This window comes from Clostridium sp. 7_2_43FAA (assembly GCF_000158375.2).
Classification (GTDB): Bacteria; Bacillota; Clostridia; order Clostridiales; family Clostridiaceae; genus Clostridium; species Clostridium tertium.
The window spans coordinates 1,715,734-1,763,886 of the sequence record NZ_JH815222.1 but is presented as its reverse complement, the minus strand read 5'-3'; the positions used below and the strand labels follow the sequence as shown (position 1 = coordinate 1,763,886).

The following is a 48,153-nucleotide window of genomic DNA, read 5'->3' as shown; positions in this document are numbered from 1 at the left end:
TGTTCTTTTTTATTATTTTATTATTTTATTGTTTTCAATTTTTAAATTATTATATAACGATGGCTCTGTATATAAAGTGTGATTAGTATGATATATAACCATACCTGGCTTTGAACCATTAGGCTTCTTTAAGTTTTTTACTGTAGTATAATCAACAGGAACTTTTGTAGAATTCTTAGCTTTGCTATAATAAGCAGCAAGTATGCCAGCTTCTTCTAAAGCTACATCGGATGGATTGTCACTACAAAGTATAACATGTGATCCAGGAATATTTTTTGTATGAAGCCACATATGATTTTTATTAGCAAACTTTAAAGTTAAATAATCATTTTGAATATTATTTTTACCAATATAAATATCTATTCCATCAGAAGAAAGCAAATGTATAGGTTTAGACGATTTATCTTTTTTATTATTTTTATTAGTATTTTTGAATTTTAAGTATCCAGTTTCAATTAATTCTTTTTTTATATCGTCTATTTCAATATAGCTTTCACAGTTTAGGATATTCGTCATAACTGAGTTTAGGTATTGAAGCTCTTCTTCATTTTTTTTCAATTGTTTTAATGCAGATTCTTCAGATTTTTTTAGTTTATTATATTTTTTATAAAAATATTGTATATTTTCAGATGGTGTTTTATTTTCATCTAGCGTTATAGTTATATATTCTTCTTCATCAGTATAAAAGTTTAATAAGGATATTTCTTTTAATCCTTTTTTCAACATATAAATATATGAAGTTAATAAATCACCGTTAATCTTATACGTTTCTTTTTCTTCACATTCTTTAAGAATATTTTTTAATTTTTTAGTTTTATTATTACACCTATCTATGTTAGTTGAAATTAATCTTTGTAAATCTGTAGATCTACTTAATAGTCTATCTTGTTTATCTTTTACTGTGAAAAATTCATCAAGTAATTCACTTGGATTTTTAAAAGATATTGAAGAATAAATACTTTCTAAATTACTTAATTTAATACAGTGAAAATCCTTGAAAACTTCATTATTTCTATAAATTTTAAAATTAAAACTGCTTTCTAAATTTTTTATAAAATTTTTAAAGAAATTAAAAATATTTTCTCGATTTATGGTATTATTATCTTGTAGGAGATTTTCATATATACTTATTGATAGAGATTTACTTATGCCAGTAAATATCCTTGAAAATATTCCTTCATCAATACTTATATCATTATTATTTAAATATGAATTAAAATCGTTAATTGAGAAGTTAAAAGGATTTAATTTGTTAGAGTTTGGAGGATATACATAATTTACACCAGGATATAAAACTCTGAAAGTATTTATATCAGCAGAAATATGCTTAATACATTCCATGACTTTATTGTCTCTTTCTCTAACAAGAGTTATATTACTGTGTCTTCCCATAATTTCAACTATTAATATATATTTACTATCGAATCCTAATTCATCAGTAGACTCAATATGTAATTGAAGAATTCTATCACCATTTAATTGAGTTATATCTGTTATTCGACCACCAATTAGATATTTCCTCATAACCATTGTAAACATTGGTGCTTGCAAGGGGTTTGGTTTAGTTATATTAGTTAAATGAATTCTAGGAAACTTAGAAGAAGCTGAAATTAATAATTTTATATTTTTTCTATCTTTTCTTAGAGTTAAAATTACTTCATCTTTTTCTGGTTGATTAATTTTATCTATTTTACAGTTCAATATTGATTTTTTTAAATCATATACTAAACTATATAAGTAGATACCATCCAAAGCCATAAGTATCATCCTTTCTTTGGTAATAAGATAAAGATAGTATAACACTTAATTAGTAAACTTATCAATGGGGCATATAAAGTTAAGAGGGGGAGCTTTTATGAATTTTATAAAAATGCAAGGATTAGGAAATGATTTTATTATTATTATAGATAATGAAAATGTATTAATTAAAACTGAAACTGAAATTGCTAAAAAGATTTGTAATAGAAGATTTGGAATAGGAGCAGATGGATTAGTTATAATAAGAAAATCTAATATTGCAGATGCTAAAATGGTAATAATAAATAGTGATGGATCTCGTGCTAACATGTGTGGTAATGCTATTAGGTGCTTTGCTAAATATTTATACGAGTATGGCTTAGTAGAAAAAAATATAATTAGCATAGAAACTGGAGATGGAATAAAGTGCGTAGAACTTTATATTAATGATAAAAATAAGGTTGAATCAGTAAAAGTTAATATGGGAAAGGGAAGTTTTGATGGAAAAGATATTCCTTTAAATAATAAAAATTCATTAATAAATGAAGTGATTAAAATTAAAGAAAAGGAATATAAATTAACAGCCTTATTAATGGGAGTACCTCATACTATCTTAATTAATAATAATGATGAATATGATGTCATTGAAGGAAAAGATATAGAAAAAAACAATTTATTTATTGAAGGAACAAATGTTAACTTTGTTAAGGTTATTGATATTAACAATATAGAGGTAAAAACTTGGGAAAGAGGTGCAGGAGCTACTTTAGCTTGTGGAACAGGATGTTGTGCTTCAGTTGTAGCTTTAAAAAAATTAGGATTATGCTCAAATAAGGTTAATGTAGAAACTTTAGGAGGAAGTTTAGCAGTAGAGATTATAAATAATGATGTATATATGATAGGATCAGCAGAGTTTATTTGTAAAGGGAACTATATTAATTAGAAGAGGTAAAAGATGAATAAAAAAAGGATAAGGAATATTTTCCTTGTTAATTTTATTTTGTTAATAAGTATATTTCTTTATGGATGTAAAAATAAAGTAGAAGAAAAAAATAAAGTAGATATACTAAATGGGGCAGTTGCCATAGAAAATTCAGGAGAATACAAAATTTATAATTTAACAAATGATAAATATGAAAAAGTAGATACTGAATATATAATTACAGCTTATGATTTAGAAAGTGGTAATTTTATATATAATGAAAATGGTGAATATAAAATAAATTATCTAGGAAAAGAAGAAAATATAGAAGAAGAAAAAATAGTTATTTCACCTAAACTAGCTAAAAATGGTGAATATTTAGCGTATTTTTTAAAGGATGAGTACTTAGATTTAAAAATAAAGGATTTATCTAAAAATAAGAATATATCAATTGATACCAAGGTTGCAATTTCAGGAGAGTTAATTGATTGGCTAAATGGAAATACCTTGGTTTATTATGGAATAAGAGAAGATAAAACTAATGGTATATTTACTTATAACATTGATAGCAATGAAGAAAAACTTTTATACAAATTAGATTTAGGATATGTTGAATTTTTAAAAGTTTTAGATAATGGAATAGTTTTTGTGCAAGAAAAAGAAGGAAAACAAAAGATATTAAAAGTAATAGATGAAGATGGAGAAGTTAATGAAGTAATAGAAGATGTATTGGATGTTAGTGATGTTGAGTCTACTCAAGAGGGAATATTTATATTAGGTAAATTGGAAAATAACAACTATTCATTATATAAATATCATGATAAGAAAGCTAAAAGATTAGTGTATGATTTTCCTAAATTAATAAACTTAGAAAAAGGTCTTTCTAAAGATAAGGATGGTAATATAATCTTTGTTGGTGGTGAAGATGTTAAAGTAGAAAGAATATATAGATGTACTGATGATGCTATAAGTATAATTGATGGTGCTTCAGGAACATACAATTTTATAGAGTGCAGATAAAGATATTTATAATTTATTTTATAAATATCTTTTTTATTTAAGAATGTATGTATAAATTTACCATTGTTGGACATTAATTTAAATGGTGATATTATATGAGTATTTTTGAATTTGATTTAGAGAAAGTTAACTTAGAAATAGCTAGAAAATTAAAGAAATTAAAAGCTATAGAAAACAAATGTTTACCTATTATGATAAAAGAAGATGAAGTAATTGTAGTAACATCTAATGAGACATTAGATAATAAAGAAGAAGTAGAGTTTTTATTTAATAAAAGAACAAAAATAATAAAATTAAGTGAAGACTTTGTTAATGAACTAATTAAGAATATCTTTTTAGGAGAATTAGAGGAGCTATTTGATATATTATTGCTTAAAGCAATAGAATTAAATGCATCGGATATTCATTTTGAACCTAGAAAAGAAGACATTTTCATAAGGTTTAGAGTTGATGGTGTATTAATAGGATTTACGAAGATAAAAAATGAAGAATATCAAAAATTATTATCTAAAATAAAAGTATGTGGGAATATGGATATCACGGAGAAAAGAAGACCTCAAGATGGTAAAAGTTTAATAAAAGTGAATGGAAAAAATTATGATTTAAGATTATCTACTATTCCGATAATTTATGGAGAAAAACTAGTAATTAGAATCCTATATGGAGAAATATTTAATTATAATATTAGCAGTTTAAATTTAAATGTAAACCAAAGGAAGAAATTAAAAAAGATAATTGCATTAAAAAATGGATTAGTAATTATAAATGGTCCTACAGGAAGTGGAAAATCAAGTTCATTATATTGTATCTTAAAAGAAATTAACAAAAAAGATATCAATATTACAACTTTAGAAGATCCAGTAGAAGTAATAATTAAAGGGGTAAATCAAGTGAGTTTGAATAGGAAAGCAAATATTACATTTGCAACTGGACTCAGAAGTATATTAAGGCAAGATCCTGATGTTCTTATGATAGGAGAAATTAGAGATGAAGAAACTGCTAATATGGCAGTTACTGCATCGTTAACAGGGCATAAAGTATATTCGACAATTCATACAAAAACTCCACAAGAAGTATATTTTAGACTTGAAGATATGGGTGTAAAACAATATCTAATTAAAGATTCTCTAATCGGAATAATATCTCAAAGACTAATAAGAGTATTCTGTGATAATTGTAAAAAAGAAGATATAAAGTTTATATTTAAAGGGAATGAAATGATAAATTACAAAGGGGTAGGATGTAGTAATTGTAACTATACAGGTTATAAAGGAAGAAAAGTAGTAAGTTCAGTTGTATTTATTGATAAAGAAATTAAAAAACAAATTTCAAATATTTTCCAGGAAATAGGAGAGTTAAATAATGAAGAAATGATAGATAGCTTAAATGATTTATTAACTAATGGACAAATATCAATTATGGATTACAATAATTTTTTAATAGAAGAAGGTCTTAATTATGAAGAAAATAAAATTAATATTTAATAAATCAGATTTTAATAGCTTAAGCTTATTATCAGGAAACATGGCAATGCTTCATAAAGAAGGAATTTCACTTTTAATTATGATGGATTTACTTACGGAATTACCATTAAGAAAAACTTATAAAGAAAGTATAAGAAATATAAAAAACTTTATTGCTGAAGGTAAATCGTTAAATGATAGCTTTAATGAATTCAATGATTTATATCCAGAGTTTTTTGTTGGAATGGTCTCGATGGGAGAAAAAAGTGGTAACTTATCAGAAGTGTTAAAAGGTTTAGAAGAGTACTATGATAAAATTAGCTTTTTCAAATCTACAATTAAAAATGTTTTAGCATACCCAATTTTACTGTTCATATCTATTATTACAGTTTTTATATTTATTGCTTTTGTAACTATACCAAGTTTATATGAGTTTTATATTAATTTAAATATTGAGATACCTAGTGTATGTAAGTTTCTATATGATCTTGTAAATTATATAAAAACTAATCCTATATATTCTTTTATATATTTTCTTTCTTGGGGAATTTTACTGCCATATATAATATATAAGTTTTATCTTAAAAATTATATTAAAGCTTTACTTAATAAAATAGCAATAATTAGAGAATTTAATGAATTTATTTTTATTTCACTTCTATCTATAATAATTAGAAGTGGTGTAAATTTATCAAATGGATTAGTATACTCTGCAACTAGCTTTAAAAATTCAGCTTTAAAAGAACGATTTTTGCTCTTAAACTCAAGTATATTGAGAGGTGAAACAATATCTGAAAGCTTAAAGAAACATGGTTACTATTGTAATTATACAACATCTATTATAAAGCTAGGAGAAGAGGGTGGATCTATGGATGAAAGAATGAAAACGCTTTCTGATCATTTAGAAAAGAAGTTATTATCAGATATAAATAGGTATATGGCAATTTTACAACCAGCATCAATTTTGATTATGGGGGCTTGTGTAATAGCGTTTTTAATGATATTTATTGTCCCTTTATTTAGTTCATTATTAGATGGTGGGTTATGATGAGAAAGAAAGGTTATACACTTATAGAGTTAATAGTTGTATTGTCAATAATTACACTACTTTCAACAGTTGGATTTAGTGGAGTTAAATATTTTAAGGATAAAATTGAAAATTTAAAGCTTCAAAATAATGTATATGAAGTTAGAGGATTGCTAAGTTTTGCAAAGAGCTATTGTAGGAAAAATGAAGTTATAGGAAATATTGCTATAAGTAAGAATAAAAAGGAAGTTGTATTTGAAGTGGTTGAAAGAAATCATAAATTAACAAAAATATTAAATTTGGATGATGATATTAAAGTAACATCAAATTTTCAGAATGGGATTAATAATATTAATAAGGAAGGCTTTATAAAGACAGCTGGAACTATAAGCTTATCATATAAGGATAAACTTATAGAAATAAAGGTATCTGTTGGAAATGATATTATAAGGTTAAATGATACAGATGAAAATGAAGGAGATATAATAGATTGAAAAAAGGAAGCACTTTGGTTGAAAGTATAGTAGCTCTTGCAATTTTATTAATTGCAGCAACGATAGCGGTAGAAATTGGAATAGCTGCAGCTAGATCTAGAAAAATTAGAAATATAGAAAATCAAGCAGATAGAGTAGCTTATTCAATAGAAAGTGAAATAAAATATAATGTTACATTGGATGAACTAAATAGAGCTTTTAATGAAAATAAAATATCATATAAATACTCAAAAGATATTTTAAATAAACTTACTAATACACCTATATTAAATATGGAGAGAGGTAATGGCGTTATAATAGAGAAGTTAAGTAATTCTATTTTCACTGGGGAAAAATCTTCAAAAGCAATTTCGTTAAAAATAAGAATTAATGATGAAGAAGGAGGTACTTTATGTGAAAGAGAGTTTATTAAATCTTATTGGATGGAAAAGAAATAAATTTGTTAAAGATAATAAAAGAAAGAGAGGCTTTACTTTAATAGAACTTATATTAGTTATGTTTATTCAATTAATTTTACTTGGATTATCTTTTAAAATTGCATTAACTGCTAATAAAAATTATACAAATTTAATAAAAAATTCAGTATCACAAGATTCTTTTGATGATGCATTATTAAATATTGATAGGTTATTAAAGACGCAAATGGTTAAATCAATAGAGATCCAGGAAAATGATTTAAATAATAATGCTATGATAAAAATTATATACAAAATTGATCATAATAAAAATGAAGTTAAGGAGAAAAGAATTTTCTTAGATAATATAAATAAAAAAATAGTTTTAGAAACATATATAGATAATAAAAGAAAAGGGATTAATATAATAATGAGAAGAGTTTCTGATTTTACAATAATAAAAAAAGATAAAATATATTATTTAAAGATAAATAGTCTTGATGACGAGGAAAGAATAATATGCATATAAAAAGCATTTCTAAAAAGAGGGGATATGTCTTTATTGAAAGTTTAATAGTATTCTTATTTGTTCTTGCTATAGTAAATCTTTCTATAAAAATAATATACAATAACTATATAAAATCTCAAAATTTTAAAACATATAGAGACTTATATACTCTGGAAGTTGAAGAAGAAAGAGTTTTAGAAGTTATAAATACTTTGGCTGAAGATAATAAATTAGATCAGAAAGAACTTTTACAAAAAGTAAGTAAGAAAAAATCTGAAGATTACCCAGAATTAAAAAGCTTAAAGTTTGAATATAAAGATGGAAGTTATTATTTAACAAGACAGAAGGAAAATTCAGTTATGTATATTGAGCTAAAGAAAAATGAAATTGGAAATAAAGCTTACTTTACCCCAACTACTTATAAAACAAAATATATTTATATTAAGGAGTAAAAATGGTTAATTCTATAGGTATATTTAATAATAAATATTATTATAAGGGACAGGAATATGACAACTATAATATAAATTTACTATTAGAAAAACTAGGGAACAAAAGAAGATTATTAATTTTATCTCAATCAATATTTATTAAAAAATATGAAATACTTAATAAGAGAATAAGTGTTGATAAGTTTGTTGAAAAAAAGATTTCAGAGGACTTTTCAGATAAGAAGAATTTGTTGTTTCATTATGAGTTTTTAAAAAACTCTAAAATTATCTATATTTATTCTATAAGATATAATAGCTTTATTAAATCTTGTACAAATATTACTCATATTCAAGTAGAGCCAATACAGTTCTTAATAAGAAAATATGTAATAAAGAAAGTAAGAGGAGGTAAGTATTCGATAATAATATATAGAATAAAAGACTTATTTCACTTGATAAATATAGAAAATGGAGTCATTGAAAATTCTTATATAACTAATGATGCTACAGATATAAATAAATTTATCATAGAATATAAAAATCAAAATAAAAAGTTAATTATAGATAAAGGTATCGAAGATATAACTATTAATAATTATGACTATATTATAAATATAGGAGAAAAAGTTTATGAAGAAATATTTAAGAAATAAGAATTTTATACCAAATGAGTTTATAGAGAGATTAGATTTAAATGAAAATAAGAAGAATAATCAATTAATATCAATACTAATACTGTTAAATATTATAATCATTCCTACATCAGTAAATAAAATTTTACAAAATAAAGAATATAAAGAAGTATATAATAATAACAATAATAATTTAGAAAGTAACTTAAATATAGAAGAAAGGATTAAAAAAGAAAATATAGAGGAATGGATAAATAATATCACTCCTAATATTCTATACATGAATATACAAAATAATAATGGATCTATTAAGGTGAAAAATAAAGAAGAAGTTTTTAAAATAGAGGAAAATGATAAAATAAAGATAAATTCTATTATTAAAAATGAAGAAAATTATTTCACATTAGAGGTTAGGTTATGAAAAAAATTAAAATATTACATTTAATAGTTATATTTATAACAATTCTCCAAATTTGCATAATGATTTTTAATAAAAAAGATTCCTCTAAAGATGTTGTACCATGTATAACAGAAGTGAAAAATGTTAAATATATAAAAGACATAGAGAAGGATTTTAATAATATAAATAATTCAACAATATTAAGTTATAATAAGATAGATGAAAGTAGTTGGATAATAAAATGCACATTAAATGGTAATAAAATTCAGGTGTTGGATGCATTGAATAAAATAGATAATTACTATATAAATAATTATAATTTGAATTATGATAAAGAAAATATCTTGTTAGAGCTAGAATTAAAAAGTAAATAATGACAATATTTTTTAGAAGTTATTATAAGTAATTGCATTTATTTGTGAATTTTGATAAAATATTTTTGTTATGTCATAAACATTGTTGAAGTTATGACTATTTAGGTAACAACGAGTTATACTAAATATATGGAATAAAGTTTTTGGAGGGATATTTAATGATATCAGCAGGAGATTTAAGAAAAGGTACTACTTTCGAGCATGAAGGACAAGTTTATACAGTAATAGACTTCTTACATGTTAAACCAGGTAAAGGTGCAGCATTTGTAAGAACAAAATTAAGAAATGTTATTTCTGGTGGTGTTACTGATACAACTTTTAACCCAACAGCTAAATTACAAGAAGCAGTAATTGAAAGAAAAGAAATGCAATACCTTTATTCAGATGGAGAACTATACTACTTCATGGATCAAGAAACTTTTGAACAAATTCCATTAAACTACGAAAAAGTAGAAGATGCTATAAAGTTCATAAAAGAAAATATGTTTGCTGTAATAAAGTTCTACAAAGGAGAGGCTTTCTCAGTAGAGGCTCCAAACTTTGTTGAATTACTAATAACTCAAGCAGACCCAGGAATAAAAGGAAACACTGCTACAAATGCAATGAAACCTGCTACATTAGAAACAGGTGCAGTTGTAAATGTTCCTATGTTTGTTAATGAAGGAGACGTAATCAGAGTAGACACTAGAACTGGTGAATACATGGAAAGAGTATAATAACAAAAGCTAAGTTTTTACTTAGCTTTTTTATTCTATAAGGATTACAATAAAAGTTAAATAAACAAAAATTTATATATAAAATATCCAATATTAGGGTATAATTTGAATAGACAATATTTCTATTTAAAGGAAGTGAAGATGTGAAAAATATAAAAGAAAAAATAGAAAATATTAAAACTAATGTTGCTAATATAAATGATGATGAATATAATAATATTTTTAGTAGCATTTTATCGGTTTTAGATGATATGTCAAATGTAATTGAAGATATGAACAATAGACAAGATTATTTAGAAGAAAATGTTCAGTACATAGATGAAGATCTTACAGGATTGCAAGATGAATTATTTGAAGAAGTTTCAATAGAAGATCTTATAGAAATGGAAGATGAGTATATCGAAGTAAATTGCAAGAGTTGTAATAAGCCTCTTTTTGTTGAAAAAGAATCTATAGATAACAATAAATCAATACCATGTCCATTTTGTCATGAAGAAGCAATTTAATTAAATTAATAATAAAAAATTATAAAATAAAAAACTATTAGTTGTTAAACTGATAGTCATATATAGACTTTGTCCACACTAAAAAACCACCAGTTAAGCTGGTGGTTTTTTATCGTATTAAGAGTATTATATTTAAAATAAAATATTAAAAAACACTTTATTAATTAATAACTAAATAGCAATTACTATAAATTACAATAAAGGCTTAATATTTTAATAAAGCTCAAGGTGGCTTATATAATATAAATAAAGTTAGAATTTCAGTAATTGAATAAAACTTAAATAATAGATACTTTCAAATCTAATATATTTACTAAATTAATATTAAAGAATAAAAAAATAAAAACAATGAATATAAGAGTCAATTTTAAAATATTAATTTAACTAAGAGATATTTATAGAAAAACTTATATAAATAATTAACTTTATTTTTTTATAGTTAATTAAAAATATTTTACATATTTAATTATAAGTATGAATATTATTTGATAGAGAGAAATAAGTTTAAATATAACGTTAGAAAAGGAAGTGATGAATTGAGGAATGAGGAGGAGATTTTGAAAGTATTGCCTTTAAAAATCAGTAATGAACTAAGAGAAATACTTTTAAAAGAACCTGTCCAAGAAATAAGGATAAAAGTTCATAAGCCAATAATAGTTAATCTAGCATATAAGGAAATAATATTAAAATATGTAACTACAGTTGAGGATATAAAGCAAATTTTGGTTAAGATATCAAATTACTCATTATATGCTTATGAAGAAGAAATAAAGCAAGGATATATTACAATTAGGGGTGGACATAGAATAGGAATAGCAGGGGAATGTGTCTTAGTAAATGGAGAAGTAAGAACTATAAGAAATATATCTTCTTTAAATATAAGAATATGTAAAGAAGTGATAGGATGCTCAAATGAAATTATGAAGTACATAACTAAGGAAGATAGAGTATTTAATACTTTAATAGTATCTCCACCTAAATGTGGTAAAACTACTATTTTAAGGGATATAGCTAAAAATATTTCAACTGGGATGCCTATTGTAAATTTGAAAGGAAAAAAAGTATCTATTATAGATGAGAGAAGCGAGATAGCTGCTTGCTTTAATGGAGTTCCACAGTTGGATGTTGGTATTAGAAGTGATATTTTAGATAATTGCTTAAAAAAAGATGGAATGATTATGGCTATAAGAAGTTTATCTCCGGACATATTAATTTGTGATGAAATAGGAACCGATGGAGATATAGAGGCTCTTCATATGGCATTTAATTCTGGAGTAAATATTATAGTTACTATTCATGGATATAGTATAGAAGATGTTTATAAAAGAAAGGTTTTTAAAGATTTGTTAGAAAATTCCATTTTAGATAGAATAGTTATTTTGAGTAATAGAAATGGAGTAGGAACAATTGAACAAATATATTCAATAGAAATGGAGGGGGAATTTAAGTGCTTAAGATAACAGCAGTTATCATTATTTTTCTATCTTGTACTTATATAGGATTTTACTATGGTGAAATTTTTAAAAAGAGGAGTAAGCAACTTAATTCAATATTAAAATCAGTTTTGTTTTTAAATAATGAGGTAATATATGCAAATACACCTCTTCCAGAAGCTTTGAAATATATTTCGTTAAAGGTTGAAGCTCCTCTAAATTCTATTTTATCAGCAGTTTCTGATAAGCTGTTAAAGGGAGAAAGTACAAGCGTATACGAAGCATTTGAAAGTGAATATAAAAAAAATAAATCTGAATTTAATTTAAATGAAGAGGATAAAAGATTAGTAAATGATTTTTTAAGACCACTTGGAGAGTCAGGAGTTTACGGGCAGGATAAACTATTTAACCTAACAATAGAAAATATGAAATTAAATTGTAGGTCTGCTGAAGAATTAGCAAAGAAGAATGTAAGGATGTATAGAGCTATAGGAGTATGTATAGGTGCTATGATTTCGATTTTTTTAATTTAGTAGGAGGGTAATAAATGCTAGATGTAACTATTATATTTAAAATAGGGGCTATGGGTGTCCTTCTTGTAGTCTTAGAGAAAGTTTTAAAAGCTAGTGGTAAAGATGAAATTGCAACAATAGCCAATATTGTAGGAATAGTAATAATTTTAATTACAGTAATAGGACTTATAGGAAATCTATTTAATACTGTAAAAACTATGTTTATGCTATAGGTGCTATTATGGATATTATTAAGATTGTTGCCTTTGCTTTTGCTGCTTTATTTATGTTTCTTCTATTTAAAGATAAAAGAAGCGATATATCAACATTAATATCATTATCAGCAGGAGCTATAATTTTCTTGGTTGTAATTACACAACTTAATGATGTAATTTACTTTATAAAAGATATAGCTGATAAAGCTAATATTGATATGGTCTATATAGGAGTTGTTTTAAAAATACTAGCTATAGCATATTTAGCTACATTTTGTAGTGAAATATGTAAAGATGCAGGAGCTGCTAGCATAGCTAGTAAGGTTGAATTTTCAGCTAAAATTTTGATATTAACATTAGCAATACCAATACTTATGGCTGTTCTTCAATCAATTTTACAAATATTGTAGGTGTTTTTATGATAAAAAATATTTTCACAAAGAGAATTATATTAGTTATAAGTATAATTATTATAGCTTTTGTATTTCTTCCTAGTAAAAGTGCTTTAGCTAATGAAAAGAATATTAATAAGATAAATATTAATAATGAAACATCTAATGAAGAAATTAAGTTAGAAAATGAGGAAGTTAATAATAAATTAGATTCACTATATAACTATATAAATAATATGAAATCAGATATTGAAATAATGAATGACTTAGATCCAGTTGAATATATTAAGGGATATATAAAAAATGGTGAAGGAAATCTATCTTTTAAAACTATTAGTGATGCTGTTATAAGTTTCTTATTTAAAGAAGTAAAAACTGTACTTGCATTATCAATAAGCATAATAGCAATTGCAATAATATGCTCACTACTTAAAAACTTACAAACTGCATTTTCTAATGAAGGGATATCAAATATAGCGTTTTTTGCATGTTATGCATTATTAATAGTTATATTATCTAAAAGTTTTATAGTTTCTATAAATATAGCAACTGATATAATAAAAGATTTATCAGATTTTATGGTAGCTATTTTACCTGTATTAGTTATGATGATTGGAACTGTAGGAGGCTTTACGCAAGCTGCAACTATGGATCCTATAGTAGTTGGAGCAACATTAATTATTCCAAGAATATATACAACGGTAATAATACCACTAATACTTATTACATTTGTTTTAGAATTTGCAAATAATATTTCAACGGAACATAAAATAAGTAATTTATGTAAGCTTACAAAGCAAATTACTATATGGCTCCAGGGTATAATTTTAACTATATTCATAGGATTATTAACAGTTAGAGGAATAACATCATCAACTATTGATGCTGTAACATTAAAAACTGCTAAGTTTGCTATAGATAATTTTATACCTATAGTAGGAAAAGCTTTTTCAGATGCTATTGCATCTGTAGCAGGATATTCACTAATAATAAAAAATGCTATAAGTTCTGTTGGGCTAATTATAATAATACTTATGATGTTGTATCCAATAATAAAATTAGTATTAATTTCATTTGTATATAAATTGACAGCAGCAGTTATAGAACCAATAAGTGATAAACGAATAACAAGTTCAATTGCTGCGGCAGGAGATTCTCTGATACTTATAATGTCCTGTGTTTTATCGGTAAGCCTTATGTTCTTCATATTACTTGGAATTATGGCATCAGCAGGTAAATTTGTTATAGGAGGGTAGAGAGGGATATGGAAGAAATAAAAGGATTTGTAATAACCCTAGTTACTATGCTTATATTAATGACGGCAATTGAGTTTATAGCTCCTGATAACAATATGAAAAAGTATTTAAAATTTGTTTTAGGATTAATACTTATATCTGTTATGTTATCTCCTATAATTTCTTTATTTAGTAAAGGTGAAGAAAGTATTTCTTTGCAGGTGCAAAAGTATATAGAACTTAGTGAAAATGAAAGCGCTGAAGTAAGTAAAGATTATAAGAGTGATAGTGAAAATGTATTTAAAGAAAATTTAGAACAAAACTGTAATAGACTTTTAAAGGAAAAGTTTACAGACAAAGAATTTGTTAGCAATATAGATTGTGAAGTTGATATGAATAACATTAATTACTCCATTGATAAAGTTCAAGTAGGAGTTAAAAATAAAGATGTTTCTAAGATACAAAAGATAATAATAAATACACAGAAAGATAGTAAAAGCGTATCTTCCCAGGATGAAAAAGTAAATAACGAAGATGAAATAATAAGTTACTTAGCAGAAGCTTTAAATGTTTCTAAAGATAAAATAGAAGTATATAAAGTAAATTGATGGGAGTGAGAAAATGGGTAAAGGTGATTGGAAAAAGGAGCTAGCTAACGTTATAAATGATAAAAAGTTTCTAAATGCAGTTTGTATTGCACTAGTTTTAGCTTTTGTTTTGTTAGCTATTAGCTTTTTGACAACTGGCAGAAAAAAAGAAGCAAAACCAACAAGTGTAAACACTACTACACAAAATTCATCTGACATACAAAGTCAATCAGAAGAAACAATGAATAGTTATGAAGCCCAAGAAAAAAAAGAGTTAAAAAATCTTTTAACTAAAATAGAAAACGTAGGAGAAGTTGAGGTAATGATTTACTTTAAAAGTGGAGAAGTAAAGGTTCCCGCAACTGAAAATACTACTCAAGAAGCAACAACAGAAGAAACAGATAATCAAGGTGGAAAAAGAACTAATACTCAACAAACAGATGGAAGTAAAGTTGTTATGGCAGTCGAAGGAAGCAAAAATGAGCCATATATTTTACAGACTAATAAACCAGAGATTAGCGGAGTGGTTATAGTAGCCGAAGGTGCAAGTAGTAGTAAGGTTAAATATGATATACAAGTGGCTGTATCAAGTTTATATGGAATTTCAATAGATAAGGTTAATGTATATCCTATGAAAAATTAGCATATAATTAAATTGAAAAAGAAGATGGGGGGAAATCAAAATGACAAAAAAACAATTTGGTATTATTTTCACACTAATGGCTCTTATAGTATGTGTAGGAGTTATTGCAGCAAAATTAAATAAGACGGGGTTAAATGATCCAACAGATTTTAGCCAAGTAATATCACAAGGAACAGAAGAAAATAAGGATAATGAAAAGAAAGATGATAAGGAAACTTTAGGAACTCAAGATTATTTCTATAGCTTAAGAAGTGAGAGAGATCAAAAAGATGCTGCAACAATTCAACAATTAACTTCATTAAAAAATGATGTAAATACATCTCAAGAACAAAAAGATCTTGCAGATAACGAATTAAGAGAAAAAACTATGGTTATCGATAAAGAAAGCAGAATAGAAGTAAATGTTAAAAATCAAGGATTTGAAGATGTGTTATGTTCTATAGAAGGTAACAAAGTTAGAGTAGTTGTAAAAGCTGATGAAGTAACAGAAGCTGATAGTGCATCAATTCAAGAAATAGCTGAAAATGTTTCTGGAATTAGTGATGTGATAATAGAATCAAAGAAATAATTCATTGTAATATAATTATTGGTTTGATATAATAAACATAAGAAAAAAAGAGTTTTGTCATCAAAACGCTTGGGAGGTAAGTACATGGAAAATAAAAACTATGATGATAATCTAGGGATAGTAAAAATTTCTGATGAAGTTGTTAGCGTAATAGCAGGAATTGCAGCTGAAGAAATTAATGGCGTAGAAGACTTACAACAAATAGGTGGTAACAACATATCACAATTGCTAAAAGGTAAGAAGAATGTAGGAAAAAATGTAAAAGTAACATTAAGCGAAAATAGTGCTATAATAGATTTAAATTTAGCAGTAGAGTATGGTGTGAAAATACCAGAAGTAGTAAATGCAGTTCAAGAAAATGTCAAGAGGACTGTTGAAGCAATGACAGGATTGAATGTTGATTATGTTAATATAAACGTTCAAAGCATTTACTTACCAAAAACTGAAAAAGAAGAAAGTAAGGAAAATTAATTTCACCCTCTGATTTTTCAGAGGGTGTTTTCCTTGTGCTTTAAATAAATTTGTTGTAGTATATTTATGATTAGAAAGTTTTAGAAGGTTAATAATATTAGTAGTAAGAACACTTAGGAGGATAAGATGAATAGAAAAAGATCTAGAGAAATAGCCATGGAATTACTTTTTGGAATGACTTTAAGCAAAAATACATTAGAGGAAACAATAGAAACATTTATAGAAGATTATGAAATGAATTTAAAAACTATAGATTTGGAATATATAAAAGGAATTTTAGCGAAGGTTGAAGAAAATATAACTGTAATAGATCAAAAGATAGAAGAAGCATTAACAAATTGGAAGATAGATAGAGTATCAAAGGTTAATATTTCAATATTAAGATTAGCAATTGCAGAAATGCTTTATGTAGAAGACGTTCCGGAAAAGGTTGCTATAAATGAAGCAATTGAATTAACAAAAAAATATTCAGATGAAAAAAGTGTTTCATTTGTAAATGGAGTTTTAGATAAAGCATTTAAGAGTTTATAAAATGTAGTAGGGGGATTTTTCATGGGGAAAATTATAAATGGTAAAGAAGTTTCAAACGATATAAAAGAAGAAATAAAAGAATACATATTAAAAAGAAAAGAGTTAGGGCTTAGACCTCCAAAGATAGTATCAATTTTAGTAGGGAATGATGGAGGCTCTGTGTACTACATTAATAATCAAGAAAAAGTAGCTCTTTCGCTTGGTTGTAATTTTGAAAAACTATTACTTAACGAAGGTATATTAGAAGAGGAACTTCTAAAAAAAATAGAATTATTAAATTCTGATAAAGAAGTCGATGGAATAATATTGCAACTTCCTCTTCCAAAAGGATTAAATGAAAAGAAAATAATAAATACCATTTCCCCAACAAAAGATATAGATTGTTTAACATATATTAATCAAGGCAAATTGTATTGCAATGAAAAAACATATTTGCCTTGCACTCCAAATTCAATAATAACCTTATTAGAAAGATCTAATATTGAACTTGAAGGTAAAAATGTTGTAGTTATAGGAAGAAGTAATATTGTAGGAAAACCAGTAGCACAATTATTATTAAATAAAAATGCTACAGTTACAATTTGTCATTCAAAAACTAGAAGCTTAAAAGAAGTTTGTAAGGCTGCAGATATTATTGTAGTAGCAATAGGAAAACCAAAGTTTTTAACTGATGAATATGTAAATAGTAATTCTATAATAATAGATGTTGGAACATCATCTTTAAATGGTAAAATCACTGGAGATGTAGATTTCGAAAAAGTAGAGCAAATAGTTGAAAAGATAACACCAGTTCCAGGCGGCGTTGGAGCTTTAACAACTACGCTACTTATAAAAAATTCATGTGAGGCGCTAGAGAATAATGAGAATTAAAACTTTAACAGTTAATGAACTTAATAACTACATTAAAAAGACATTAGATAATGATTTTATATTAAATAATCTTTTAGTAAAGGGAGAAGTATCAAATTTAAAATATCATAGTAGTGGACATATATATTTTTCTTTAAAAGATTCAATAAGTAAAATTAATTGTGTTATGTTTAAAAGTAATAGTGCGGATCTAGACTTTAAATTAATTGAAGGAATGGAAGTTATAGCTAATGCTAGGTGTTCTATTTATCCAGGAACAGGATCACTTCAATTATATATAGAAAAGTTACAAAAAGAAGGAATTGGCGAACTACATATAAAATTTGAAAAGCTTAAGAAAAAACTTCAAGATGAAGGTTATTTTGATGAACAGTATAAAAAAGAAATACCTAAAATGCCTAAAAGAATTGGGGTTGTAACATCAGAAACTGGAGCAGTTATAAGGGATATAATAAATGTTTCAAAAAGAAGAAGTAGTTTAATTGATATTGTTTTATATCCTGCTTTAGTTCAAGGGGAAGGCGCTTATAAAACAATAATTAATGGAATTAAGTATTTCAATGATACTAAAAGTGTTGATGTTATAATAGTAGGTAGAGGTGGAGGTTCCATAGAAGAATTATGGAATTTTAATGAGGAAGACTTAGCTAAAGAAATATTTAAATCTAAGCTTCCAATAATTTCAGCTGTTGGTCATGAAGTTGATTTTACAATATCTGATTTTGTAAGTGACTATAGAGCATCAACTCCATCACAAGCTGCTGAAATTGCTGTACCACTAGAAAGTGATATAATGTATGAAATAGATAACTATAACAAAAGAATAAATGAAATAGTATTTAATAAATTTAGTTATGAAAAAGAAAAATTATCGAACTATAAAAAAATATTATCTTTAAACAGTCCAGAAGTAATTTTATCTAATTCTTATTTGGAACTAGATAGAATAGAAGATAGAATGAAAAAATTAGTTTTTAATAAAATAGAAAAAGAAAAGCTTAAAATTAAATCGTTAAATGATATTTTAGAAGCTCATAACCCAATAAATGTATTAAAAAAAGGATATACAATTGTTGAAGATAATGAAAAAAATATAATTTCATCTAAAGAAGAAATAAAGGATTTAGATGAATTTAATATAATATTTAAAGATGGAAAAGTTAAAGGGAAAATTATTTCCATGGATTAAGGAGTTGAAGAGTTTATGGCAAAAAAAGAATCTTATGATGATATGGTTAAAGGCCTACAAACTATTTTGAATAATATGGAAAATAATGAACTTCCACTTGAGGATTTAATGAAAGAATACGAAAGTGGAGTTAAACTTATTAATAAATTATACAAAACACTAAATTCTTTAGAAGGAAAGCTAACAACAATAAAAGAAAATATGGAAGTGGAGCTAAAGAATGAGTAATATTATAGAAAAACATAGAGATTTTATAAATAAGTATTTAAATGTATATTTTAATGATAAAGGAAGTTATAATAAAATTATATATGATTCAGCAAGTTATAGTTTAAATATAGGAGGTAAAAGAATAAGACCTATATTATTTTTATTGACTTATGGATTATACAAAGAAAATTATAAAGACGTAATAGAAATGGCCTCAGCAATAGAAATGATTCATACCTATTCTCTTATACATGATGATCTTCCATGTATGGATAATGATGATTTAAGAAGAGGGATGCCGACTAATCATAAAAAATTTGGTGAAAATATAGCTGTATTAGCAGGAGATATGTTATTAAATGAAGCAATGAGTTTAATGATAAAATTTTCAATAAAAAATGGAGCTAAAGCATTATTAGCATCAAGGGAAATAGCAGAAGCAGCAGGACCAGAAGGTATGATAGGCGGGCAAATCGTAGATGTTATAAATGAGGGGAAATTAATATCTAAAGAAGAACTTCTTTATATGCATAGTAAAAAAACTGGAGAATTAATAAGGGTATCTATTATAGCAGCAGCTATTCTTGCAGATGCTCCTAAAAAAGATATAGAAATACTAAATGATTTTGGATTAAAGCTTGGTTTAGCTTTTCAAATTAAGGATGATATATTAGATATAACAGGGGATATTTCAAAGCTTGGTAAAAATACTAAAAGCGATGAAAATAATAATAAGTCCAATTTTATATCTTTATTTGGTTTAGAATATTGTGAAAGAGAATGCGAAAATTTAACAAAAGAATGTATTGAATTGTTGAAAGGCCTTTCTGTAGAATCGATAAATTTGCAAACAATAACTTTAGATTTATTAAATAGAGAATCTTAATAGAAAGAAAGGTTTAATTATGGGTAAAATATTAGATAAGATTACTTCTCCTGGAGAAGTCAAAGAGTTATCAAATGTTGAATTAGAAGTACTTGCTGGAGAAATTAGAGAATTTTTAATAGATAGTGTTTCTAAGACAGGAGGGCATCTAGCTTCTAATTTAGGAGTTGTGGAGCTAACTATAAGTCTATTTAAAAGTTTTAATTTAGAAAAAGATAAAATAGTTTGGGATGTTGGTCATCAAAGCTATGTGCATAAAATACTTACAGGTAGAAAAGATCAATTTAATAATCTTAGAAAGTATAATGGATTAAGTGGATTTCCAAAGAGATGTGAAAGTAAATATGATGCTTTTGATACAGGACATAGTAGTACGTCAATATCTGCTGCATTAGGAATGGCAAGAGCCAGAGATATTAAAAATGAAGATAATCAAGTTGTTGCAGTTATAGGCGATGGAGCATTAACTGGTGGTATGGCTTTAGAGGCATTAAATGATGTAGGATTTAAGAAAACAAAAATGATTGTTATTTTGAATGATAATCAAATGTCTATATCACCTAATGTTGGTGGATTATCAACACATTTAAATAACTTAAGGATGGAACCGAGATATAACAAACTAAAATCAAATATAAATGAAACCTTAAGTAATTCTAATGCAGGTAAAAAATTAGCAAGTTGTATATCAAGATTTAAAGATAGCATTAAACAATTTGTAGTACCATCTATGCTTTTTGAAGATATGGGATTAAAGTATATAGGACCTATAAATGGACATGATATAGAAACGATGACGGAAGTATTAGAAAAGGCAAAACAAATTGATGAACCTGTTATAATACATGTAGTTACAAGTAAAGGAAAAGGTTATGAACTAGCAGAAAAAAATCCAAATAAGTTCCATGGAGTAAGCCCGTTTGATTTAGAAAGTGGAGAAGCATATATTCCAAGTGAAAGATCATATTCGAAGGTATTTGGTGATGCTATGCTAGATTTAGCAAAAGAAGATGAGAGAATAGTTGCAATAACTGCTGCCATGCCAGATGGAACAGGACTTAAGGGCTTTGCAAAAGAGTTTCCAAATAGATTTTTTGATGTAGGAATAGCAGAAGCACATGCAACAACTCTTGCAGCAGGTCTTGCAAGTGCAAACTTAAAACCTGTTTTTGCTGTATATTCTACGTTCTTGCAAAGAGCCTTTGATCAATTAATTCATGATGTATGTATTCAAAATATGCCAGTTATTTTTGCAATAGATAGAGCAGGATTAGTAGGAGAAGATGGAGAAACTCATCAAGGAATGTTTGATTTATCTTATTTATCTCAAGTTCCCAACATGACAGTTTTAGCTCCTAAACATTTAAATGAAATAAAGGTTATGCTAAAATGGGCTTTTACACAAAATGGCCCAGTAGCGATAAGATACCCTAGAGGTACAGATTGCTGTAATGAAATGAATCCATTAACAGAAATAAGTTATGGTAAATGGGAAAGAATTATAACTGGAGAAAAGATTGCTATAATTGCAGTTGGAAAAATGCTTCAACATGCATTATTAGCTAAAGAAATATTAAAATCTAATGGAATTAATCCTACAATAATAAATGCTACATTTGTAAAACCATTAGATAAAAATATGCTAGAGAATCTAGTAAAAGAAGGCTATGATATAGTCACTATTGAAGATAACATAATAAATGGTGGATTTGGTAGCTATGTTTTAATGAAGCTGTATGAACTAGGCTTTAGAAATAAATTTAAAGCATTAGGATTTAAAGATAAGTTTGTTCCACAGGGGAATGTAGATTTATTATATAAAGAAAATAAATTAGATCCAGAAGGAATAGCAGAAGCTATCATAGAACTTAACAAATAAAGGAGATAAAGATGTCTGGGAAAAAAGAGAGATTAGATATACTTTTAGTTGAAAAAGGCATATTCACATCAAGAGAGCGTGCTAAAACTAGTATAATGGCTGGTAAAATATTTGTAGACGGACAAAGAGTTGATAAGGCTGGAGAAAAGATTAATGTTGATGCAGATATTATATTCAAAGGGCAAGAGATACCATATGTAAGTAGAGGTGGATTAAAGCTTGAAAAAGCTATAAAGGAGTTTGGAGTAAACTTAAAAGATAAGGTGTGTATGGATATAGGAGCTTCTACTGGTGGATTTACTGATTGTATGTTACAAAATGATGCAAAAAAAGTATTTTCAATTGATGTTGGATATGGACAGTTTGCTTGGAAGCTTAGAACAGATTCAAGAGTTGTATGTATGGAGCGTACAAATATAAGATATGTAACTCCTGAAGATTTAGGTGAATTAACAGATTTTGCTTCAATAGATGTATCATTTATTTCATTAAAGAAAATAATGCCTGCTACTTTAAGTTTATTAAATGAAAGTGGGGAAGTTGTAGCTTTAATAAAGCCTCAATTTGAAGCTGGAAAAGAAAAAGTAGGGAAAAAAGGTGTAGTTAGGGATATAAATGTTCATAAAGAAGTAGTTTTAGACATAGTAGAATTTTTAATTAGTCAAAACCTAAATATTTTATCTGTAAGCTATTCTCCAATTAAAGGACCAGAGGGAAATATCGAATATTTAGTTTACTTTACTAAAGATAAAAATAAGAAATCAACATTTACCATAAATGATATAGAAAAAATAGTAAATGAATCTCATAATTCACTATAAAATATATTGATAATAATTTTTGTTTAAGGCTTCAAGAAATAACTTGAAGTCTTAAATGAACCTTACATTATATATTAGGTACAGTATAAGGGGGGCATGATTATGAAGAAAGTTGCCATTGCAATCAATCCATCTAAAGATGAAAAAAATGAAATTGCTATGAAAGTAAAAGAAAAGCTTTATAAATATTTTAATAATATAGAAATAATTATGTTAAATAGTTATGATATAATAAACTATGAATTTAAGGAGCTACTTGATCTTATAATAGTATTAGGTGGAGATGGAACTATCTTAAGTGTTGCTAGAGGTATAAATGGGAAATTAAATGTACCTATTTTAGGAATTAATATTGGAAATTTAGGGTTTTTATCAAGTATAGAAGTTTCTGAAATGGATAAAGCTTTTTTAAAATTAAAAGAAGGTAATTATATTTCTCAAAAAAGGATGCTATTAACATGCGATTTACCTTTAGAAGACATAAAAAATGAATCATTAGCTCTAAATGATATAGTTGTAGCAAGAGGAACATTATCAAGAATGGTGAAGTTTCAAATATTTATAGATGGTAAAAGATATTATAATTTTAAAGGTGATGGTTTAATTATAGCAACACCTACTGGATCAACGGCATATTCATTTTCAGCTGGAGGACCCTTTATTTATCCCGATGTAGATGTAATTACTATAACTCCAATTTGTCCTCATCCGCATGGAATGCAGACAATAGTTTTAAATAGTGGTAGTGAAATTGAAGTTAAAGCAGAAAATGAAGATGAGGAAGTGTATATAACTTTCGATGGTCAAAAAGCTATTAAGACAACCAATCAAACTATAATAAAGATAAAAAAAGCAAAAGAATATGCAAACATAGTTTTATTTGATGATTATGATTATTTTAAAGTACTACGGGCAAAAATTCTAAATAACTGGAAAGAATGTGAAGGTGATTAATTTGAAATCAAAGAGGCATAACAAAATATTAGAGATAATTAGTGAAAAAGAAATAGAAACACAAGAGGAGCTTGCAGAAGAGTTAAAAATAGCTGGATTTGACGTAACCCAAGCAACAGTTTCTAGGGATATAAAAATACTAAAGCTAATAAAGATGCAAGGTGCTTCAGGAAATTACAGATATGTTGCATCATCTAAGGAATCTAAGGATATTAATGATAAGTTATCTAGCATTTTATCTAATGCAGCTGTATCAGTAGAAAATGTAGATAAATTTGTTGTTGTAAAGACACTAACTGGATCTGCTATGGCAGTTGCTGAAGCAATAGATACATTATTTGATACAGAAGTCGCAGGAACAATTGCTGGAGATAATACAATTTTTATATTAGTAAGAAATTTAGATAAAGCTGAAGAATTAGTAGAGAAAGTTAGAAAAATGATTTTATAAAATTAAAGGTGATATAATATGTTATTACAATTAAATATAAAGAACTTTGCTTTAATTCAGGAACTAAGTGTTGAATTTGGAAAAGGGTTTAATATATTATCCGGAGAAACAGGTGCTGGTAAATCTATATTAATTGATACTATAGATTATGTTTTAGGCGGAAAATTTTCAAAAGACTTAATAAGATATGGCGAAGAAAAAACTTTTGTTGAAGCAATATTTTCAATTGAAAATGAAGAACTTATTGAAGTTTTAAAAGAGTTAGATATTGATGATGAAGAAATATTAATAATTTCAAGAGAAACAACTTTATCTGGAAAAAGCATAATAAAAGTAAATGGAAAATCAGTAGTACTTTCATATCTAAGAAAAATAAGAGAAAAACTTTTAGATATACATGGGCAACATCAAAATCAAAATTTATTAAATAGAGCATTTCACATATATTATTTAGATGACTTTATAGGAGAGGAATTAAATCCATACTTAGAGGAATTTGAAAATTTAAGAAAAGAGCAAAATTTAATTTTAGAAAAAATAAAAGAGTTAAATGGGAATGCAGATAGAGAAAAACTAGTGGATTATATAAAATTTCAAATTGATGATATAGAAAAGGCTAAATTAAAAGTTGGTGAGGAAGAAAGCTTAAATGAGGAATTTAATTTACTTTCAAATGCAGAAAAAATTTCTTTAGCATTAAGTAAAACTTATTCTATTTTAGATAATCCAATGGAAGGTATTTCAGTTATTGAAGGAATATCAAAAGCTGTTAATGAATTATCTATAGTTGAAAAGCATTTTGAAAAATTAATAGATAAAAGAGAAAGAATGGAAGAAGCGCTTTACACTTTGGAAGAGATTTCAAGGGAAGTAAGAGATTTGTCATCTGAAATTTATTATGACGAATTTGAATTAGAAAAGATAAATTCTAGGATATATGAAATTAGTTTATATAAGAAAAAGTACGGGGAATCAGTTGAAGAAATTTTAAATTATTTAGAAAAATTAAAATTACAATATGATGAACTTATTAATTCTGAAGAAATAATTAAAGAATTAAATTTAAAAAAAGAAAAATTAGAAGATGAAATGAGACAAGTTTCTGAAGAAATGCATAATATAAGAGAAAAGAATTCTGTGAATCTTGAAGAAAAAGTAAAGTATGAATTATCTTATATTGGAATGGAAAAATCAGAAATTAAAATATCAATAGAAAAAAGTGAAAACTTTAATTCAAGAGGTTTTGATGAAGTTATTTTTCTAATTTCTACAAACCCAGGAGAACCTTTAAAACCATTAGAAAAAGTTCTTTCAGGTGGTGAGCTTTCAAGAATTATGTTAGCTCTTAAATGTGTTTTTGTGGATAAAGACAAAATACCAACGCTTATTTTTGACGAAATAGATACTGGAATAAGTGGAACTATTGCTAAAAGAGTTGGAGAAAAAATGTATGAAGTGTCTACCAAGCATCAAGTATTGTGTATAACACATTTACCTCAAATAGCAGCACTTTCTGATTGTCACTATTTTGTATCAAAAAAGGTTGAAAATGAAAAAACATATACACAAATTAGAACGTTGGATAAGTACGATAAAGTTAAAGAAATTGCAAAGATGACTAGTGGCGATGAAGTGAGTGATGTTACTTTAGAAAATGCTTCAGAAATGGTTGCTTTTGCAGATCTTAAAAAACAAGAAATATTAAAAAGTTATTCATAAATAAGATACATAACTTAATAAAAAATGAATACACTAAAATCATGGTTATTTACCATGATTTTATTTTTTTATATTTTTCAAGTTATATCTTTAAAATTTTTAACGTTTTTAACAAACTTAATACAGCATATAAGAATGCAGATGAGGGAAAGTTAAATACAGAAGCAAAGGAGGAGATGATATGAGGATGAAAAAGTTAAAATATTTAGGCGTAATAATAACTCCAATGTTGATTCTGGGTTTAATTACTTTCTTTAGTTTAAGTAGTATTCCAGAAAAAATATATGTAAATGAAGCTGCCTCAACTTCTGATGTAGTATTATCAGATAATATATTTATGAAGAACAGCAAAATAAAGAAGGATAAGCTTCAAGTAAAACTTTTAGGATTTATTCCTGTTAAGTCGGTAGCAGTATCTAAAGTGAATGACTTGGAGGTATATCCAGGTGGAACAAGTGTAGGAATAAAATTATCAACTAAAGGTGTTTTAGTTGTAGGACATTCTGATATAGAATCAGTAGAAGGTAAGGTTGAAAGTCCTGCCAAAAATTCTGGTATAGAACTTGGGGATGTACTTATAAAGATTAATGGAGAAGAAATACAAAGTTCAAAGGATTTATCAAAAAAAATTAAAAACCTTGATAATTCTAAAATAAATGTTGATTATATTAGAAATGGTAATATAGAAAAAAAAGAAATAGACTTAGAAAAAGAAAATAATGAATATAAATTAGGACTTTGGGTTAGGGATTCAACTGCAGGTATAGGCACATTAACATTTTATGATAAGAATACTTCAATATTTGGAGCTTTAGGGCATCCTATAACAGATGGTGATACTAATAAACCTTTTATAGTAAGAAATGGAGATTTACTAAATTCTTCAGTAATAAGTGTTAGAAAAGGTGAAAAAGGTTCACCTGGAGAGTTAAAAGGCTTATTTGTTAACGAAAAAGAAAGTTTAGCAACAATAGAAAAAAATACAGAAGCTGGTATATTTGGAGAGGCAAGTGCTGATTTAGTAAACCCTACTTTTAATAAACCTTTGAAAGTAGGATTTAGAAATGAAATAAAAGAAGGGGCAGCAAAAATTATAACAACAATAGATGAAAATGGACCTAAAATGTATGATATAGAAATAGTAAAATTATTACCTCAGGAGGAGCCTGGACCTAAGAGTATGGTAATAAAAGTTACAGATGAAGAACTTTTAGAAAAAACAGGTGGAATAGTTCAAGGAATGAGTGGAAGTCCCATTATTCAAGATAATAAATTAGTTGGAGCAGTAACTCATGTATTAATAAATAAACCAGATGTAGGTTATGGTATATACATTGAATGGATGTTAAAAGATGCAGGAGTAATTGAATAAAAAATTAATAAATTTGAATAGTTTTATAATACAAAAAGTGTTATAATTATATAAAATAATAAGAGTACAATTAGTACTCTTATTATTTTTACTGTCAGAAAAATGAAATTTATCTATATAAAAAATAAATATTATAATAAAATTTTGAAAAAAATGTAAAAAAACTATTAAAACCAAATAAATTGTGTTATAATGATATTAAATTAATCTTGAAAAGGATTGTTTTTTTCTGTTATGTCTATATATAATGTTTATAGATGAATTTTAAAAGATAAATTTTTAAAAGAACTTAATATGTACTCGAATTAATTGGAGTATTTTGGGAAGATGGGGGAGAGAAGTATGAATGATTCAAAAATTTCAGTTTTAATAGCTGATGATAACAAGGAGTTTTGCAGTATCTTAAATGATTACTTATTAAATCAAAGGGATATTATAGTTACTGCAGTTGCTAAGGATGGAAGGGAAGCCTTAGCTCTTATCGAGGAAAAGCAACCAGATTTAGTAGTTTTAGATATAATAATGCCACATTTAGATGGTTTAGGAGTTCTTGAAAAATTAAATTCAATGAATTTAGAAAAAATGCCAAGAATAATAGTTCTTTCTGCAGTTGGTCAAGATAAAATTACGCAAAGAGCTATTACTTTAGGTGCTGATTATTATGTTGTAAAACCATTCGATATGGATGTTTTCACTAAGAGAATAAGAGAAATGTTTAATGGATCTTCAAATGATGTTGTTAGAAAACAATCTGCTGTAGTAGAACAAGAAGTTAAACATCAATCTAAAGGTCCAGTAGATTTAGAAACTGAAATTACAAACATAATCCATGAAATTGGAGTGCCAGCTCATATTAAAGGATATATGTATTTAAGAGAAGCTATTACAATGGTTGTTAACGATATGGAACTATTGTCTGCTGTTACAAAAGAATTATATCCATCAATAGCTAAAAAGTATAATACAACAGCTTCAAGAGTTGAAAGAGCTATAAGACATGCAATAGAAGTTGCTTGGGGCAGAGGTCAAGTTGATGCTATAAATAAACTATTTGGCTATACAATACACAATGAAAAGGGTAAGCCAACAAATAGTGAATTTATTGCTATAATAGCTGATAAATTAAGATTAAAGAATAAAGTTAGCTAATAGCAGAAGAAAATTAGTAAAATGACTGTTGAACAAGTAATTTGAAAAAGTCAAATCTATGTTGTTTATAGCAACAAAGTGTATTTGATACCAATAAATAAATATTAAGTTAAGTATATAGAACACTTTCTATCAGTTGGGGTTATTCTAGTTGATTAGGAAGTGTATTTATTTTTAGATTTATTAAGAGAAGTAAGTTGACTATTATCTTATATCTGAGATTGAGAGATTCAAAATTTAAATAAGAAATTAAATAATTTATTAAATTATAAAGAAGGTATGTAAGAAGAGATGTGTTTTATAATGAATACATCTCTTTTTCGTTAAAAATATTTACTTAATTTGTTCAGATTAATAAAGAATAGCATGAAATAATTGATTTTAAGTTTAAAGCAAATAAGGTAATTGTTGAATCTATATATTAAAAGTTATGATATAATATTTATAATATAGTTTAAATTTAATATGGTATAACAAAGTTAAAAAAGTGTATTGATTTATAAGGAGAAATATAATGAATTTAAATGAAGAAATATTAAATGAAAAGTTAATTCATAAAGGAAATTTTATGGATTTTGTAAACATTGATGTAAAATTACCTAATGGAAAAAATGCCAATAGAGATGTTATAAAACATCCAGGAGCTTGTGCAGTTATAGCATTTTTAGATTCAGAAAATATAATATTAGTAGAACAATTTAGATTACCATTAAATAAAACATTATTAGAAATACCAGCAGGTAAACTTAATAAAAAAGAAGATCCAATGGATTGTGCAAAAAGAGAGCTTCAAGAGGAAACTGGATATGTTGCAAAAGAAATAGAATATTTAGGATCTATTGCAACGGCACCTGGATTTTGTGATGAAATTATACATTTATATAAAGCTTGGAATTTATCTTTAGGAGAAAAAAATGAAGATGATGATGAGTTTACAAGTGTAAAAGTATTAAATATAAATGATCTTAAAGAAATGATAAAAAAGGGTGAAATAATTGATGGTAAAACTATAAGTGTACTTTCATACTTATAAATTTTATTATGATAAAAATAAATGGAGAAAAGCTATTTTTATAGCTTCACTCCATTTTTTTATTTTTTTAATAAAAAAATATTTTACATATATTCAATTATGAATAATAAGGAAACTTTAAACATATTATGTTCTATAGCAACTATGGAGGAGGAATAATATGAATTTAATAGAAAAGTTGAATTCAAACTTTAGAGAAAATAAAATATTCTATTTACTTGTACTAACTTTTTTCTTTGTAGGTATATTACTAGGTTCATATACCATAAAATATATGGATGGAGTAGATGCAAAGGATTTAGCTGATTACTTTACAGGATTCATTAAAAGTATAAATGTTGAAGAGGTAAAAACAAATGAATTGCTTATAAGCATAATAAAAAATAATATAATAATCATATTACTTATAATAGCACTAGGATTTACTGTCTTTGGAGCGCCGATAATTTTAATAATAGACCTAATAAAGGGATTTACTTTAGGTTATACCTTTAGTTTTTTATTAACTACATTTGATGGAAAAGGTATTTGGATTGCTCTAACATCGACAGTTCCACAAAACATATTTTATATACCTTTTTTTATAGGTATAAGTATTATTTCTTTAGAGTTATCTTCAGTGAAGTTAAAAGAAAAGTTTTTTAATGGAATTGGAAGTAGTAAGTTGATGTTAAATGGACTAGTAATGAAATTAAGTTTCTTTGTTATCCTATTTGCCATAGGGGTTATAATTGAGTGCTATATGAGCCCAGGGTTAATAAGAATGGTAGTAACGAAAGTTTATAAATTAACCTAATCCAATGAAAATAAAGAAGGAATAAGAATTTTTTTGTCGAATTAATAATGTATTAGGATAGGGGAGAATTATGAAAGAAATTGTGAATAATTATAAGGAAGCTTTATTAAAAAGTCATAAAAGTGAAAACACTGTTTATGCCTATGTAACTGACGTAAACTTATATGTTAAGTATTTAAAAAGTAAAAATATGAGTATTGATGAAACGGATAATGTATCAGTACTTGGTTATATACAATACTTGCTTAGCCAAGGTAAGTCAGAAAGATCAATAAACAGAATAGTTATAAGTCTTAGAAGTTTTTATAATTATCTAAAAGATCAAAAAGTTGTAAGTGAAATACCTAAGATATACTATAAGAATACAACTACAACTAAAAAGTTACCTGAGATATTAACTATAGATGAGGTAGACAGAATAATTAAAATTGTAGATAAAGATTGCAATAAGGGAATAAGGGATAATGCTTTATTAGAGCTTATGTATGCTACTGGAATGAAGGTTTCAGAGATAATTGGATTAAATGTTTATGATATCAATTTAGAATTAAACTTTGTAAAATGTCATGATAATAAAAATTATGAGAGGCTTATTCCAATTGGAAGAAGTGCAACAGAAGCTTTGAAGGAATATTTAAAAATAAGAGATCAAGTTGCATCTGCAGGAGTTGAAACCCTATTTGTTAATTTAAATGGAAATCATTTAACAAGACAAGGCGTATGGAGAATAGTAAAAGAATATTCTCATAAAGCAGGAATTAAAAAAGAAGTTAATTTAAATACTTTTAGACACTCTTTTGCGGTACATTTATTACAAAATGGAGCTAATGTAAGAGCTGTGCAAAAGCTTTTAGGAAATCAAGTTCTAACTTATATGGACACATATTATGAAATAATTAATAATGATAAAATAAATATTGTATATAAAAACTCTCATCCTAGAGCATAATAATAGGGAATATTTAATATGGTATCTTATAATTTTAGAAGTAAGATAAATTGAGAATGTTAAATAAAAAATAATGAATATACAATGGCTACTAAAAATTTAGAAAAGTAAACTGGTTATTGCAATATAGCAAATTAAATAGATAAAAGTTTAAAAATAATATACTAAAGTAGGAGGTCATGTTCTTATGAGAATGTATGACATTATATTAAAAAAAAGAAAAGGTCTAGAATTATCTAAAGAAGAAATTGAGTTTTTTGTAAATGGATTTACAAAGGGAGAAGTGCCAGACTATCAAGCATCAGCATTACTTATGGCTATATTCTTTAACAAGATGAATAAAAGAGAAACTGCAGATTTAACTATGGCAATGGTTAATTCAGGAGATAAGATTGATTTATCTTCTATAAATGGAGTGAAGGTAGATAAACACTCTACTGGTGGAGTTGGTGATAAGACTAGTATTTGTTTAACACCGCTAGTTGCATCACTTGGAGTTCCAGTTGCTAAAATGTCTGGTAGAGGATTAGGTCACACTGGTGGAACTATTGATAAATTAGAAGCATTTAATGGATTTTCAGTAGAACTTTCTGAAGAAACATTTATAAATAATTCAAATACAATAGGAATAGCATTAACTGGTCAAACAGGTAACATTGCTCCAGCTGATAAGAAAATATATGCTCTTAGAGATGTTACAGCAACAGTAGATAATATGTCATTAATAGCATCAAGTATAATGAGTAAGAAAATTGCTTCAGGAGCAGATGCTATAGTATTAGATGTAAAAGTTGGAGATGGAGCATTTATGAAAACTCCCGAAGATGCTAAGGCTCTAGCAAGAGAAATGGTTGATATAGGAAGTTCAGTAGGAAAAAAAACTATAGGTGTAATTTCTGATATGGATCAACCTTTAGGATATGCAATAGGTAATTCTCTTGAAGTTAAAGAAGCTATAGAATTATTAAAAGGAAATGGACCTAAAGATTTATTAGAATTAACATTAACTTTAGGTAGTTATATGCTTGTTTGTGGAAAGACAGCAAGAAACTTCGAAGAAGGCAAGGCATTATTATTAAAAAATATTAATAATGGTAAAGGACTAGAAAAGCTTAAGGAATTTGTAAAAGCCCAAGGTGGGGATGCAAGTCTTATAGATGATACTGATAAATTCCCTAAAGCAAAATATGTAGTTGAAGTAAAAGCTGCTCAAAGTGGTGTGATTTCAAAAATAAATGCAGAAGCCTTTGGTTTAATTGCAATGGAACTTGGAGCAGGAAGAGAAACAAAAGAAAGTATAATAGATCTATCTGTAGGTATAGTTTTAAATAAAAAAAGAGGAGAAGTAGTCAAAGAGGGGGATATACTGGCTTATATTCATAGTAACGATGAAAGTAATATAGAAAAAGCTAAGAATGATATAATTAAGAACATGATTATATCTAACTCTCTAGATAAGGAAATTCCTTTAATATACGATATTGTAGAATAAATAAAAAAATATGATAATAAGAATTTAGTTCTTTTTATCATATTTTTATTTTTATTGGTAATAATAAGCTTTGAAGGGAGGCAATATGATGAATAAAAAATTTATGAATAAAGTTGTCGCAATTGTTTTAAGCTTATTATCTATATCTGTAGTACCAGTAAAAGCAGATGTAGAACCATATGATACTTCAATAGAAACTTATGAAGAATGGACTACAGAGGTTTTTAGTGATGAAGGAATAAATGTAGATGCCAAATCAGCATTATTAATAGAGCCAAAAAGTGGGAAAATTCTTTATGAGAAAAACATCGATGAAAAATTTGCACCAGCATCTGTAACTAAAATAATGACGATGCTTTTAACTATGGAAGCTGTAGATAGTGGAAAAATAACATTACAAGATAAGGTAACATGTAGCGAAAATGCTAAAAAGATGGGTGGAAGCACAATGCTTCTAGATACAGGAGAAATAAGAACTGTAGAAGAGTTAATAAAAGGTGTTGCCATTGCATCGGGTAATGATGCTGCTGTAGCATTAGCTGAATATTTAGGCGGAACAGAAGATGCTTTTGTAGAAATGATGAATAAAAGGGCTCAAGAATTAGGTATGGTTAATACAACATTCAAAAATTGTAATGGCTTACCTATAGAAGGTCATTTATCTACTGCAAGAGATATATCAATAATGTCATTGGAGCTTTTAAAGCATCCAACAATATTAAAATATTCAGGAATTTATATGGAAACTATTTCTGAAGGAAGAAAATCACCTATAGAATTAGTTAATCATAATAAGCTTGTAAGATTTTTTGAAGGTTGCGATGGATTAAAGACAGGATATACTGAAGAAGCAAAATATTGTATTTCTGCAACTGCTACTAGAAATGGTGTTAGAATGTTATCTGTTATTATGGGTGCACCAACATATAAAGTAAGAAATAGGGATGCAGGAATGCTTTTAAATTATGGATTCTCTAAATTTGAAGGTAAAAAGCTTTTATCAAAAGATGAAGATGTAGAAAACATTTATTTAAGTAAACAAACTGATAAATTCTTGGTTGCTAGGGCAAAGGAAGATTTAGTAGCAATAGTACCAAAAGGAACAAATGAAGAATTAGAAAAGAGAATAGTAATTGACGAAGTTAAAAAGGAATATAAGCAAGGGGATATTGTAGGTAAATGTGAAGTTTATCTTGGAGAAGAAAAAATTGGGGAAGTAGAATTATATTCAGATAGAGATATAAAACTTGGCGGAATATTTGAAAACTTCAAGTTCAATATGAAAAACATGTTTAGAAAAGGCGTATAGTATAAAGTAATTGCATCTTTAAATACATATGGCAAAATATCGGATATTAAGTAGAGATACTTATATCCGATATTTTTCATTTTTTCACTATTTTGCATCGCAAAATAAAACAAAGGTTGTTCTTTACTATTAAAATTGATATTATATATTGGAAGGAATATAGTGTTATCAAAGGCGGATGATATTTATGGAAATGCCCAAAGTAAAGGTAGCAAATTTTGAAGGTCCATTTGACTTGCTGCTGCATTTAATTAAAAAAAATGAAATGGATATTTATAATGTAGAAATATATAAAATCACTAGTCAATATTTAAAATATTTAGATGATATGAAAATTATGGACTTAGAAATTACATCTGAATTCATAGTAGTTGCGGCTACTCTTATAGAAATAAAATCTAAAAAACTATTACCTAATATTAAAGTTTCAGAAGAAAATGAAGAAGATATAGAAAAAAATCTTATGGAAAAGCTTATAGAATATAAGAAAATTAAAGGTGCTGCATTATTCTTTAAAGAAAAGTACATAAATTCTGGAGACATATATACAAAGAAACCAGAAATAATTGAAGAAATTAAAAGTGATAAAAAAGAAGAAGACATATTTAAGAATATTACGTTACTTGATCTTTATAATATTTATAATAAATTAATAGAAAACTTCCTTATGAAGCAAAATAAGGAGAATATAATTCAAAGAAAAATTTATATAGATAAATATAAGATTGAAGATAAAATGGACGAGCTGTTACGTAATATTGAAGAGGAAAGAATCGTAAAATTTAGAGATATAATAAGAGAGAGCGAATGTAAGCTAGAAGCGGTAGTAACATTTTTAGCACTTCTTGAACTTATAAAACTTAGGATGATTAAAGCCTATCAAAATGACAATTTTGATGACATATTAATTGAAAGGAGAAAAATAGGTGAGTAAAACTGAAGTTGAGCAATATGAATTTGAAGAAGTTTCATCAAAACCTAAAATAAAATCTGCAATAGAAGCATTATTATTTGTAAGTGGAGAACCTTTAACTATTAAGGATTTAAGTAATTCTATAGAAGTTTCACCTAAAACAATATCAAATATTTTAAATGAAATGATTTTAGATTATGAAGAAGAAAAAAGAGGAATAAAACTAATATCAATAAATGGAGAATATCAATTAGTTACAAAGGCCGAAAATAGCGATTATATACAAAAATTATTAAAGAAAAATAAAAGACAATCTTTATCACAAGCTTCTTTAGAAAGTTTAGCTATAATTGCCTATAAGCAACCTATAACAAGAGTTGATATAGATGAGATAAGAGGAGTAAAATCCGAAAGTGCTATCCATAAATTATTAGAAAAAGATTTAATTAAAGAAGTTGGTAGGTTGGAGGTTCCAGGAAGACCTATTTTATTTGGAACAACTGAAGAGTTTTTAAGACAATTTGGATTAAAAGAATTAAATGAGTTGCCATCTTTAGATTTGTATTCAGAAAAAGATGAAGAAACAATAGAAGCTATGAATGAAATAATTAAGGAAATATAATAGGTAGCCACGAAAGAGACATCTTAAAAATATGAACTGGATTTATAATAAATTGCAAGATGTGATTAGAAATATAACACCAAATAAGAATAAACAATTCTTATTTGGTGTTATTTGCTTAAAAATAAATGGAAAGTTCTGATTTTCAAGCAGCTACTTAAAAAACTCTAGAATAAATTATTAGATGATGAGTCACTATCATCACATGGGTTAGAATCACATGGATTATTTTCAACATCAAGATTTTTATCTTGTGCCTTCTTCTTGTCATGATTAAAGCAGCCTTTAATCATATCAATAATTTGAGGAACAGAATCTACAATTCTATCATATGTATTATTTTGATCAACAGGAAGAAGTCTTACAGCATCATCTCTAAGAACTAAAAATGCAACAGGTTTAACTGTGACACCAGCTCCAGAACCACCACCAAAAGGATGTTTAGCATCTTTATCAGGGGATGGCTTACATTGGTTTCCAAATTCACTTCCACCAGATGCAAAACCGAATGTTACTTTTGATATTGGTATAATGTAACTACCATCACGTGTTTCCACAGCTTCACCTATAACAGTATTAACATCTATCATATCTTTTAGATTTTCCATAGTACTTTTCATTAAATTTTCAACAGGATGTTCATTTGACATAATATACCTCCCTATTCGGGAGTCACCTCCTCAATTTCAAAAGATTTATACATTAAATATAATATATATATAATATTAGCAACATTAAAGTAAAATATACTAGTTATACCAAAATATATAGTATTAGTATTGAATTTAGGGATAATATTAAGCTTTATATCTTTAACTTTAAAAGCTTTTTCTAATATTAATCTAAGTAAAGTAGGAGTATTACATAACAAGCCGTAAAGAATTGCGCAATATGCAGCATCATCAATACCAAAAGTTAAATCACCATCTATTTTTATAAGAGGTTTAAATTTATTACAAGAAATATTAGAATATAACTTTCGTATAGATATTTTTTTATAATTTTTTTGCGCTTAAGGGGAGAAGGCTTAATGGCTTTTTTATTTTTATATTTTATTGTAGTTTCTTTTTTTAAATCTATATTAGTTTTATTAATAAGTTTTTTTAATAATTTATTTTCAATACCATTATTTGATGAAAAAATATTTAAGTTAAATATTTTTAATTTAAATATACCTTCGTTAAAACTAATTTTAATTTTCATTGGAATAGGAAAAATAAGTAGTAACATAATAATTAAAAGTGTTAATATTAAAGCCATTTTCACACTCCTTTCTAAACTATTCTAATAATTACCATAATGAAAAATAAAAAAATAGCAAAAAAATGTTTAAAAAATAACTTTTAGAACAAACTACTCATAGATGGTTAATGTAGAGGGTGATTTTATGAAAGTTTTAAAAAAAGTTATTTTTACTATTTTATTAGTATTATTGACATTACAATGGAATATTTATTCAGTAAAAGCATTTATTGACGATGATGTAGATATGGATGATGAGACAGTAGAAATGCTTGAGGAAGATTATATTGATATTGATGGAAATAAAGTTGATAGCAAACTTCCGTTAAAGGTATCTGCTAGAAATGCCATAGCTATAGATGCAGAAAGTAGGCAAGTACTATGGAATCAAAAAGGATATGAAATTGTCCCAATGGCCAGTACTACTAAGATTTTGACATCCCTTATAGCAATAAATTATGGAGATTTAGATAGAATAGTAACCATCAGTAAAAATGCTTCATCTATTAGGGGTTCAACTGTAGGATATAAAGCTGGTGAAAAAATAACAATGAGGGAATTATTATTTGGATTAATGTTTAGGTCTGGTAATGATGCTGCTATTGCTATAGCGGAAGATATAGGAGGATCAGTAGAAAATTTCTCTAATATAATGAATGATTTTGCAAGAAGTTTAGGGATTATAGATTCACATTTTGAATCACCACATGGACTTGATAGTGCAAAACATTATTCTTCAGCATATGATTTAGCAATTTTAACAGCTAAAGGAATGGAATATGATGTTTTTAGAGAAATTGTAGGAGAAAAAGTTATATATAAAGATAAATATAATTTCACAAGAGATTATCAAAATATAAATAAAATATTGTATAGAATACCTGGTGCAAATGGGGTAAAGACTGGATATACTGGAGGGGCAGGAAAATGCCTAGTTTCATCTGTTAATCACAATGGTAGAAATATCATTATTGTTGTTTTAAATTGTGTAGATAGATGGAATGTAACAGAAAAAATCTTTAATTATGTCATAAGCACAAATACTTTTGCTGAAATATCTAATAAAGATATATTACAAAGAGAAAATCTTGCGGGATTAGGAAATATAATACAAGAAGAAGATATAACTTATGGATATAAAGAAAAGGATATAGTAGAAGTAGAGGTATTCAATAGAAGTTCTGATGTAGAAACTGGAGATATACTAGGAAAGATTTCAGTAAAAGATGAAAAACAAGAAAAAAATAAATTTCCGCTAATAAGTAATATAAATATGAGTAAAGAAGAATTTGAAAATATAATCTTTAAAAAGTAGAAGAGTTGTCTTCTACTTTTTTTGTTATATAAAAATATAGTGTAACAAAATGAAAAATAGAAAATAATCTATTAATATGTAAGAAATCTAGTGGGGAGATTCAAATAATGAAAGAAGCTGTTGATTGTATAGATGCTGGAACGGAGTTTTGTCCTTGCCATCTGGCAGAATCAAATGAATGTATATTATGCTCTCAATTACAAGGAAGCTGCTTTTGTGATTGCTTAAATTGGAATGGGGTATGTATATATCACGAATTTATAAATAATGGATCTAAGGCAAAAGAGGGAAGAAAAACATATAATTGTTTAGTTGAAAAAAAGGTTCTTTATCAAAATGATGTTCTTTTAATTAAATTTAAAGCTCCACATAAATTAGCTATTGATCTAGTAAGACCTGGAAGCTTTATATTTATAAGAACAAATGAAAATGTCTATTTTGATGTTCCTATTTCTATTTTAGAATCAAATATTGAAACAAATATAATAACCATAATGATAGAAATAAGAGGAATTAAAACAAAGAAATTATTAGATATAAAAGAAGGTGGAGAAATAACTATTAGAGGACCATATTGGAATGGAGTTTTTGGTCTTAAAAATTTAGATAAGCAAGTTAATAATAATGTACTAGTAATAGCTAGAGGAATTGGAATGGCTCCTATGATGCCAGTAATTAGAAAGTTATCCTTAAATAATAATAATATAAATTTAATTTTAGATAAGGCACCTTATACAGATAATTATGTTCAAGAATATTTATCAGAATATGATGTGAATGTAATTGAAGAATCAGTGTTAGATAAAGGTCAGCTAACTGATGAAGTAAAAGTTCTTATAAAATCTTATATAAAAGATAAAAGTGTAAATTATATTCATATTGCTGGGGCTGATATATTAACTGTAAAAATAATTGATTATTTAGATAAGATACAAGGTGAAGATATAAAGTTATCTTGTTGTAATAATATAAAAATGTGCTGCGGAGAAGGGGTATGCGGAAGTTGTACCGCTAGATTTTCTGGCCATAGAGTAAAGCGTTTTTGTAAAGTTCAAGCTGATCCAAGAAATGTATTTGAAGGGAGAAGATTTATATGATAAAGACTATTATCGTTGGGGGCGGTTGGTCTGGCTGCGCCGCAGCTATCACAGCTAAGAAAGCAGGAGCAGAAGTTCATTTATATGAAAAGACAGATTTATTATTAGGACTTGGAAATGTTGGAGGAATAATGAGAAATAACGGAAGATGGACAGCTTCCGAAGAATTAATAGAGCTTGGTGCTGGAGATTTAATTGATATTGTAGATGATACTGCAAGACATAAAGATATAGAATTTCCAGGTCATAAGCATGCAACTTTATATGATGTAAATTTAATCGAAGGTAAAGTTAGTAAATATTTAGAGGAAATGGGGATAAATATTCATATAGAAAGTAGAGTTACTGATGTTAAGTTAGAAGGCAGTAAGATTAAAGGGATTTACCTTAGTGATGGTACTTATGAAGAGGGAGATGTATTTATTGAAACTACTGGAACAACAGGGCCAATGGGGAATTGCTTAAGATATGGAAATGGATGTTCTATGTGTGTTTTAAGATGTCCAGCCTTTGGACCAAGAATAAGTATAAGTGAAAGATGCGGAGTAGCAGACATACAAGGAGAAAGAGATGAAGATACATTAGGGGCATTTTCAGGTTCTTGTAAGTTGGCTAAGGAAAGTTTATCAAAAGAAATAATTAAGCAATTAGATGAAACAGGATGTGTTATATTAGAAGTTCCAAAGGAAGATGTAAATTATGATAAGCTTAATGCCAAGGTTTGTCAGCAATATGCTTTAAAAGAATTTGCAGAAAATATAATTTTATTAGATACTGGACATGCTAAACTTATGACTACCTACTACCCATTAAAGAAACTAAGAAAGATTGAAGGATTAGAAAATGCAAAATATGTAGATCCATATGCAGGTAGTAAAGGTAATTCAATAAGATATTTATCCGTAGCTCCAAGAACAAATGATTTAAAAGTAAAAGGAGTAGACAATTTATTTTGCGCAGGAGAAAAATCAGGTCTTTTTGTTGGTCATACAGAAGCAATTTGTACAGGTAGCTTAGCAGGACATAATGCAGTAAGACTTGCAATGGGAATACCTCTATTAATTTTACCAGGCTCAATTGCAATAGGCGATATAATATCTTATGCAAATGAAAAAGCAGGTACAAGAGAAGGTAGAAAAAATAGATATACATTTGCTGGAGCAGAATACTTTAAGAGAATGAAGGAGCTAGGACTATATACTGTTAATAAAGATGAGATAAAAGATAGAATCAGAAAAGTTAATTTAAATAGGGTATTTAATCAAAAATTAATATAATAATAACTTAAATATAAAACAAAAGAGAATAATAATTATTCTCTTTTGTTTTATATACTAATACCTAGGATTAAAAACTAAAGTACATGATGTATTTTTAAAGGAAATAGTATTAAGTAAAAAAAATACTTGGTTAAAAATAAATAACAAGTCTTTTTACAAATCTAAAATGCACAATATTTTTGTTAAAGTGAGAAGATATATCTAAGAGCTCTACTCATACTAGTAATAACTACAGAACCATGATTTTCTTCAGGTGCAACATAGAGGGTGCAATTATTATTAAAGCTCTTAATTTTATTGTATATTTTTTCTGCACCATCAACCATATAACCTTCTTTTTCTCCAACACCTATAAATATATTCTTTTCGGTATTTTCTAAATTAGGTAAGTTTAAAAGTTCATAATCATTCCACCAAACTGAGGGACTAAAGGAAATTATATTTTTATAGATGTTTGATCCTTTTAATAAATTCCATAATACATAATAGCCACTTAAAGAATGACCAATTATAGAAATATTACTCTTGTCAAAGTTAAGATTAGGTTCAATTAATGGGAGAAGTTCTTTTTTTATAAATTCATTAAACTTTTCACTGCCTCCAAGATTTTTAGGAATTTTAAATTTAGTTTCCTCAGGAATAAAGTATTTTTCGGCTGGAGCTGTAAAGTCTAAAAATCTTTTTTCTTTTTTTTCATATTCCTGATGAGAGATGCCAACAACTATTGAAGGCTTGACCCCAGTTTTAATATAAAGTTGACCTTGTTGCTTTATGCAAGATTTAACTACTTCAAAGCAATTTCCACCATCTAGAACTATTATTAATGGCAAATTATCTGTTTTAGATTCTTCAGGAGTATAGAAATTAATATCATAAAAGCTATTAGTATAGCATGATTTTATTTTAAAATTATTCATAAGTTGACTCCTTTATGTTAAGATTTAGTAATAAGTATAAAATAACAAAAGGAAAAGGTCAATGATTATGAAACAAAGTATCAATTGGTTAATTGAATATTTTTCAGAAAGTTCTATGGAGTTTATCGATATTTTTAAAAGTAGTTTACTACCTAAAGAAAAAGATATTAATAGAAAAACGGCAAAAAATTTATGTGGAATAGTAATACCTATAAGAGGAGAATGTTCATTTTCTGTAGATGGGAAAAAATATAATTTAAACAAAAATACAATACTACATTGTGGATCAAGTATGGATATAGAAGTGGAGACAGGAGATTTAGGAATAGAATATTATGTAGTTCATTACAAAAATATTTTGACTACAGAAAAATTTAAAAACATAGAAAAAGAATCTTTTTATCTAGAAATTGAGGATAGGCTACATTTGCTAAAATACTGTGAAATGATTATTGATAAATCATTAAGTCCAGATAATTACTCAAAATTCTCATGTAAAGTTGATTTTGTAAATTTAATAAATTCTTTAATAAAAAATGTAAGAACCTCACAATATAGTGATAAATTAAAATTAGTAAATAAGGGGATTGAATATATAAATAAGAATTTCAACGAATTAATAACAGTAAGTGAAATATCAGATATTTTAGAAGTAGATAGAAGAAGATTTAGTGAAGTTTTTAAAGAAGTTACAGGATTGTCTCCACTAAAATATTTAACGGAATATAGGTTAAAAGAAGCTAAGAGATTATTGAAGTTTTCTTGTTATACAATTTCAGAAATAGCTGATATGACTGGATATAGTGATTGTTTTTATTTTAGTAAAGCTTTCAAAAAAAATGTAGGTGTTTGCCCTAGAAAATATAGAGAAATTAATAATAATGTTAATACAGGTATAGTATTTAAAAAATAGATTCGGCAAAAGTACAAAAAAATATTATAAAAGTCCATTTTACCATTTAAAGAATTTTGCTAAAATAATCATGAATTGAAAATGATTATCATTATGAATGGGGGATAAATATGAAAAAGTACTTAACATTATTGCTATTAATAGTTTTATTTGCAAGTTTAACATCTTGTACAGCAAAGAAATCTTCAGAAGTAGGTGAAGTAGAAAGTAAAGATACATCATTTATAGTAAATTATTTAGGACAAGACTATTCTTTCGATAAAAAAGTTGAAAATATAGTTCTTGCAAGTTTAGAAGGAATGGAAGATGCAGCAGTTTTAGGTATTAAAGCAGCAGGTGTTTTAGAGGTTGCTGGACAAGTTCCCAAATATTTAGCAGATGACTTTAAAGATGTAACTTTAGTTGGAGATAAAATGAAGCCTAATGCAGAAGTTATACTAGGTTTAAATCCTGATGTCATTATAGGATCTTCAAAATTATCAGAAGAAGTAATGGCACAGTTAAACAAGATAGCAGTAACATTACCATATTCACATATATCAGCTAACTGGAAAGATAACCTTCTAGCTTTAGGAGAAATAACAGATAAAAAGGATGAAGCTAATAAATTAATTTCAGACTACGAAGAAAAATCTTTAAAGGCAAAAGAAGATATAAAAAATAAATATAAGGATCAAAATATTTTAGTTATTAGAGTAAGAAGGGGATTAATGTATGTATATCCAGCAGATGTATATTTAAACCCAGTTTTATATACAGATTTAGGATTAAAAATTCCTGATATAGTTACTCAAGCAAAAGCACAAGCTCAATTAACAATTGAGACTTTAGCAGAAATAAATCCAGATGCTATTTTTTTACAATTTGAAGATAGTGAAAATGCAGATGCGCCAGAAGCTCTCAATGAACTTTTAGCAAATCCTATATTTGAAAGTTTAGAAGCAACTAAAAATAATAAAGTATTCGTAAATACTGTTGAACCTTTAGCTCAAGGGGGAACAGCTTGGTCAAAGGTTAAATTCTTAGATGCAGTTGTAGATAATTTATTAAAATAATAGGAGTGCTATCGCAGCAGATTAAAATTAAAGATATAAAATTATTGACATACTTGTAATTAAGTTACTAAAAATGTATCTATTTTAGAAACTCCCAAAGGAGTTTCTTCTTTAATTATACATTTAACATTGTGCGGTAGTATAAGTTTAAGGGGATAAATATGAAAAATCTTAATAAGAAGTTTTTGTTAATCTTAATAATATGTTTAGTAGGGATAGTTAGTGTGACTGTTTTATCTGTAAGAATGGGAACTAAATCAATACCAAAAGAAGTAGTTTTTGATGCTATTTTTAATTTTGATGAAAGTAATGTAGATCATATAATAATAAGAAATAATAGGTTACCAAGATCTATTGCTGTATTAGTAGTTGGAGGATTTTTAGCTGTAGCTGGTTCAATTATGCAAGGTATAACGAGAAATTATTTGGCATCACCATCACTTATGGGGGTAAATGATGGATCAGCATTTTTAATCACTATAGCAATGGTTTTTTATCCAGGACTTTCAAATGGAAGTCTAATTTTAGTATCTATAATAGGGTCTGTAATTGGAGCTGTACTAGTTTTAGGAATAGGATCATCTATAAAAAATGGACTATCACCAGTTAGACTTGCAATTATAGGAACAATAGTAGGGAGTTTTTTAAGTAGTCTAGGTTCTGCTATCGCCATGTACTTCCAAGTATCTCAAAGTATTTCATCTTGGTATAACACAAAAGTTCATACAGTAAATAGTGACTTACTAAAGATTATAATGCCAATAGGAGTTATTGGTATTATAGTAGCAATAATAATAGCTAAAGATATTACTATAAGCTCATTGGGAGAGGATATAGCTATTAGCTTAGGTCAAAGAACTAATATAGTAAAATATCTGTCTATGGGAGCTGTGGTATTACTAACTGCAACATCTGTTGCATTAGTTGGTAAGATTGCTTTTATTGGACTCGTAATACCTAATATTACGAGAATGATAGTTGGGCATGATTATAAATATATTATTCCATATTCCTTAATAGGAGGGGCTTTTTTCTTAGGATTATGTGATTTATTAAGTAGATACATAGCATTTCCTTTTGAAACACCTATAGGAACAGTAACAGCTATTATAGGAGTACCTTTCTTTTTATATATGATAAAAACAAATGGAGGATCAAAAGATGCATAAGAAAAAAATAAAATATTATTTTGTAATAACAGTATTACTGCTATTAATCTGTTTGGTCTTTTATTTGCATTTAATCAATGGGATGTTTGATATAAGTGTTGTTGAAGTATTTCAAACACTATTTAATTTAAATGATAATGAGAAATTTGGATTAGTAGTATTTGAATTTAGACTTCCAAGGATAATTATAGCTATATTAATCGGAATAGGGCTATCAATAGCAGGTCTCTTTTTGCAAGGAATTACAAAAAATGAGTTAGCTGATCCAGGAATATTAGGAATAAATTCAGGTGCAGGAGCAGCAGTAATTATATATATGTATTTTATTAACTTTAGTCCAACAAGAACTGATGGAGGTAACTTTCTAAGGATATTCGCCATGCCTATGTTTGGCTTTATAGGAGGACTATTGGCATCATTAATAATATTAATATTTTCAAAAAATAATAAAAAGATGGATATGCAAAGACTTATTTTAACTGGTATAGCAGTAAACAGTGGGTTTTCAGCTGTTTCAATGCTTTTTTCAATGAAGATGAACGCAGGAGATTTTGAATTTGCAGCTATTTGGCAAGCGGGCTCAATATATAACGCAAATTGGACTTTTATATATATGATGTTACCTTGGATAATAATTTTAAGTTTCTATCTATATAAGAAAGTTCATTTATTAGATTATTTTCAATTAGAAGAAAGCAGTGTAGTAAGCCTTGGAATAGATATAGATAAAGAAAAAAGAAAATTACTATTTGCTTGTGTTGGCTTAATTAGTTCATGTGTATGTGTTGCAGGTAATATAGGATTTATAGGATTAATGGCACCTCATATAGCTAGACAGTTAGTAGGATTAAATCATAGAAAGCTTATGCCAGTAACTGCTTTAATTGGTATTTTCCTTTTAATACTATCAGATTTTATTGCCAAAACTGTTTTTGCACCGTCAGAATTAGCTGTAGGAATAGTTATATCTATAATAGGAATTCCTTATTTTATATATTTATTATACAAATCATAAGAGGTAAGATATGAAAAATGCTATTAATATAAAAAAATTAAAAGTAGGATATGATAAAAAAATAATAATTGAAGAGTTGAATCTTAGTCTTGAAAAAGGAAAAATAACTAGCATTATTGGATCAAATGGATGTGGAAAATCTACGCTTTTAAAAAGTATAGGTAGAATACTAAAAAAGGAAAATGGAGAAATATTCATTTTAGATAAGAATATGAATGATATGAAAAGTAAAGAGATTGCAGAAAAGTTAGCTATATTGTCTCAAAATCCTACCGCACCCTCTCAATTAAAAGTTGAAGAGTTGGTTTCTTATGGAAGATATCCTCATAGAACAAATGTAAGTAAATTATCGAATGAAGATAAGCAGAAGATTGAATGGGCACTAAAAGTTACAAATACTTTTGAGTTTAGACATAGAGAATTATCTGATTTATCAGGAGGTCAAAGACAAAGAGTTTGGCTTGCAATGGCTTTAGCTCAAGAAACGGATATATTATTACTAGATGAACCAACTACTTTTTTAGATATGTCACATCAACTCGAAGTACTTAATATTGTAAAAAACTTAAATGATAAACATGGATGTACTGTAGTAATGGTTTTGCATGATATAAATCATGCTGCAAAGTATTCAGATTTTATTGTAGCAATGAAGGATGGAAAAATATTATATAAAAATACTCCAGATTTAATAATGAAAAAAGAAGTTTTAAAAGATATTTATAATATAAATGCAGAACTTATAACAAATGAAAATTATAATGTTCCATTATGTTTAAATTATGAATTATTATAAATAAAGAAAGAGAAATGATTAGTAATGTATCTATTAAATATAGAATATAAAAATTAATATTATACGGCATGAGTCAAAATTTAATTTAACTAATGTCAATTTTATTTTATATTCAATGAATATATTAAGATGAGAAGTATGGAAACTTATATGCTTTTTGACCAGCAATATGAGAGTGTGGGATGGATTCCGAAACTAGATTATGGATCAGTTGTAGTTAAGAGAGTAATTAATATCAGATAAATAAAAAAATATCATATAATTATAGATTTTTATATTTGGATGTAATAAAAATATTAAAACAGAATATATATAATATATGTATTACTAATATAATTTGCAGCATCTAAGATTGACTATAATTTATTTACATTTTTAATTAAACAGGTATAAGTAATATAAATAAATATTAGTAAGTTTTATAATGAAAATCGCTAACATAATTCGCTAACATAAAAGTACGATTAAATTACAATTAATATATAGGAATTCAAAGTTATTAAAATAAGTTTAATATAGATAGGGGTATTAATATGTTAAAAATGAGCGATTTAGAATTATCTTTTAAAACGGCAAAAGAGAAAGGTGTTGCATACATAGGAATTAAAGTTGAAATTAAAGGATTTGAAAGACCAGAGATAATAATAAATGAATCAGAGAATTTTGATAAAAAGTTAGAACATTATAAAAGGATGTATAATGATGACTTAACTTTAAAAGAACTTAATGGAATAAGAATAATAGGTATATCTTATGCTGATTCATTAGGATATATAGAAAATGAACTGCTTTGGTAAATTTTGAGAGCTTACGGAATGTAAGTTCTTTTTAAGTTATTAAAAAAATTATTTAACTTGAAATTAACATAAAGTTAACATAGCATTAATAAAACCTATCTATAGTAGTTCTTATTAAGTTAAATAATTTATTATTATAAGCTCATAAAAGCTAACTTTGGGGGAGAATGATGAAAATAGTAAAAAAAATTACTGTTGTTTCTGAAGCAACAGGAGGAATAATTGTTGATAAATATATATGTAATAAATGTAAAAAGACAGTGGAAACAAGACCTAGGGGGGAAATGGATAGAGAGATTAAGTATTCTAGATTAATTTATTGTATTTGTAATAAATGCTTAAAAAAATAATACTTTATAGAGCTTGATTTTAAATTGTTTAACAGGTACATAATAATAAAAAGATATTTGTAATGGGACAGTAGTTAGTTTTGTGTAAAAACAAAACTAACTACTGTTTTTTTGTATGAACAGCTGGTGGTTTTGGAATAATATACTATATAAATTTAGGAGGAAAAATTATGACAAAGAATATTAATACCAACTTTGATTACAATGAGGAAGTAAAGAAATGTAAAACTATTGATGATGTTATGGGGAAAAATGGGCTTATTCAGAAGCTTGTTAAAGATGTTCTTGAAAATATATTAGAAGGAGAAATGGAAGAACATTTAGGTAGAAATAAATATGAAAGAAAAGAAACTCCATATGAATTAAAAAAGAACTATAGAA

Annotated in this window: 56 protein-coding genes; 52 read left to right on the top strand and 4 right to left on the bottom strand. The window is 26.5% G+C overall.

Features of this window, described 5'->3' with window-relative positions:
• Positions 1–12: 12 nt before the first annotated feature.
• Complete coding sequence (locus CSBG_RS09930; RefSeq protein ID WP_008679163.1) at positions 13–1,758, bottom strand: NFACT RNA binding domain-containing protein; 1,746 nt, start codon at positions 1,756–1,758, stop codon at positions 13–15.
• A gap of 97 nt (positions 1,759–1,855) precedes the next feature.
• On the opposite strand from CSBG_RS09930, the gene dapF reads away from it, so the two are divergent.
• The 41 genes from dapF to scpB all read left to right on the top strand — a co-directional run bounded on the left by dapF (position 1,856) and on the right by scpB (position 35,826).
• Positions 1,856–2,680, top strand: a complete 825-nt coding sequence (gene dapF / locus CSBG_RS09925) for a diaminopimelate epimerase (RefSeq protein ID WP_008679161.1) — start codon at positions 1,856–1,858, stop codon at positions 2,678–2,680.
• Between the two features lie 12 nt (positions 2,681–2,692).
• Positions 2,693–3,679, top strand: coding sequence for a hypothetical protein (locus CSBG_RS09920; protein ID WP_008679160.1), 987 nt, complete (start codon positions 2,693–2,695; stop codon positions 3,677–3,679).
• A 95-nt stretch (positions 3,680–3,774) separates the two neighbouring features.
• The gene (locus CSBG_RS09915) at positions 3,775–5,163 is read left to right on the top strand and encodes a GspE/PulE family protein (RefSeq protein ID WP_008679159.1); all 1,389 of its coding nucleotides are present in this window, start codon (positions 3,775–3,777) and stop codon (positions 5,161–5,163) included.
• Positions 5,138–6,190, top strand: coding sequence for a type II secretion system F family protein (locus CSBG_RS09910; protein ID WP_008679158.1), 1,053 nt, complete (start codon positions 5,138–5,140; stop codon positions 6,188–6,190). Before CSBG_RS09915 ends, CSBG_RS09910 begins: the two co-directional genes overlap by 26 nt.
• Positions 6,190–6,663, top strand: coding sequence for a type II secretion system protein (locus CSBG_RS09905; protein ID WP_008679157.1), 474 nt, complete (start codon positions 6,190–6,192; stop codon positions 6,661–6,663). The genes CSBG_RS09910 and CSBG_RS09905 overlap by 1 nt, the downstream gene beginning before the upstream one ends.
• The gene (locus tag CSBG_RS09900; RefSeq protein ID WP_008679156.1) at positions 6,660–7,100 is read left to right on the top strand and encodes a type II secretion system protein; all 441 of its coding nucleotides are present in this window, start codon (positions 6,660–6,662) and stop codon (positions 7,098–7,100) included. The genes CSBG_RS09905 and CSBG_RS09900 overlap by 4 nt, the downstream gene beginning before the upstream one ends.
• Positions 7,057–7,587 carry a prepilin-type N-terminal cleavage/methylation domain-containing protein gene (locus CSBG_RS09895; protein WP_008679155.1) on the top strand — a complete coding sequence of 177 codons (531 nt, stop codon included), beginning with the start codon at positions 7,057–7,059 and terminating at the stop codon, positions 7,585–7,587. The genes CSBG_RS09900 and CSBG_RS09895 overlap by 44 nt, the downstream gene beginning before the upstream one ends.
• Positions 7,578–8,018 (top strand): hypothetical protein, encoded by a 441-nt coding sequence (locus CSBG_RS09890; protein ID WP_008679153.1) that lies wholly within the window; start codon positions 7,578–7,580, stop codon positions 8,016–8,018. Before CSBG_RS09895 ends, CSBG_RS09890 begins: the two co-directional genes overlap by 10 nt.
• 2 nt (positions 8,019–8,020) lie before the next feature.
• Entirely contained in the window at positions 8,021–8,650 is a 630-nt protein-coding gene (locus CSBG_RS09885) for a hypothetical protein (RefSeq protein ID WP_008679151.1), read from the top strand.
• Positions 8,628–9,050 (top strand): hypothetical protein, encoded by a 423-nt coding sequence (locus tag CSBG_RS09880; protein ID WP_008679148.1) that lies wholly within the window; start codon positions 8,628–8,630, stop codon positions 9,048–9,050. Before CSBG_RS09885 ends, CSBG_RS09880 begins: the two co-directional genes overlap by 23 nt.
• Positions 9,047–9,403, top strand: coding sequence for a hypothetical protein (locus CSBG_RS09875; RefSeq protein ID WP_008679146.1), 357 nt, complete (start codon positions 9,047–9,049; stop codon positions 9,401–9,403). The genes CSBG_RS09880 and CSBG_RS09875 overlap by 4 nt, the downstream gene beginning before the upstream one ends.
• Positions 9,404–9,561: 158 nt before the next feature.
• On the top strand, positions 9,562–10,119 hold the full coding sequence (gene efp, locus CSBG_RS09870) for an elongation factor P (RefSeq protein WP_008679144.1): 558 nt from the start codon (positions 9,562–9,564) through the stop codon (positions 10,117–10,119).
• A gap of 143 nt (positions 10,120–10,262) precedes the next feature.
• Entirely contained in the window at positions 10,263–10,625 is a 363-nt protein-coding gene (locus CSBG_RS09865) for a CD1247 N-terminal domain-containing protein (RefSeq protein WP_008679142.1), read from the top strand.
• Positions 10,626–11,161: 536 nt separating this feature from the next.
• The gene (gene spoIIIAA / locus CSBG_RS09860) at positions 11,162–12,085 is read left to right on the top strand and encodes a stage III sporulation protein AA (protein WP_035285286.1); all 924 of its coding nucleotides are present in this window, start codon (positions 11,162–11,164) and stop codon (positions 12,083–12,085) included.
• Positions 12,073–12,591, top strand: coding sequence for a stage III sporulation protein SpoIIIAB (spoIIIAB, locus tag CSBG_RS09855; protein WP_008679138.1), 519 nt, complete (start codon positions 12,073–12,075; stop codon positions 12,589–12,591). The genes spoIIIAA and spoIIIAB overlap by 13 nt, the downstream gene beginning before the upstream one ends.
• Before the next feature lie 14 nt (positions 12,592–12,605).
• Positions 12,606–12,803, top strand: a complete 198-nt coding sequence (gene spoIIIAC, locus CSBG_RS09850; RefSeq protein WP_008679136.1) for a stage III sporulation protein AC — start codon at positions 12,606–12,608, stop codon at positions 12,801–12,803.
• Between the two features lie 8 nt (positions 12,804–12,811).
• On the top strand, positions 12,812–13,195 hold the full coding sequence (gene spoIIIAD / locus CSBG_RS09845) for a stage III sporulation protein AD (protein WP_008679134.1): 384 nt from the start codon (positions 12,812–12,814) through the stop codon (positions 13,193–13,195).
• 8 nt (positions 13,196–13,203) lie between these two features.
• Complete coding sequence (spoIIIAE, locus tag CSBG_RS09840) at positions 13,204–14,433, top strand: stage III sporulation protein AE (protein WP_008679131.1); 1,230 nt, start codon at positions 13,204–13,206, stop codon at positions 14,431–14,433.
• A gap of 8 nt (positions 14,434–14,441) precedes the next feature.
• Positions 14,442–15,020: a stage III sporulation protein AF gene (spoIIIAF, locus tag CSBG_RS09835; protein WP_008679129.1), complete on the top strand. Its 579-nt coding sequence runs from the start codon at positions 14,442–14,444 to the stop codon at positions 15,018–15,020.
• A gap of 13 nt (positions 15,021–15,033) precedes the next feature.
• Positions 15,034–15,642 carry a stage III sporulation protein AG gene (gene spoIIIAG, locus CSBG_RS09830; RefSeq protein ID WP_008679127.1) on the top strand — a complete coding sequence of 203 codons (609 nt, stop codon included), beginning with the start codon at positions 15,034–15,036 and terminating at the stop codon, positions 15,640–15,642.
• Positions 15,643–15,682: 40 nt separating this feature from the next.
• Positions 15,683–16,210, top strand: a complete 528-nt coding sequence (locus CSBG_RS09825) for a SpoIIIAH-like family protein (protein ID WP_008679125.1) — start codon at positions 15,683–15,685, stop codon at positions 16,208–16,210.
• A gap of 84 nt (positions 16,211–16,294) precedes the next feature.
• Positions 16,295–16,681: an Asp23/Gls24 family envelope stress response protein gene (locus tag CSBG_RS09820; protein WP_008679124.1), complete on the top strand. Its 387-nt coding sequence runs from the start codon at positions 16,295–16,297 to the stop codon at positions 16,679–16,681.
• Between the two features lie 126 nt (positions 16,682–16,807).
• On the top strand, positions 16,808–17,212 hold the full coding sequence (gene nusB / locus CSBG_RS09815) for a transcription antitermination factor NusB (protein ID WP_008679123.1): 405 nt from the start codon (positions 16,808–16,810) through the stop codon (positions 17,210–17,212).
• A 21-nt stretch (positions 17,213–17,233) separates the two neighbouring features.
• Positions 17,234–18,082, top strand: coding sequence for a tetrahydrofolate dehydrogenase/cyclohydrolase catalytic domain-containing protein (locus CSBG_RS09810; RefSeq protein WP_008679122.1), 849 nt, complete (start codon positions 17,234–17,236; stop codon positions 18,080–18,082).
• The gene (gene xseA, locus CSBG_RS09805; RefSeq protein WP_008679121.1) at positions 18,072–19,271 is read left to right on the top strand and encodes an exodeoxyribonuclease VII large subunit; all 1,200 of its coding nucleotides are present in this window, start codon (positions 18,072–18,074) and stop codon (positions 19,269–19,271) included. The genes CSBG_RS09810 and xseA overlap by 11 nt, the downstream gene beginning before the upstream one ends.
• Before the next feature lie 15 nt (positions 19,272–19,286).
• On the top strand, positions 19,287–19,499 hold the full coding sequence (gene xseB, locus CSBG_RS09800) for an exodeoxyribonuclease VII small subunit (RefSeq protein ID WP_008679120.1): 213 nt from the start codon (positions 19,287–19,289) through the stop codon (positions 19,497–19,499).
• Positions 19,492–20,367 carry a polyprenyl synthetase family protein gene (locus tag CSBG_RS09795; RefSeq protein ID WP_008679119.1) on the top strand — a complete coding sequence of 292 codons (876 nt, stop codon included), beginning with the start codon at positions 19,492–19,494 and terminating at the stop codon, positions 20,365–20,367. The genes xseB and CSBG_RS09795 overlap by 8 nt, the downstream gene beginning before the upstream one ends.
• A gap of 19 nt (positions 20,368–20,386) precedes the next feature.
• The gene (gene dxs, locus CSBG_RS09790) at positions 20,387–22,246 is read left to right on the top strand and encodes a 1-deoxy-D-xylulose-5-phosphate synthase (RefSeq protein ID WP_008679118.1); all 1,860 of its coding nucleotides are present in this window, start codon (positions 20,387–20,389) and stop codon (positions 22,244–22,246) included.
• A gap of 11 nt (positions 22,247–22,257) precedes the next feature.
• Positions 22,258–23,067, top strand: coding sequence for a TlyA family RNA methyltransferase (locus tag CSBG_RS09785; protein WP_008679117.1), 810 nt, complete (start codon positions 22,258–22,260; stop codon positions 23,065–23,067).
• A gap of 102 nt (positions 23,068–23,169) precedes the next feature.
• The gene (locus tag CSBG_RS09780; protein ID WP_008679116.1) at positions 23,170–24,021 is read left to right on the top strand and encodes an NAD(+)/NADH kinase; all 852 of its coding nucleotides are present in this window, start codon (positions 23,170–23,172) and stop codon (positions 24,019–24,021) included.
• A 1-nt stretch (position 24,022) separates the two neighbouring features.
• A complete protein-coding gene (locus CSBG_RS09775; protein ID WP_035285282.1) occupies positions 24,023–24,472 on the top strand; it encodes an arginine repressor in 450 nt (149 codons plus the stop codon).
• Positions 24,473–24,490: 18 nt separating this feature from the next.
• The gene (recN, locus tag CSBG_RS09770; RefSeq protein WP_008679113.1) at positions 24,491–26,191 is read left to right on the top strand and encodes a DNA repair protein RecN; all 1,701 of its coding nucleotides are present in this window, start codon (positions 24,491–24,493) and stop codon (positions 26,189–26,191) included.
• A gap of 181 nt (positions 26,192–26,372) precedes the next feature.
• Positions 26,373–27,563 carry a SpoIVB peptidase gene (gene spoIVB / locus CSBG_RS09765; RefSeq protein ID WP_008679111.1) on the top strand — a complete coding sequence of 397 codons (1,191 nt, stop codon included), beginning with the start codon at positions 26,373–26,375 and terminating at the stop codon, positions 27,561–27,563.
• A gap of 342 nt (positions 27,564–27,905) precedes the next feature.
• Positions 27,906–28,712: a sporulation transcription factor Spo0A gene (spo0A, locus tag CSBG_RS09760; RefSeq protein WP_008679108.1), complete on the top strand. Its 807-nt coding sequence runs from the start codon at positions 27,906–27,908 to the stop codon at positions 28,710–28,712.
• Positions 28,713–29,226: 514 nt separating this feature from the next.
• A complete protein-coding gene (locus CSBG_RS09755; protein ID WP_008679107.1) occupies positions 29,227–29,745 on the top strand; it encodes an NUDIX hydrolase in 519 nt (172 codons plus the stop codon).
• Between the two features lie 160 nt (positions 29,746–29,905).
• On the top strand, positions 29,906–30,541 hold the full coding sequence (spoIIM, locus tag CSBG_RS09750) for a stage II sporulation protein M (protein ID WP_008679105.1): 636 nt from the start codon (positions 29,906–29,908) through the stop codon (positions 30,539–30,541).
• Positions 30,542–30,611: 70 nt separating this feature from the next.
• A complete protein-coding gene (locus tag CSBG_RS09745) occupies positions 30,612–31,490 on the top strand; it encodes a tyrosine-type recombinase/integrase (protein ID WP_008679103.1) in 879 nt (292 codons plus the stop codon).
• Between the two features lie 187 nt (positions 31,491–31,677).
• Positions 31,678–32,982: a pyrimidine-nucleoside phosphorylase gene (locus CSBG_RS09740; protein ID WP_008679101.1), complete on the top strand. Its 1,305-nt coding sequence runs from the start codon at positions 31,678–31,680 to the stop codon at positions 32,980–32,982.
• 88 nt (positions 32,983–33,070) lie between these two features.
• A complete protein-coding gene (locus CSBG_RS09735) occupies positions 33,071–34,291 on the top strand; it encodes a D-alanyl-D-alanine carboxypeptidase family protein (RefSeq protein WP_008679099.1) in 1,221 nt (406 codons plus the stop codon).
• A gap of 187 nt (positions 34,292–34,478) precedes the next feature.
• Positions 34,479–35,225, top strand: a complete 747-nt coding sequence (locus CSBG_RS09730) for a segregation/condensation protein A (protein WP_008679097.1) — start codon at positions 34,479–34,481, stop codon at positions 35,223–35,225.
• The gene (scpB, locus tag CSBG_RS09725; RefSeq protein ID WP_008679095.1) at positions 35,218–35,826 is read left to right on the top strand and encodes an SMC-Scp complex subunit ScpB; all 609 of its coding nucleotides are present in this window, start codon (positions 35,218–35,220) and stop codon (positions 35,824–35,826) included. The genes CSBG_RS09730 and scpB overlap by 8 nt, the downstream gene beginning before the upstream one ends.
• Positions 35,827–35,993: 167 nt before the next feature.
• Here the strand turns inward: scpB and ytfJ are convergent, their stop codons facing one another.
• Together ytfJ and CSBG_RS09710 are read right to left on the bottom strand one after the other, a co-directional pair.
• On the bottom strand, positions 35,994–36,476 hold the full coding sequence (gene ytfJ, locus CSBG_RS09720; protein WP_008679092.1) for a GerW family sporulation protein: 483 nt from the start codon (positions 36,474–36,476) through the stop codon (positions 35,994–35,996).
• A gap of 283 nt (positions 36,477–36,759) precedes the next feature.
• A complete protein-coding gene (locus CSBG_RS09710) occupies positions 36,760–37,086 on the bottom strand; it encodes a hypothetical protein (RefSeq protein WP_035285275.1) in 327 nt (108 codons plus the stop codon).
• A gap of 127 nt (positions 37,087–37,213) precedes the next feature.
• Here CSBG_RS09710 and CSBG_RS09705 point away from each other — a divergent pair, with 127 nt between their 5' ends.
• The 3 genes from CSBG_RS09705 (at position 37,214) to CSBG_RS09695 (ending at position 40,757) form a co-directional block, all read left to right on the top strand.
• Positions 37,214–38,383 (top strand): D-alanyl-D-alanine carboxypeptidase family protein, encoded by a 1,170-nt coding sequence (locus tag CSBG_RS09705; protein ID WP_008679091.1) that lies wholly within the window; start codon positions 37,214–37,216, stop codon positions 38,381–38,383.
• A gap of 104 nt (positions 38,384–38,487) precedes the next feature.
• The gene (locus tag CSBG_RS09700; RefSeq protein ID WP_035285271.1) at positions 38,488–39,480 is read left to right on the top strand and encodes a sulfide/dihydroorotate dehydrogenase-like FAD/NAD-binding protein; all 993 of its coding nucleotides are present in this window, start codon (positions 38,488–38,490) and stop codon (positions 39,478–39,480) included.
• On the top strand, positions 39,480–40,757 hold the full coding sequence (locus CSBG_RS09695; RefSeq protein ID WP_035285829.1) for an FAD-dependent oxidoreductase: 1,278 nt from the start codon (positions 39,480–39,482) through the stop codon (positions 40,755–40,757). Before CSBG_RS09700 ends, CSBG_RS09695 begins: the two co-directional genes overlap by 1 nt.
• A gap of 185 nt (positions 40,758–40,942) precedes the next feature.
• Here CSBG_RS09695 and CSBG_RS09690 read toward each other — a convergent pair whose 3' ends face one another.
• Positions 40,943–41,677, bottom strand: coding sequence for an alpha/beta hydrolase-fold protein (locus CSBG_RS09690; RefSeq protein ID WP_008679085.1), 735 nt, complete (start codon positions 41,675–41,677; stop codon positions 40,943–40,945).
• Between the two features lie 61 nt (positions 41,678–41,738).
• Here CSBG_RS09690 and CSBG_RS09685 point away from each other — a divergent pair, with 61 nt between their 5' ends.
• The 8 genes from CSBG_RS09685 to CSBG_RS09650 form a co-directional block, all read left to right on the top strand.
• Entirely contained in the window at positions 41,739–42,590 is an 852-nt protein-coding gene (locus CSBG_RS09685) for an AraC family transcriptional regulator (protein WP_008679084.1), read from the top strand.
• A gap of 110 nt (positions 42,591–42,700) precedes the next feature.
• The gene (locus CSBG_RS09680) at positions 42,701–43,645 is read left to right on the top strand and encodes an ABC transporter substrate-binding protein (protein ID WP_008679083.1); all 945 of its coding nucleotides are present in this window, start codon (positions 42,701–42,703) and stop codon (positions 43,643–43,645) included.
• A 161-nt stretch (positions 43,646–43,806) separates the two neighbouring features.
• Positions 43,807–44,814 (top strand): iron ABC transporter permease, encoded by a 1,008-nt coding sequence (locus CSBG_RS09675; RefSeq protein WP_008679081.1) that lies wholly within the window; start codon positions 43,807–43,809, stop codon positions 44,812–44,814.
• Entirely contained in the window at positions 44,807–45,829 is a 1,023-nt protein-coding gene (locus tag CSBG_RS09670; protein ID WP_008679079.1) for an iron ABC transporter permease, read from the top strand. The genes CSBG_RS09675 and CSBG_RS09670 overlap by 8 nt, the downstream gene beginning before the upstream one ends.
• A gap of 10 nt (positions 45,830–45,839) precedes the next feature.
• The gene (locus CSBG_RS09665) at positions 45,840–46,625 is read left to right on the top strand and encodes an ABC transporter ATP-binding protein (RefSeq protein ID WP_008679076.1); all 786 of its coding nucleotides are present in this window, start codon (positions 45,840–45,842) and stop codon (positions 46,623–46,625) included.
• A gap of 533 nt (positions 46,626–47,158) precedes the next feature.
• Positions 47,159–47,422 carry a hypothetical protein gene (locus tag CSBG_RS09660; protein WP_008679075.1) on the top strand — a complete coding sequence of 88 codons (264 nt, stop codon included), beginning with the start codon at positions 47,159–47,161 and terminating at the stop codon, positions 47,420–47,422.
• Between the two features lie 170 nt (positions 47,423–47,592).
• Positions 47,593–47,772 (top strand): hypothetical protein, encoded by a 180-nt coding sequence (locus CSBG_RS09655; RefSeq protein WP_008679073.1) that lies wholly within the window; start codon positions 47,593–47,595, stop codon positions 47,770–47,772.
• Positions 47,773–47,942: 170 nt separating this feature from the next.
• The coding region (locus tag CSBG_RS09650; protein WP_008679071.1) for a transposase at positions 47,943–48,153 on the top strand (211 nt) is incomplete at its 3' end.

Bases quoted from the DNA above. Each gene is read 5' to 3' on its own strand.
- CSBG_RS09930 (WP_008679163.1), bottom strand. From the start codon at position 1,758: ATGGCTTTGGATGGTATCTACTTATATAGTTTAGTATATGATTTAAAA.
- dapF (WP_008679161.1), top strand. From the start codon at position 1,856: ATGAATTTTATAAAAATGCAAGGATTAGGAAATGATTTTATTATTATT.
- CSBG_RS09920 (WP_008679160.1), top strand. From the start codon at position 2,693: ATGAATAAAAAAAGGATAAGGAATATTTTCCTTGTTAATTTTATTTTG.
- CSBG_RS09915 (WP_008679159.1), top strand. From the start codon at position 3,775: ATGAGTATTTTTGAATTTGATTTAGAGAAAGTTAACTTAGAAATAGCT.
- CSBG_RS09910 (WP_008679158.1), top strand. From the start codon at position 5,138: ATGAAGAAAATAAAATTAATATTTAATAAATCAGATTTTAATAGCTTA.
- CSBG_RS09905 (WP_008679157.1), top strand. From the start codon at position 6,190: ATGAGAAAGAAAGGTTATACACTTATAGAGTTAATAGTTGTATTGTCA.
- CSBG_RS09890 (WP_008679153.1), top strand. From the start codon at position 7,578: ATGCATATAAAAAGCATTTCTAAAAAGAGGGGATATGTCTTTATTGAA.
- CSBG_RS09885 (WP_008679151.1), top strand. From the start codon at position 8,021: ATGGTTAATTCTATAGGTATATTTAATAATAAATATTATTATAAGGGA.
- CSBG_RS09880 (WP_008679148.1), top strand. From the start codon at position 8,628: ATGAAGAAATATTTAAGAAATAAGAATTTTATACCAAATGAGTTTATA.
- CSBG_RS09875 (WP_008679146.1), top strand. From the start codon at position 9,047: ATGAAAAAAATTAAAATATTACATTTAATAGTTATATTTATAACAATT.
- efp (WP_008679144.1), top strand. From the start codon at position 9,562: ATGATATCAGCAGGAGATTTAAGAAAAGGTACTACTTTCGAGCATGAA.
- spoIIIAC (WP_008679136.1), top strand. From the start codon at position 12,606: ATGCTAGATGTAACTATTATATTTAAAATAGGGGCTATGGGTGTCCTT.
- spoIIIAD (WP_008679134.1), top strand. From the start codon at position 12,812: ATGGATATTATTAAGATTGTTGCCTTTGCTTTTGCTGCTTTATTTATG.
- spoIIIAE (WP_008679131.1), top strand. From the start codon at position 13,204: ATGATAAAAAATATTTTCACAAAGAGAATTATATTAGTTATAAGTATA.
- spoIIIAF (WP_008679129.1), top strand. From the start codon at position 14,442: ATGGAAGAAATAAAAGGATTTGTAATAACCCTAGTTACTATGCTTATA.
- spoIIIAG (WP_008679127.1), top strand. From the start codon at position 15,034: ATGGGTAAAGGTGATTGGAAAAAGGAGCTAGCTAACGTTATAAATGAT.
- CSBG_RS09825 (WP_008679125.1), top strand. From the start codon at position 15,683: ATGACAAAAAAACAATTTGGTATTATTTTCACACTAATGGCTCTTATA.
- CSBG_RS09820 (WP_008679124.1), top strand. From the start codon at position 16,295: ATGGAAAATAAAAACTATGATGATAATCTAGGGATAGTAAAAATTTCT.
- nusB (WP_008679123.1), top strand. From the start codon at position 16,808: ATGAATAGAAAAAGATCTAGAGAAATAGCCATGGAATTACTTTTTGGA.
- CSBG_RS09810 (WP_008679122.1), top strand. From the start codon at position 17,234: ATGGGGAAAATTATAAATGGTAAAGAAGTTTCAAACGATATAAAAGAA.
- xseA (WP_008679121.1), top strand. From the start codon at position 18,072: ATGAGAATTAAAACTTTAACAGTTAATGAACTTAATAACTACATTAAA.
- xseB (WP_008679120.1), top strand. From the start codon at position 19,287: ATGGCAAAAAAAGAATCTTATGATGATATGGTTAAAGGCCTACAAACT.
- CSBG_RS09795 (WP_008679119.1), top strand. From the start codon at position 19,492: ATGAGTAATATTATAGAAAAACATAGAGATTTTATAAATAAGTATTTA.
- dxs (WP_008679118.1), top strand. From the start codon at position 20,387: ATGGGTAAAATATTAGATAAGATTACTTCTCCTGGAGAAGTCAAAGAG.
- CSBG_RS09785 (WP_008679117.1), top strand. From the start codon at position 22,258: ATGTCTGGGAAAAAAGAGAGATTAGATATACTTTTAGTTGAAAAAGGC.
- CSBG_RS09780 (WP_008679116.1), top strand. From the start codon at position 23,170: ATGAAGAAAGTTGCCATTGCAATCAATCCATCTAAAGATGAAAAAAAT.
- recN (WP_008679113.1), top strand. From the start codon at position 24,491: ATGTTATTACAATTAAATATAAAGAACTTTGCTTTAATTCAGGAACTA.
- spoIVB (WP_008679111.1), top strand. From the start codon at position 26,373: ATGAGGATGAAAAAGTTAAAATATTTAGGCGTAATAATAACTCCAATG.
- spo0A (WP_008679108.1), top strand. From the start codon at position 27,906: ATGAATGATTCAAAAATTTCAGTTTTAATAGCTGATGATAACAAGGAG.
- CSBG_RS09755 (WP_008679107.1), top strand. From the start codon at position 29,227: ATGAATTTAAATGAAGAAATATTAAATGAAAAGTTAATTCATAAAGGA.
- spoIIM (WP_008679105.1), top strand. From the start codon at position 29,906: ATGAATTTAATAGAAAAGTTGAATTCAAACTTTAGAGAAAATAAAATA.
- CSBG_RS09745 (WP_008679103.1), top strand. From the start codon at position 30,612: ATGAAAGAAATTGTGAATAATTATAAGGAAGCTTTATTAAAAAGTCAT.
- CSBG_RS09740 (WP_008679101.1), top strand. From the start codon at position 31,678: ATGAGAATGTATGACATTATATTAAAAAAAAGAAAAGGTCTAGAATTA.
- CSBG_RS09735 (WP_008679099.1), top strand. From the start codon at position 33,071: ATGAATAAAAAATTTATGAATAAAGTTGTCGCAATTGTTTTAAGCTTA.
- CSBG_RS09730 (WP_008679097.1), top strand. From the start codon at position 34,479: ATGGAAATGCCCAAAGTAAAGGTAGCAAATTTTGAAGGTCCATTTGAC.
- ytfJ (WP_008679092.1), bottom strand. From the start codon at position 36,476: ATGTCAAATGAACATCCTGTTGAAAATTTAATGAAAAGTACTATGGAA.
- CSBG_RS09710 (WP_035285275.1), bottom strand. From the start codon at position 37,086: ATGGCTTTAATATTAACACTTTTAATTATTATGTTACTACTTATTTTT.
- CSBG_RS09705 (WP_008679091.1), top strand. From the start codon at position 37,214: ATGAAAGTTTTAAAAAAAGTTATTTTTACTATTTTATTAGTATTATTG.
- CSBG_RS09690 (WP_008679085.1), bottom strand. From the start codon at position 41,677: ATGAATAATTTTAAAATAAAATCATGCTATACTAATAGCTTTTATGAT.
- CSBG_RS09685 (WP_008679084.1), top strand. From the start codon at position 41,739: ATGATTATGAAACAAAGTATCAATTGGTTAATTGAATATTTTTCAGAA.
- CSBG_RS09680 (WP_008679083.1), top strand. From the start codon at position 42,701: ATGAAAAAGTACTTAACATTATTGCTATTAATAGTTTTATTTGCAAGT.
- CSBG_RS09675 (WP_008679081.1), top strand. From the start codon at position 43,807: ATGAAAAATCTTAATAAGAAGTTTTTGTTAATCTTAATAATATGTTTA.
- CSBG_RS09670 (WP_008679079.1), top strand. From the start codon at position 44,807: ATGCATAAGAAAAAAATAAAATATTATTTTGTAATAACAGTATTACTG.
- CSBG_RS09665 (WP_008679076.1), top strand. From the start codon at position 45,840: ATGAAAAATGCTATTAATATAAAAAAATTAAAAGTAGGATATGATAAA.
- CSBG_RS09660 (WP_008679075.1), top strand. From the start codon at position 47,159: ATGTTAAAAATGAGCGATTTAGAATTATCTTTTAAAACGGCAAAAGAG.
- CSBG_RS09655 (WP_008679073.1), top strand. From the start codon at position 47,593: ATGAAAATAGTAAAAAAAATTACTGTTGTTTCTGAAGCAACAGGAGGA.